Origin of the sequence: Mesoplasma seiffertii ATCC 49495, from assembly GCF_000518725.1 — a bacterium.
In the GTDB taxonomy this organism is placed as follows: domain Bacteria; phylum Bacillota_I; class Bacilli_A; order Mycoplasmatales; family Mycoplasmataceae; genus Tullyiplasma; species Tullyiplasma seiffertii.
Window position 1 is genome coordinate 2,916 of record NZ_KI912486.1, and the last position, 57,671, is coordinate 60,586.

The 57,671-nt window shown below is 30.9% G+C and carries 62 protein-coding genes (1 of these 62 only partly in view); 4 read left to right on the forward strand and 58 right to left on the reverse strand.

Annotation, left to right across the window (positions count from 1 at the left end; translation table 4 throughout):
* The 24 genes from L872_RS05140 to alaS form a co-directional block, all read right to left on the reverse strand.
* On the reverse strand, nucleotides 1-590 hold a 590-nt coding region (locus L872_RS05140; protein WP_036268973.1), incomplete at its 3' end, for a lipoprotein.
* A gap of 441 nt (nucleotides 591-1,031) precedes the next feature.
* Nucleotides 1,032-2,477 (reverse strand): preprotein translocase subunit SecY, encoded by a 1,446-nt coding sequence (gene secY / locus L872_RS0103035; protein WP_027063379.1) that lies wholly within the window; start codon nucleotides 2,475-2,477, stop codon nucleotides 1,032-1,034.
* Nucleotides 2,478-2,915, reverse strand: a complete 438-nt coding sequence (gene rplO / locus L872_RS0103040) for a 50S ribosomal protein L15 (RefSeq protein ID WP_027063380.1) — start codon at nucleotides 2,913-2,915, stop codon at nucleotides 2,478-2,480.
* 17 nt (nucleotides 2,916-2,932) lie between these two features.
* A complete protein-coding gene (gene rpsE / locus L872_RS0103045) occupies nucleotides 2,933-3,589 on the reverse strand; it encodes a 30S ribosomal protein S5 (RefSeq protein ID WP_027063381.1) in 657 nt (218 codons plus the stop codon).
* A gap of 18 nt (nucleotides 3,590-3,607) precedes the next feature.
* On the reverse strand, nucleotides 3,608-3,958 hold the full coding sequence (gene rplR / locus L872_RS0103050; RefSeq protein ID WP_027063382.1) for a 50S ribosomal protein L18: 351 nt from the start codon (nucleotides 3,956-3,958) through the stop codon (nucleotides 3,608-3,610).
* Between the two features lie 25 nt (nucleotides 3,959-3,983).
* Complete coding sequence (rplF, locus tag L872_RS0103055; RefSeq protein ID WP_027063383.1) at nucleotides 3,984-4,526, reverse strand: 50S ribosomal protein L6; 543 nt, start codon at nucleotides 4,524-4,526, stop codon at nucleotides 3,984-3,986.
* A 20-nt stretch (nucleotides 4,527-4,546) separates the two neighbouring features.
* Nucleotides 4,547-4,936, reverse strand: coding sequence for a 30S ribosomal protein S8 (gene rpsH, locus L872_RS0103060; RefSeq protein WP_027063384.1), 390 nt, complete (start codon nucleotides 4,934-4,936; stop codon nucleotides 4,547-4,549).
* Between the two features lie 25 nt (nucleotides 4,937-4,961).
* Nucleotides 4,962-5,147 carry a type Z 30S ribosomal protein S14 gene (locus tag L872_RS0103065; RefSeq protein WP_027048422.1) on the reverse strand — a complete coding sequence of 62 codons (186 nt, stop codon included), beginning with the start codon at nucleotides 5,145-5,147 and terminating at the stop codon, nucleotides 4,962-4,964.
* A 19-nt stretch (nucleotides 5,148-5,166) separates the two neighbouring features.
* On the reverse strand, nucleotides 5,167-5,709 hold the full coding sequence (gene rplE, locus L872_RS0103070; protein WP_027063385.1) for a 50S ribosomal protein L5: 543 nt from the start codon (nucleotides 5,707-5,709) through the stop codon (nucleotides 5,167-5,169).
* A gap of 19 nt (nucleotides 5,710-5,728) precedes the next feature.
* Entirely contained in the window at nucleotides 5,729-6,055 is a 327-nt protein-coding gene (gene rplX, locus L872_RS0103075; protein WP_027048420.1) for a 50S ribosomal protein L24, read from the reverse strand.
* A 13-nt stretch (nucleotides 6,056-6,068) separates the two neighbouring features.
* Nucleotides 6,069-6,437: a 50S ribosomal protein L14 gene (gene rplN / locus L872_RS0103080; protein ID WP_027048419.1), complete on the reverse strand. Its 369-nt coding sequence runs from the start codon at nucleotides 6,435-6,437 to the stop codon at nucleotides 6,069-6,071.
* A 23-nt stretch (nucleotides 6,438-6,460) separates the two neighbouring features.
* A complete protein-coding gene (rpsQ, locus tag L872_RS0103085; protein WP_084340193.1) occupies nucleotides 6,461-6,721 on the reverse strand; it encodes a 30S ribosomal protein S17 in 261 nt (86 codons plus the stop codon).
* Nucleotides 6,718-7,119 (reverse strand): 50S ribosomal protein L29, encoded by a 402-nt coding sequence (gene rpmC / locus L872_RS05260; RefSeq protein ID WP_027063386.1) that lies wholly within the window; start codon nucleotides 7,117-7,119, stop codon nucleotides 6,718-6,720. The genes rpsQ and rpmC overlap by 4 nt, the downstream gene beginning before the upstream one ends.
* On the reverse strand, nucleotides 7,119-7,532 hold the full coding sequence (gene rplP, locus L872_RS0103095; protein WP_027048416.1) for a 50S ribosomal protein L16: 414 nt from the start codon (nucleotides 7,530-7,532) through the stop codon (nucleotides 7,119-7,121). The genes rpmC and rplP overlap by 1 nt, the downstream gene beginning before the upstream one ends.
* A 2-nt stretch (nucleotides 7,533-7,534) precedes the next feature.
* Nucleotides 7,535-8,233 (reverse strand): 30S ribosomal protein S3, encoded by a 699-nt coding sequence (rpsC, locus tag L872_RS0103100; protein ID WP_027048415.1) that lies wholly within the window; start codon nucleotides 8,231-8,233, stop codon nucleotides 7,535-7,537.
* A 14-nt stretch (nucleotides 8,234-8,247) separates the two neighbouring features.
* Entirely contained in the window at nucleotides 8,248-8,586 is a 339-nt protein-coding gene (gene rplV / locus L872_RS0103105; protein ID WP_027048414.1) for a 50S ribosomal protein L22, read from the reverse strand.
* A 20-nt stretch (nucleotides 8,587-8,606) separates the two neighbouring features.
* Nucleotides 8,607-8,867 (reverse strand): 30S ribosomal protein S19, encoded by a 261-nt coding sequence (gene rpsS / locus L872_RS0103110; RefSeq protein WP_027048413.1) that lies wholly within the window; start codon nucleotides 8,865-8,867, stop codon nucleotides 8,607-8,609.
* Nucleotides 8,868-8,885: 18 nt separating this feature from the next.
* Nucleotides 8,886-9,725, reverse strand: a complete 840-nt coding sequence (rplB, locus tag L872_RS0103115) for a 50S ribosomal protein L2 (RefSeq protein WP_027063387.1) — start codon at nucleotides 9,723-9,725, stop codon at nucleotides 8,886-8,888.
* 65 nt (nucleotides 9,726-9,790) lie between these two features.
* Nucleotides 9,791-10,075 carry a 50S ribosomal protein L23 gene (gene rplW / locus L872_RS0103120; protein WP_027063388.1) on the reverse strand — a complete coding sequence of 95 codons (285 nt, stop codon included), beginning with the start codon at nucleotides 10,073-10,075 and terminating at the stop codon, nucleotides 9,791-9,793.
* The gene (gene rplD, locus L872_RS0103125) at nucleotides 10,075-10,701 is read right to left on the reverse strand and encodes a 50S ribosomal protein L4 (RefSeq protein ID WP_027063389.1); all 627 of its coding nucleotides are present in this window, start codon (nucleotides 10,699-10,701) and stop codon (nucleotides 10,075-10,077) included. Before rplD ends, rplW begins: the two co-directional genes overlap by 1 nt.
* 11 nt (nucleotides 10,702-10,712) lie before the next feature.
* Nucleotides 10,713-11,414: a 50S ribosomal protein L3 gene (rplC, locus tag L872_RS0103130; protein ID WP_027063390.1), complete on the reverse strand. Its 702-nt coding sequence runs from the start codon at nucleotides 11,412-11,414 to the stop codon at nucleotides 10,713-10,715.
* Between the two features lie 89 nt (nucleotides 11,415-11,503).
* Entirely contained in the window at nucleotides 11,504-11,812 is a 309-nt protein-coding gene (gene rpsJ / locus L872_RS0103135; protein WP_027063391.1) for a 30S ribosomal protein S10, read from the reverse strand.
* Nucleotides 11,813-11,971: 159 nt separating this feature from the next.
* Nucleotides 11,972-12,991, reverse strand: a complete 1,020-nt coding sequence (locus L872_RS0103140; RefSeq protein WP_027063392.1) for a hypothetical protein — start codon at nucleotides 12,989-12,991, stop codon at nucleotides 11,972-11,974.
* Between the two features lie 47 nt (nucleotides 12,992-13,038).
* Nucleotides 13,039-15,720: an alanine--tRNA ligase gene (alaS, locus tag L872_RS0103145; protein WP_027063393.1), complete on the reverse strand. Its 2,682-nt coding sequence runs from the start codon at nucleotides 15,718-15,720 to the stop codon at nucleotides 13,039-13,041.
* A gap of 167 nt (nucleotides 15,721-15,887) precedes the next feature.
* Here alaS and L872_RS0103150 point away from each other — a divergent pair, with 167 nt between their 5' ends.
* Nucleotides 15,888-16,769 (forward strand): Cof-type HAD-IIB family hydrolase, encoded by an 882-nt coding sequence (locus L872_RS0103150; protein ID WP_027063394.1) that lies wholly within the window; start codon nucleotides 15,888-15,890, stop codon nucleotides 16,767-16,769.
* A gap of 126 nt (nucleotides 16,770-16,895) precedes the next feature.
* Nucleotides 16,896-17,390: a GNAT family N-acetyltransferase gene (locus tag L872_RS0103155; protein ID WP_027063395.1), complete on the forward strand. Its 495-nt coding sequence runs from the start codon at nucleotides 16,896-16,898 to the stop codon at nucleotides 17,388-17,390.
* A gap of 5 nt (nucleotides 17,391-17,395) precedes the next feature.
* On the opposite strand, the gene L872_RS04735 is transcribed toward L872_RS0103155, so the two are convergent.
* From L872_RS04735 to fba, 24 genes are all read right to left on the reverse strand, one after another.
* Nucleotides 17,396-19,417: an ABC transporter ATP-binding protein gene (locus L872_RS04735; protein WP_036268976.1), complete on the reverse strand. Its 2,022-nt coding sequence runs from the start codon at nucleotides 19,415-19,417 to the stop codon at nucleotides 17,396-17,398.
* A gap of 402 nt (nucleotides 19,418-19,819) precedes the next feature.
* Nucleotides 19,820-20,104 (reverse strand): hypothetical protein, encoded by a 285-nt coding sequence (locus tag L872_RS0103165; RefSeq protein ID WP_027063396.1) that lies wholly within the window; start codon nucleotides 20,102-20,104, stop codon nucleotides 19,820-19,822.
* An 83-nt stretch (nucleotides 20,105-20,187) separates the two neighbouring features.
* A complete protein-coding gene (locus L872_RS0103170) occupies nucleotides 20,188-20,874 on the reverse strand; it encodes a hypothetical protein (protein WP_027063397.1) in 687 nt (228 codons plus the stop codon).
* A 67-nt stretch (nucleotides 20,875-20,941) separates the two neighbouring features.
* Entirely contained in the window at nucleotides 20,942-22,291 is a 1,350-nt protein-coding gene (locus L872_RS0103175; protein WP_027063398.1) for a M17 family metallopeptidase, read from the reverse strand.
* Between the two features lie 90 nt (nucleotides 22,292-22,381).
* A complete protein-coding gene (locus L872_RS0103180) occupies nucleotides 22,382-25,849 on the reverse strand; it encodes an ABC transporter permease (protein ID WP_027063399.1) in 3,468 nt (1,155 codons plus the stop codon).
* A 113-nt stretch (nucleotides 25,850-25,962) separates the two neighbouring features.
* The gene (gene tuf / locus L872_RS0103185; RefSeq protein WP_027063400.1) at nucleotides 25,963-27,150 is read right to left on the reverse strand and encodes an elongation factor Tu; all 1,188 of its coding nucleotides are present in this window, start codon (nucleotides 27,148-27,150) and stop codon (nucleotides 25,963-25,965) included.
* Nucleotides 27,151-27,291: 141 nt separating this feature from the next.
* Nucleotides 27,292-29,361: an elongation factor G gene (gene fusA / locus L872_RS0103190; RefSeq protein ID WP_027063401.1), complete on the reverse strand. Its 2,070-nt coding sequence runs from the start codon at nucleotides 29,359-29,361 to the stop codon at nucleotides 27,292-27,294.
* Between the two features lie 34 nt (nucleotides 29,362-29,395).
* Nucleotides 29,396-29,863: a 30S ribosomal protein S7 gene (rpsG, locus tag L872_RS0103195; RefSeq protein WP_027048398.1), complete on the reverse strand. Its 468-nt coding sequence runs from the start codon at nucleotides 29,861-29,863 to the stop codon at nucleotides 29,396-29,398.
* Nucleotides 29,864-29,953: 90 nt separating this feature from the next.
* A complete protein-coding gene (rpsL, locus tag L872_RS0103200; protein ID WP_027048397.1) occupies nucleotides 29,954-30,367 on the reverse strand; it encodes a 30S ribosomal protein S12 in 414 nt (137 codons plus the stop codon).
* Nucleotides 30,368-30,483: 116 nt separating this feature from the next.
* On the reverse strand, nucleotides 30,484-31,014 hold the full coding sequence (locus L872_RS0103205) for a hypothetical protein (RefSeq protein ID WP_027063402.1): 531 nt from the start codon (nucleotides 31,012-31,014) through the stop codon (nucleotides 30,484-30,486).
* Between the two features lie 3 nt (nucleotides 31,015-31,017).
* On the reverse strand, nucleotides 31,018-31,611 hold the full coding sequence (locus L872_RS0103210) for a hypothetical protein (RefSeq protein WP_027063403.1): 594 nt from the start codon (nucleotides 31,609-31,611) through the stop codon (nucleotides 31,018-31,020).
* A 24-nt stretch (nucleotides 31,612-31,635) separates the two neighbouring features.
* A complete protein-coding gene (gene cls / locus L872_RS0103215) occupies nucleotides 31,636-33,177 on the reverse strand; it encodes a cardiolipin synthase (RefSeq protein ID WP_027063404.1) in 1,542 nt (513 codons plus the stop codon).
* Nucleotides 33,161-33,889, reverse strand: coding sequence for a hypothetical protein (locus L872_RS0103220; protein ID WP_027063405.1), 729 nt, complete (start codon nucleotides 33,887-33,889; stop codon nucleotides 33,161-33,163). Before L872_RS0103220 ends, cls begins: the two co-directional genes overlap by 17 nt.
* 56 nt (nucleotides 33,890-33,945) lie before the next feature.
* On the reverse strand, nucleotides 33,946-34,863 hold the full coding sequence (locus L872_RS0103225) for a hypothetical protein (RefSeq protein ID WP_027063406.1): 918 nt from the start codon (nucleotides 34,861-34,863) through the stop codon (nucleotides 33,946-33,948).
* A gap of 90 nt (nucleotides 34,864-34,953) precedes the next feature.
* Complete coding sequence (locus L872_RS0103230; protein ID WP_027063407.1) at nucleotides 34,954-35,655, reverse strand: hypothetical protein; 702 nt, start codon at nucleotides 35,653-35,655, stop codon at nucleotides 34,954-34,956.
* The gene (locus L872_RS0103235) at nucleotides 35,655-36,155 is read right to left on the reverse strand and encodes an L-threonylcarbamoyladenylate synthase (protein ID WP_027063408.1); all 501 of its coding nucleotides are present in this window, start codon (nucleotides 36,153-36,155) and stop codon (nucleotides 35,655-35,657) included. Before L872_RS0103235 ends, L872_RS0103230 begins: the two co-directional genes overlap by 1 nt.
* On the reverse strand, nucleotides 36,148-37,671 hold the full coding sequence (locus L872_RS0103240; protein ID WP_027063409.1) for a hypothetical protein: 1,524 nt from the start codon (nucleotides 37,669-37,671) through the stop codon (nucleotides 36,148-36,150). Before L872_RS0103240 ends, L872_RS0103235 begins: the two co-directional genes overlap by 8 nt.
* 12 nt (nucleotides 37,672-37,683) lie before the next feature.
* Complete coding sequence (gene prmC, locus L872_RS0103245; RefSeq protein ID WP_027063410.1) at nucleotides 37,684-38,538, reverse strand: peptide chain release factor N(5)-glutamine methyltransferase; 855 nt, start codon at nucleotides 38,536-38,538, stop codon at nucleotides 37,684-37,686.
* Complete coding sequence (gene prfA, locus L872_RS0103250; protein WP_027063411.1) at nucleotides 38,522-39,616, reverse strand: peptide chain release factor 1; 1,095 nt, start codon at nucleotides 39,614-39,616, stop codon at nucleotides 38,522-38,524. The genes prmC and prfA overlap by 17 nt, the downstream gene beginning before the upstream one ends.
* A 16-nt stretch (nucleotides 39,617-39,632) precedes the next feature.
* Complete coding sequence (locus tag L872_RS0103255; protein WP_036268979.1) at nucleotides 39,633-40,244, reverse strand: thymidine kinase; 612 nt, start codon at nucleotides 40,242-40,244, stop codon at nucleotides 39,633-39,635.
* A gap of 1 nt (nucleotide 40,245) precedes the next feature.
* A complete protein-coding gene (locus L872_RS0103260; protein ID WP_027063413.1) occupies nucleotides 40,246-41,193 on the reverse strand; it encodes a DHH family phosphoesterase in 948 nt (315 codons plus the stop codon).
* 16 nt (nucleotides 41,194-41,209) lie between these two features.
* Complete coding sequence (locus tag L872_RS0103265) at nucleotides 41,210-43,087, reverse strand: hypothetical protein (RefSeq protein WP_027063414.1); 1,878 nt, start codon at nucleotides 43,085-43,087, stop codon at nucleotides 41,210-41,212.
* 100 nt (nucleotides 43,088-43,187) lie between these two features.
* The gene (gene rpmE / locus L872_RS0103270; RefSeq protein WP_027063415.1) at nucleotides 43,188-43,469 is read right to left on the reverse strand and encodes a 50S ribosomal protein L31; all 282 of its coding nucleotides are present in this window, start codon (nucleotides 43,467-43,469) and stop codon (nucleotides 43,188-43,190) included.
* A 130-nt stretch (nucleotides 43,470-43,599) separates the two neighbouring features.
* Complete coding sequence (gene fba / locus L872_RS0103275) at nucleotides 43,600-44,505, reverse strand: class II fructose-1,6-bisphosphate aldolase (RefSeq protein ID WP_027063416.1); 906 nt, start codon at nucleotides 44,503-44,505, stop codon at nucleotides 43,600-43,602.
* Between the two features lie 131 nt (nucleotides 44,506-44,636).
* Between fba and L872_RS0103280 the strand changes: the two genes are divergently transcribed.
* Entirely contained in the window at nucleotides 44,637-45,467 is an 831-nt protein-coding gene (locus tag L872_RS0103280) for an aldo/keto reductase (protein WP_027063417.1), read from the forward strand.
* Between the two features lie 6 nt (nucleotides 45,468-45,473).
* On the opposite strand, the gene L872_RS0103285 is transcribed toward L872_RS0103280, so the two are convergent.
* The 9 genes from L872_RS0103285 to L872_RS0103325 all read right to left on the reverse strand — a co-directional run bounded on the left by L872_RS0103285 (nucleotide 45,474) and on the right by L872_RS0103325 (nucleotide 55,377).
* Complete coding sequence (locus tag L872_RS0103285; protein WP_156923108.1) at nucleotides 45,474-45,881, reverse strand: hypothetical protein; 408 nt, start codon at nucleotides 45,879-45,881, stop codon at nucleotides 45,474-45,476.
* A 250-nt stretch (nucleotides 45,882-46,131) separates the two neighbouring features.
* Nucleotides 46,132-46,989: an ABC transporter permease gene (locus L872_RS0103290; protein WP_027063419.1), complete on the reverse strand. Its 858-nt coding sequence runs from the start codon at nucleotides 46,987-46,989 to the stop codon at nucleotides 46,132-46,134.
* Nucleotides 46,979-47,692, reverse strand: a complete 714-nt coding sequence (locus tag L872_RS0103295) for an ABC transporter ATP-binding protein (protein ID WP_027063420.1) — start codon at nucleotides 47,690-47,692, stop codon at nucleotides 46,979-46,981. The genes L872_RS0103290 and L872_RS0103295 overlap by 11 nt, the downstream gene beginning before the upstream one ends.
* A gap of 76 nt (nucleotides 47,693-47,768) precedes the next feature.
* On the reverse strand, nucleotides 47,769-49,364 hold the full coding sequence (locus tag L872_RS0103300; RefSeq protein WP_027063421.1) for a CTP synthase: 1,596 nt from the start codon (nucleotides 49,362-49,364) through the stop codon (nucleotides 47,769-47,771).
* Nucleotides 49,365-49,421: 57 nt separating this feature from the next.
* Nucleotides 49,422-49,823, reverse strand: coding sequence for a DNA-directed RNA polymerase subunit delta (gene rpoE / locus L872_RS04740; RefSeq protein WP_051418457.1), 402 nt, complete (start codon nucleotides 49,821-49,823; stop codon nucleotides 49,422-49,424).
* A gap of 28 nt (nucleotides 49,824-49,851) precedes the next feature.
* On the reverse strand, nucleotides 49,852-51,060 hold the full coding sequence (locus tag L872_RS0103310) for an HD domain-containing protein (RefSeq protein WP_027063422.1): 1,209 nt from the start codon (nucleotides 51,058-51,060) through the stop codon (nucleotides 49,852-49,854).
* An 86-nt stretch (nucleotides 51,061-51,146) separates the two neighbouring features.
* On the reverse strand, nucleotides 51,147-52,595 hold the full coding sequence (gene gltX, locus L872_RS0103315) for a glutamate--tRNA ligase (protein ID WP_027063423.1): 1,449 nt from the start codon (nucleotides 52,593-52,595) through the stop codon (nucleotides 51,147-51,149).
* A gap of 39 nt (nucleotides 52,596-52,634) precedes the next feature.
* Complete coding sequence (gene rbsK, locus L872_RS0103320) at nucleotides 52,635-53,558, reverse strand: ribokinase (RefSeq protein WP_027063424.1); 924 nt, start codon at nucleotides 53,556-53,558, stop codon at nucleotides 52,635-52,637.
* A gap of 61 nt (nucleotides 53,559-53,619) precedes the next feature.
* Entirely contained in the window at nucleotides 53,620-55,377 is a 1,758-nt protein-coding gene (locus L872_RS0103325) for a YfcC family protein (RefSeq protein ID WP_051418458.1), read from the reverse strand.
* A gap of 180 nt (nucleotides 55,378-55,557) precedes the next feature.
* On the opposite strand from L872_RS0103325, the gene L872_RS04745 reads away from it, so the two are divergent.
* On the forward strand, nucleotides 55,558-57,516 hold the full coding sequence (locus L872_RS04745; RefSeq protein ID WP_036268982.1) for a type IA DNA topoisomerase: 1,959 nt from the start codon (nucleotides 55,558-55,560) through the stop codon (nucleotides 57,514-57,516).
* A 28-nt stretch (nucleotides 57,517-57,544) separates the two neighbouring features.
* Here the strand turns inward: L872_RS04745 and L872_RS0103335 are convergent, their stop codons facing one another.
* Nucleotides 57,545-57,671, reverse strand: partial view of a glycoside hydrolase family 32 protein gene (locus L872_RS0103335; RefSeq protein ID WP_169729900.1) — the end only. It continues 1,298 nt past the right edge of the window; the window shows 127 of its 1,425 coding nt (coding positions 1,299-1,425); the start codon falls outside the window, past its right edge; the stop codon is at nucleotides 57,545-57,547.

Consider the following 57,671-nt stretch of genomic DNA (forward strand, 5'->3'; position numbering starts at 1 on the left):
TCAGCTTTACCAATTGATAACTCAATTGTTGTTTGACCCTCTTCAATACCTTCAGCCAAAACATAACCTGACTTTGCTTCAACGATCACATTAAAAGTATGCTGTTCAAACGCCTTAGTTAATTTTGAAGCTTCTTTAACTTTAAAAGCATCAGTTTCAATTGCTTGAATTGCTGCTATTGCCAGTTCATCAGTTTCATATGTTTTTTCTTTAACTAATAGTTTGGTTAATTCAGCATCAACTAATTCTTTTGTGATTTTATTTTCTTGTTTATTATTTTTTATAAATTTTATAATTAGCGGATTTGGTGTTTGATAGCCATCTTGCGCTATAAAAACTACCTTAATATTATTGTTAACAGTTGTAACATTGATACTTTCAATTCCCTCCGGCAAATCTGAAATTATCGCAATTGCTTCTTTTGCTTGGTCAATTGTTTGGTGTCTACCTTGAGCTTCAAATATTACTTTTTTTTCAAATTCAGTAATATTTACTAATTTACCTTTTTCACGATTCCCACAAGCAACAACAGTTGTTGTTGCAATGGTAATCAACCCAACTGCTCCTAATAATGTTAATAACTTTTTCATTGTTTTTCCTTTTCTTGGTTATTTCCTATGCAGGATTTATTTACTCACAAAAAAAAAAAAAAAAAAAAAAAGCAAATAAAATGTAGGGTCTTCTACATTTTATTTGCTCCTTTTGGTACTTTTTGGACGTTTTTTGGCAATTTTTGAACGTTTTTTGAATTTTGGCTTGTTTGCTTAAATCTTTTTTTCGACGTTTTTTAAATTTAGCAGGCTACTAATTTACTAGCTATTTTGTTTAAAACCAAATCTCATTATTATTTTTAAAGATATTCAATACATCATTTTAATGCCCTCTATAATATTTTATTAAGCTAATAAGTTAATCTATTTGATCATTTTCTTCCACATTTGCTACATCAATTTTTCAAAAAAAAAGTTAGAAACTCTAACTTTATTTTTTCGATTTCAATGGTAATTAAGATGTTACAAAATTTTTGATTTCTATCAAATACTTGATGGGCGTCAAGTATCATTTTCAACTGTAAATTTTTCTTTTTTCTTGTCAATATATGCTTGTTGAATCAAACGTCCTTTTAACTGTTGAACTGTTTGAATGGCAACAGAAATACAGATAATTAGTCCAGTTCCCCCAATCGCTAGATTAGATGGTAGGGATGTTAATTTTGAAATTACATATGGTAAAATTGCAATTCCTGATAAGAACAAGGCCCCTAAAACTGACAAACGATTAATTGTTCCGGTTAAGTATTTTTCAGTATCTTTTCCGGGTTTGATCCCTGGAATAAAGGTTCCTGATTTTTGGAAGTTCTCGGCAATCTTTTCCGGATTAATTTGTACTTGAGAATATAAGAACGTAAAGAGAATAATCATTACAGCATAAATTCCAATTCCTCATCATGTATCAAATGATAAGAAATGATTGGCAAAGTAAACAAACCCATTATCGCTTGTTCCCTTAGCATCAATAATTTGCGAAATCGTAATTGGTGTTGAGATAATCGCTGACGCAAAGATTACAGGAATAACTCCGGCGTTGTTAATTTTTAATGGTAAGTATGGTGTATGGTCTTTTGAATCAACTAGTCCTGATCCAGTTTGTTGAATTGGAATTTTTCGTTCGGCTTCATTGGTTAGGACAATTGCAAAGATAACTAAGAAAAAGACCCCCACATAAATCATAAATTTTAAAATTCCGTCAAACAGAATTGCTGCTTCTTCATCTGTGTTTGAAACTCAGAATTGGAAAGTCGCTTTAAAGTTATTTGGCATTGTTGTAATAATTCCAATAAAAATAATAATTGAAACTCCATTACCAACACCTCTAACTGTAATTTGATCAGCAATTCATAACATTAGAAATGAACCTGCTAACATAATTAGCGGTACAAGTACATAGTAAAATCCAGTCGATGCAGCTGACGTTGCATCACCTCACCCAGGAGTAATTAAGCCTTTTGCTTGCAAAGTAAAGATAGTTGCTTCTCCTTGCATAATTGCAAAGGGAATCATTAAGATCTTAGTTAATTTATCAAGTTTTTTACGACCACGTTCTCCAGATTTTGATCATCGTGATAGCACTGGAATCACATCTGTTGATAACAGTTGAACGATAATCGAAGCAGTAATATATGGAGAAACTCCCAATGCTAAAATTGAGAACTTCCCAATACTTCCTCCTCCTAAAGTTGAAAGTAGTTGAAAAAACTGAATATCAGAAACTCCACTTGTGAAGCCTTCATTAATTTTTACCCCTGGTACAGTTATATAAATACCTACCCTTAAAATCAATAACACCAATAAAGTAAAAACGATTCTAAAAACCAAATCCTTATTTTTAGTAAAGAAATTAGTCCTTTCAAAATCGTTTTTCCCTTTAGATGTTTTAATGAAATTGGGCTTACGTTTTGTAGCTTTCTTCATTGCCATCTAGATCACCTCTGCAGTTCCCCCAAGTTTCTCAATTGCTTCTTTTGCTGCTTGAGAAATTTTGTTAACTTTGACATTAATAACTTTAGTTAAAGTACCGTTTCCTAAAACTTTAACTAATTGTTTATCATTCTTAATAATTTTAGCACTAATTAGTGTTGAATGGTCAACAGTTGTTAATCCTAATGTTTCTAAGTCTGATAAGTTCAACAATACAAACTCTTTTTGGTTACGTGAAGTAAATCCAATTTTTGGAAGTCTTCTGAATAATGGAGTTTGTCCCCCTTCAAATCCAGGGCGAACTCCCCCACCAGAACGTGAGTTTTGTCCTTTGTGACCTCTAGTAGAAGTTTTACCTTTTCCAGAAGCCATTCCTCTACCTACACGAGTAGCATCTTTTTTACTACCTTCAGTATATTTTAATTCATGTAATTTCATAAATTGTGACTCCTTTCTTAAGCTGTTTTAGCTTCTTCTACTTTTGTGATTGTTGGGTTAGCTTGTTTTGGTGCTTTCCCGTAACGTAATTCTTGAACTCTTTGAGCAGTTTGCATTTTTGTCAAACCGTCCAAAGTTGCACGAATCATGTTAATTGGAGTATTACGTCCTAATGATTTTGCATAGATATCTGCAATTCCTGCTAATTCAATAACAGCACGTGCAGGTCCCCCAGCAATAACTCCAGTTCCTTCTTTAGCTGGTTTAATTAATACTTTACCAGCTCCAAATGTCCCTAGAACTTCATGAGGTACAGTTGTTCCTCTTAATGATACTGTTACAAGGTTCTTACGAGCTTCTTTGATCGCTTTTTTAATTGCTTCAGGAACTTCGTTAGCTTTTCCAGTTCCCATTCCAACTTGACCTTTTTTATTTCCAACTACAACAACAGCTGCAAATCTAAAGTGACGTCCACCTTTAGTAACTTTAGTAACACGTCTAATTGTTACTACTTTTTCTTCAAAGTCGTCTTTTACTTTTTCAAAGCGACGGTTGTTGTTTCTTGGTTTAGCATTTCTTCTATCGAATTTTTTTCCTTCTGGACGAGCATTAGGAGTTTCGACTGCTGGTGTAGCTGATGCAGCTACTTCAATTGTTTTGTTTTCTGTAGTCATATTTTTTCCGTGCCCCTTCTAGAATTTCAATCCATTTGCTCTTGCAGCTTCTGCAAAAGCTTTTACTTTACCATGGTATAAGTATCCACCACGATCGAAGACAACTTCTTCGATATTTTTTGATAATGCTAACTTTGTGATTTCTTCAGCAACTTTAACAGCCGCTTCAGCGTTTGATTTAGATTTTAAATCCATTTTTAAAGTAGATGCTGATACAAGTGTAACTCCAGTTGTATCATCAATAATTTGAGCATAAAAGTTTGTGTTTGATTTGAATACATTTAATCTTGGTCTTGAAGTAGTTCCAGAAATTTTGTTTCTTACTCGGAAGTGTCTTCTTTTTCTTGATTCTGCTTTTGTAAATTTCATATTTCTTTTCCTTTAAAGCGTTGGCCTATTTACCAGCTGCTTTTCCTTCTTTTCTAATAATGTATTCATCTTTGTAACGAACTCCTTTACCTTTGTATGGTTCTGGTTTTCTGTATGCTCTAATGTTTGCTGCTACTTCTCCAACTAATTGTTTATCGATCCCTGAAATGATAACTTCAGTTGGTTTTGGAACTTCAACTGTAATTCCTTGAGGAATTGTATAGTTTACTGGATGTGAGAATCCTAAAGCTAAGTTTAAGTTATTACCATTTAAAGCGGCTTTATACCCAACTCCAATGATTTGTAATTCTTTTTTAAATCCTTCACTTACTCCAGTTAACATTCCTTGTAATAATGAGTTTGTTGTTCCGTGTAATTGTTTTGTATGTTTTGCTTCGTTTGCTCTAGTTGTTGTAACATTTCCGTCTTCAACACTAATAGTAATAACTTTAGCAAATTTTTGAACCAAAGTTCCTTTTGATCCTTTAACTGTTACTGTGTTATCGTCTGCTACTGTGATTTCAACACCGGCAGGGATTGCTAATATTCTGTTTCCTATACGTGACATTAATTATTTCCTCCCTTTTCCTATCAAATAAATGCTAACACTTCTCCACCAACTTGGTTTGAGCGTGCTTGTTTATCTGTCATGATTCCTTTTGATGTTGATACTACTGCGATTCCTAATCCGTTTAATACTTGTGGGATTTCATTTGCTGGTGCATAAACTCTTAATCCTGGTTTTGAGATCTTTTTAAGTCCTTGAATAACTCTTGTTTTACCTTGATATTTTAATGTTATAGTAATAGTTTTTTTAGTTTCACCATCAACGATGAAATCTGAAATGAACCCTTCTTCTTTTAAAATTCTTGCGATTTCTAGTTTCATTTTGCTTCCTGGCATACTTACAGTTTTTAAGTATCTTTGGTTAGCATTACGAATTCTAGTAAGCATATCTGCAATTACGTCTGTAGTCATATTTCTCTATTTCCTTTTCTATAAATTATCAAGATGCTTTTCTAATACCAGGGATTTGACCTTCATATGCATATTTTCTAAAGCATAGACGGCAAATTCCGAATTTTTTAAGCACAGCATGTGGTCTACCACATTGGTTACAACGAGTGTAACTTCTAACACCAAACTTTTGGTGTTTAGCTTGTTTAACTTTTAATGATTTTTTAGCCATTTTTCTCTATCCCCCTGTATTATTTCTGGAAAGGCATTCCGAATTTTTCAAGTAATGCGAAAGCCTCTTCATTTGTTTTAGCAGTTGTTACGACAGTAATATCCATTCCACGAAGTTTTTGAACTTTATCATAATCAATTTCAGGGAAAATGATTTGTTCTTTGATTCCTAGAGTGTAGTTTCCAAATCCATCAAATGATGTTTTTGAAACCCCTTTGAAGTCACGCACACGTGGTAATGAAACGTTAACTAAACGGTCTAAGAAATCATACATTCTTTTTCCTCTTAGAGTAACTTTTGTACCAATTGGCATTCCTTCTCTTAATTTAAATACAGCTAAAGATTTTTTAGCTTTTGTAACCAATGGTTTTTGACCAGCGATTAATTCTAGTTCAGCAACAGCCATATCTAATTTCTTAGGATCTGTAGTTGCTTCTCCAACTCCCATGTTAATAACAATTTTAGTTAATTTGGGAACTTGCATTACTGATTTATATTCTTGCTCTTTAAATAAAGCAGGAACAATTTCAGCAGTATATTTAGTTTGTAATCTTGATTTCATATTTCTTTATGTTCCTTTCTTATTTAACAGCTTTAATGTGTTGTTGAGATTTTCTCGCCACACGAACTTTTTTACCATCAACAATTTCATAACCAATTTTAGTTGTTAAGTCTTTTGTTTTTGGATCTTGTAATGCTACGTTTGAGATATTAATTTTAGCAGGAATTTCTTTAATTCCTCCTTCAGTATCAGTTTGTGAAGGTTTAACATGTTTCAAAACATTAATTCCTTGAACTGATACTCATTTTTTATCTTTAGTAATGTGAGTGATTGGTCCTACTTCACCTTTGTGTGAACCAGCGATAATTTTAACAACATCACCTTTTAAGATTTTTGATTTAGTCATATTCTGGTTCCTCCTATAATACTTCTGGAGCTAGAGATGCAATTTTAACAAATCCAGCGTCTTTAATTTCACGTGCAATTGGACCGAAAATACGTGTTCCACGTGGGTTTTTATCATCTTTTACTAATACAACGGCATTTTCAGAAAATTTGATGTAAGTTCCATCTTCTCTTCTTAATTCACGTTTTGTTCTAACAATAACAGCTTTAACAACTTGACCTTTTTTAACAGCTCCCCCAGGAGCAGCAGCGATAACTGAACAAACAACAATATCACCAATACCAGTGAATTTTCTCACTGATCCACCTAAATTACGAATTACACGAACTTCTTTAGCACCTGAGTTGTCAGCTACTTTTAATACGGATAAGTTTTGAATCATAAATTTATTTCCTTATCTTTCTATTAAAGAACAGCTTTTTCGACAACTTTAACTAATCTAAAGTTTTTAGTTGCTGATAAAGGACGTGTTTCCATAATTTCAACTTTATCTCCCATACGAGCGATTTGTTGTTCATCGTGTGCTTTATATTTTTTTGAATATTTAACACGTTTTTTGTAAATTGGGTGGTTTTTGTATGTTTCAACTAAGACAGTAATAGTTTTATCCATTTTATCAGATACTACTTTACCAACTAGTACTTTACGGCTATTTCTTTCCATTATTCTGCGTCTCCTTCTGCTTCGGCTGCGTTTGCCATTGCAGCAGCAATTGAATCTTCATCAATTGAAGTTCCAAATTGTTCTGCTTGCATGTCTTCGATCATTTTGCGTTGTTTAGCTCTTACTTCTTTTCCTGATTTTTCGGCTTCAGCAACTGCTTGACCATAATCAGCTTTAATTGTTTTGTTTGTGTTTTCACCTGCTAGGCGTTTTTCAGATAATACTAATTCAATTCTTGCAATTTCTTTTTTAATTTCTTTAATACGGTGAGTTTGTTCTAAACTCCCAACTGCTGCTTGAAATTTTAAAGCAAATAATTCTGCTCTTTTTCCTTCACCAGTTTTGATTAGTTCTTCAACAGATAAATTTCTTAAATCTGTAATTTGATTTGATTTACCCATTATTCTTCACCTCTTTTAACAAATTTACAACGAATTGGTAGTTTATGCATTGCTAGTCTTAGTGCTTCACGTGCTGTTTCTTCACTAACTCCAGCAATTTCGAACATTACTGTTCCTGTTTTTACAACTGCTACTCATTTTTCAGGGTTCCCTTTTCCAGATCCCATTCTAACTTCAGCAGGTTTTTTTGTCATTGACATATGTGGGAAAATTCTCATTCAGATTTTTCCATCACGTTTCATAAAACGAGTCATCGCAATACGCGCAGCTTCGATTTGGTGGTTGTCAATTCAAGCACCATCCAACGCCATTAATCCAAATTCACCAAAGTTGATTTCTTTTGCTCCTTTAGCTTTTCCTTCATAACTAACTCTATGAGGTTTACGATATTTAGTTCTTTTTGGCATTAACATAATTATCTTTTACCTCCTTTGTTGTATCTAGGTCTTTCCATAACTCTATCGTAGTTGTGGTTGTTACCTAAAACTTCTCCGTGGTTAATTCAAACTTTAACTCCGATTTGACCATATGTAGTTGCAGCTTCATATAGTGCGTAGTCAATGTTTGATCTTAATGTTGATAATGGAACTGATCCTTCTAAGTAACCTTCAGTACGAGCCATTTCAACTCCTCCTAAACGTCCACTTACAGAAGTTTTAATTCCTTTAACACCAGCTTTTAATGCTTTTCTAATAGCTAATTTTTGAACTGTTCTAAATGAAGCACGGTTTGTGATTTGTTCTCCAATTCAACGAGCTACTAATGTTGCATCAGTATCTGGGTTTTTAATTTCAATAACTTTTACATTAACAACTAAGTTTTTGTCTTTAACTGTTTTTTTAACAGCTAAGGTAATGTTTTGAATATTTTTACCTTCTGCTCCTAAAACAATCGCTGGACGAGCAGTTTTAATGATTAAAGTTAAATCTGCTGAAGTTCTTTCAATATCAACTTTTGCAACTGCGGCATCTTTTAATAATTTTAAAACTGTTTCACGAATTTTAATGTCTTGGTTTAATCAAGTTACATATTGTCCTTTTTCAGCATATCATCTATTTTCTCAATCTCTAACGATTCCTAAACGTAAAACGTTTGGTGATACTTTTTGTCCCATAATTCTGCTCCTTCCTAGTTTCTAACATCACTTACGATTAATGTAATGTGACTTGTTCTTTTTAAAATTTCATATGCTCTACCGTGAGCTCTTGGTCTAAAACGTTTTAAAGTTGGACCTTCATTTACGTAAACTGTTTTAACAAACAATTTATCAGCTTCCATTCCGTTGTTATTAACAGCGTTAGCGATTGCTGAGTTTAATAATTTTAAAATTGGCTCAGCTGAAACTTTATCTAAGTTTTGTAAAACTGCTACAGCTTGTGCCACTGATTTATTTCTGATTGTATCGACAACTAGTCTAACTTTTCTAGGTGAGATACGAATCATATTTAATTGTGCTTTTGCTTCCATGATTTATTTCCTATCTCTTCCTATTTTTTCTTGTCATCACCGTGACCACCAAATTTACGAGTTGGAGCAAATTCACCTAATTTGTGTCCAACCATATCTTCAGTCACGTATACTGGAATAAATTCTTTTCCATTGTACACACCGAAAGTTCTTCCGATGAATTCAGGGAAAATAGTTGATCTACGTGATCAAGTTTTAATAACTTCGTTTTTCCCCATTGTTTCCACTTTTTTAAATAAGTGTTCGTCAACAAAAGGTCCTTTTTTTAATGATCTTGCCATATCTTCTTTTCCCCTTTCCTATTTAGTACGTCTTCTTACGATTAGTTTTGTACTTGCTTTTTTCTTGTTACGAGTTTTAACTCCTAATGCAGTTTTTCCTCATGGAGTTACTGGGTTCTTACGTCCAATTGGTGTACGTCCTTCTCCCCCTCCGTGTGGGTGGTCATTCGGGTTCATAACTGATCCACGAACAGTTGGACGAATTCCTCTTCAACGGTTACGTCCAGCTTTACCTCAATTGATTAAGTTGTACTCTTCGTTACCAACTTCCCCGATTGTTGCAAAACATTCAGCTAAAACTTTTCTAACTTCTCCTGATGCTAAACGTAAAGTTACATATTTACCTTCTTCGTCTTTACCAAGAATTTGAACTTTTGATCCAGCAGAACGAGCCATTTGTCCACCTTTACCAGGTTTTAATTCCACGTTGTGAACTAATGTTCCTTCAGGAATGTTTTTTAATGGTGCAGCGTTACCGATTTTAATATCAGCATTTTCTGAAGCCACGATTTTCATTCCTACTTCCATTCCTTTAGCAAATAAGATGTAACGTTTTTCTCCGTCCATGTATTTTACTAATGAGATGAATGCGTTTCTATTTGGATCGTATTCAATAGTTGCGATTGTTCCAACTACATCTAATTTATTTCTTTTGAAATCAATAATACGGTATTTACGTTTGTGTCCTCCACCCTTGTGGCGAGTTGTAATTACTCCGCGGTTATTTCTTCCGGCTTTTTGGCTTAATGAACTAACTAATGATTTTTCAGGTGTATCTGTGGTTAAGATTTTGCTGTAATCAATTGTAGTCATATTTCTACGACCATTTGTCGTAGGTTTATATTTTTTAATTGCCATATTTATCCCTTTCTATATAGCTTCTAACGATTATGCTTACAATAATTTACCTTGGGAAGGTTTTTCTATAAGTCATTTAATACGTCTAATGTTTGACCATCTTTTAAAGTGATGATTGCTTTTTTGTAAGCGTTTGTTTTACCTACAAATTTACCCATTCTTTTTTCTTTTCCATCACAGTTCATTGTTCTTACTGAAGCAACTTGTGTTTGAAAAATTTCTTCAAAGGTTTTTTTAATTGTTACTTTGTTAGCTTTTTTATCAACGATGAATGTATATACACCATTTGCATGACCAACAAAAGATTTTTCAGTTAAAATTGGTTTTTTAATTACTTCTGTTAAATGCATTATGCGTATACCCCCTCAACTGCTAAAGCAGCTTCTTCTGTCATTACTAATTTATTAGCATTTAGAATATCAAACATGTTAATTTGGTTAGCTGGTAATGTTTTCACTTTGCTAATGTTATTTGCAGATTTGATTACTAACATTTCTTTTTCTTTAGTAATAATTAATGTTTTTTGGTTGTCAATTTTTAGGTTTTTCATAACTTCTAACATTTCTTTAGTAGACGGTTTTGAAAAGTCAAATTTATCGACGATTACAAGATTGCTTTCTTTAGCTTTTAAAGATAAAGCTGATCTGAAAGCTAATGCTTTAACTTTTTTGTTTACAGATTTTTTGTAGTTAATGTCTGGTGTTGGCCCAAACGCAACCCCTCCACCTCTTCATTGAGGTGCTCTGATTGATCCTTGACGAGCACGACCTGTACCTTTTTGTTTTCAAGGTTTACGTCCCCCTCCTGATACTTCAGCACGAGTTTTTGTTTTCTTTGTTCCTTGTCTTAATGCAGCTTGTTGTGATACGACAGTATCGTAAATTGCTTGTTGGTGAGGTTCAATTCCTCAAACATTGTCATTTAAAGTGATGTCTTTTACTTCAGCACCTTTAACGTTTAATACTTTTAAGTTCATTTGGCCCTCTCCTATGCTTCTTCAGCTACTGTTTCAACTACTGGAGTTTCAACTTTAGCATTTCTGTTTAATAATGTAGCTGCTGTTAAAGCTTTTAATCCTTTAACGTTTTGTTTAATTTGAACAAATTGGTTTTTTGGCCCTGGGATTGATCCTTTAATTAACATTAAGTTATTTACTGAATCGATTGCTACAACTTCTAAATTTTGAATTGTAACTTTTTGGTGTCCCATGTGACCAGCCATTTTTTTAGATTTGAAGATACGGTTAATAATCGCACCCATTGATCCAATACCACGGTGGTATCCTGATCCGTGTCCCATTGGTCCACGTGAGTAATTATGTCTCTTGATTGCTCCTGCAAATCCTTTTCCTTTTGATATACCTGTAACGTCAACGTATTCACCAGAAGTGAAGATATCTTCGGCTTTAATTTCTTGACCGAATGTGAAACCTTCCATGTTTCTGATTTCTTTTACGAAGCGCTTAGGTGCTGAACCAGCTTTTTTAAAGTGTCCTGTTTCAGGTTTATTTACTAAATTAGCTCTTTTGTCTTGAACTCCTAATTGAGTTGCAACGTAACCGTCTGACTCTAAAGATTTAACTTGTAAAACTGTATTTGGTAGAACTTCAACTACTGTAACTGGAATTAATTTCCCGTTTTCAGTAAAGATTTGTGTCATTTCTACCTTACGTCCTAAGATTCCTTTCATCTTAATTTCCTCCTAATTTTTGATAACCATGTATATCTTGGTTTTGTATTTTGTGTTTGTTTTTAATTTGCTTTTAAGAATTGTAATTATTAAAGTTTAATTTCAATATCAACACCACTTGGTAGTTTTACTCTTTTTAAAACATCCATTGTTGTTGGTGTTGGGTTTAAAATTTCTAATAATCTTTTGTGAGTTCTCATTTCGAATTGTTCACGAGCATCTTTATACTTATGAACAGCTCTAAGAATTGTAATGATTTGTTTATCTGTTGGTAAAGGAATTGGCCCTCTAACTTTGGCTCCAGTTCCTTCAGCAGCTTCGATGATCTTTAAAATGCTTTGATCCACGATTGCGTGGTCATAACCTTTAAGTTTGATTTTCATTTTTTGATCTGCCATGCTAACCTCCTATTTTAATATTTTCTTGACAACTCTTTCCAGAGTGTTGTAATTGCGCACACAAAATATACATGCAAGGTTAATTATACTCATAAATTGTTTAGAATAAAAGACCCTTTTTCAAAAAATTTTAAATAAAAAATAATGGCTGCTTTGCCATTATTTTGGTTGTTTTTTATAGCGCACCAACAAGCTATTAAAAAGTTGTTGTTCTGCTTGATTAGATACATAAGTTTGCAGTTTTGCTACAATGAGTTCTTTTTCTAACATATAGTTTAAGTAATTCAATTTTAAACTTCGAAAACTATCTTCTAATTTTTTTATTCCCTCTATAAAAGATATTGATTTGAAATTTTGCTCAATTCCTTGCAATAAGTGAGTTTCATTTCCCGATATGTTATATAAATGTCAGTAAAGATTTTCATCTGCTAAATATTTCTCAATAAGACTGATAATTTTTGTTAATAAAGTTTGTCCTAATTTTTGATGTTCAAAATAAAACTCTCCTTTGATTTGATGATTTCAGGCTAATTCAGTATTCAAATAAAATAGATTACGATTAAGATCAACATAATCAATTAGCGGTAAAACTTCACAATTTAGTTCTTGAATAGGCAAGTGATAAATTCTTTGATTTTTATTAGTAATTTCTAAATAAAATTTATCATCTAAAATAAACAAATCTTTAAAGCGATATTTTCCTAAATCCAGGACTTGAGAAACTAGGTTACGGTGTAAACTAAAATTTCGATTACTGTGTTTAAGATTTTGTAAGTTATAAGTTTCAACAAATGCCTTAGTAATTGGTTTGATAACATCAACTTTTTTATTACGATTTTTAAATTTAAAAATATTTTTCATGAAAGCTTTTTTAAAGCGATCCTGTTCAATAATTTTTTGAAAGAAAAATATTTTTGTTAAAAGTTTGATATCTTGAGAATTAAAGTCTAAGTAAATATCAAAATCAATCATGTAATATCCAGTTTGCAATACACCACCTATTTCAGGATTAGCAAAATATTTCAAAGCGCGATTTCAGTTCGCACTAACAAACGCTAAATCCAAAATTGATTGGGGGACATTCTTATAAATTTCATCACCAATTAAATAAACCTCTTCGCCATTAACTTGTAAGACTTTAATTTCAATTAAGACTGCTTGATGGTCAAAATAAAACATTAGTTCCTTTCTATAAAAAACTTGTGAGGATTCTCACAAGTTAATTTTTAATACTTCCCTTGAGCTAGGTTAGCATTTCCTCCACCTTTTGGGTTAAGATCTTTCATTGCTTTAAAAATGTCAATTGCTTTAAAGCGATCTTGAAGTGATTCACTAACTCCAACTACAAGATAATTTTCTCCATTAGTAGTTGATGTTAAAATTACAATTACATCAGCGAATTTATTTCTAAATTGATCTGACAATTCTTTTAAATCTTTAATTGTTAATCCAGTTGTGTGAAGTTTAATTTCTTTAACTCCATTTTGATTAATAACTGGTTCAACATTTTGAAATTCAGCTAACTTGGCAGCAGTGATTAAGTCATTTGCTTGTTTTTCATAACCTTTAAAAATTTCTTTTAAGACTTCTAATTTTTCTTTAACTACATCTAAATTAGTTTTCAAAATCTCAGTTGTTTTTAAATCTTGATAGTTTGCTTCTAAGTTGGCATCTTTCAAAATTTGCTGCGATAGATTATACTTATCCATAATTTTATCAGCCTCGTCAAAATATTTTTTAAACTGAGTTTGTAAATATTCATTAACTGTTTCATTTGACGTTAAACATTTAATACGGAAAGTCCCTGACCCTTTAGATTCAATTCCAGTAATAATGAAATCTTCAATATCTTTAGTATTGTCAACGTGAGTCCCTCCACATAATTCTGAAGAAAAATCCCCAAACTTAACTACTCGAACTTCTTCATCATACTTTTCAGTAAAGAACGCTAAAGCTTGATATTTATTGATGGCATCATCCATATTACAGAAGTACACTTCACGGGGATGTGCTTCTTTAATACGCTTAAGAACTTCTGCTTCAGTTGCTCGTAGTTCTTCTTCAGTAATATTACGATTAAATGTAAAGTCCATTCTTAATCCATGTTCGTCATTATAAGAACCTGATTGCATAACCGTATCCCCAAGAACATGACGCAAAGCATAATGAACCATATGAGTTCCAGAGTGGTTTTTCATTGTGTAAATACGTTTATCTTCATCAACAATTGCTTGAACTTTATCTAATACTTTTAAAGTCCCTTGAACAGAAATTCGGTGAATATTTTGTTTTTGTGGTCCTTGTTGAACATCGACAACTGTTGCTTTAAAGTTGTCTCCTACTAAAACTCCTGTATCAGCTGCTTGACCACCTTTTTCAGCATAGAACGGAGTTTTATCAAGAATTACAAATGCTTCACCATTAGTTACTTCCTGAATTTCTTGGTCATTGGCAAACATAAAGACAACTTGACTATCTTCATGAGTTGTTTCTTCTCAACCAGTAAATTCTGATTCTACAGTTAATTTTGTAAATAATTCATTTTGCTTATCTCAAGCTTTTAAATCTTTTCGAGCATCACGAGCTGCTGCTTTAGTAGCTTCTAATAAATTTTGAAACCCAGCATAATCAACTTCAACTCCACGGTCAGCTGCTAATTCTAAAGTTTGTTCAATTGGAAATCCAAATGATTCAAATAACAATAAGGCATTTTTAGCTGAAACTTTCTGTTCTTCGCTAATGATTTTTTCTAAAGTGTCATAACCTTTTGTTAGTGTTTTTAAGAATTTTTCTTCTTCAGTTTTAATTGCTTCTACGATCATATCGCGTTTAGCTTTTAAGTATGGGTAAAATTTTCCCATTGCCGCAATTACATCATCCACTAATTTATATAAAAATGCAGTTGTTATTCCTAACTCACGCCCATATACCGAGCTACGACGAATTAAACGACGAATAATATATCCACGATCCTTATTCCCCGGAAATACTCCATCGGCAATCGCAAATGTTGTTGCTCTAACATGATCGGCAATAACTTTAAAAGCAGTATTAATTCGAGTTTGTTCTTTATCAGGATTATGATAATTTTCAATTGAATATTTAAACTTAGGATTACATAATGTTTCAACTTTTTTAATTGTTGGTCAAAAAATATCTGTTTCAAAGTTTGTTGGAGTATTTTGGAAAATTGAGGCAATTCGCTCTAGTCCAGCTCCCGTATCAATATTTTTTCTTGGTAACTCAGCATAATTGTTATTTCCATCATTATTAAATTGTGAGAAAACAACATTTCAAATTTCAATATAACGGTCATTTTCAATATCATCAGCAATTAAACGTGGTCCAATATTTTCAGGATCTCATTGGGCTCCACGGTCAAAAAACATTTCTGTATTTGGTCCACATGGTCCTTGCCCAACATCTCAAAAGTTAGTGTCACGACCTAAAGAAAAGATACGATCTTCAGGTATTCCAATTACTTCAGTTCAAACACGATAAGCTTCTGCATCTTCATTAAAGACTGTTATATATAATTTTTCTGGTGGAATTGCAAATCATTCTGGAGAAGTTAATAATTCTCAAGCAAATTCAATTGCTTCTTTTTTAAAGTAATCTCCAATTGAAAAGTTTCCTAGCATTTCAAACATTGTTTGGTGACGAGCAGTTACTCCAACATTTTCAATATCGTTGGTACGAATTGCTTTTTGAGAGTTAGTTAAGCGTGGTGCTGGTGGAGTTTTTCTTCCATCAAAATATGGTTTTAATGTAGCAACTCCCGAATTAATTCATAGCAAAGAAGGATCATCGACAGGAATCAATGAAACTGGTGCTAAAAAGTAATGTTGTTTTGCTTGAAAAAAGTCTAGTCACATTTGACGTATTTCATTAGTAGTAAGTTTTTTCATTTTAATCCTTTTTTATTAATTTCTATATTTTTAATTATACAACTATAAGTAAATATTCTTAAAATATTTTAAAACCAAAAACCGGTTTTTCCACAAATAGATACCATTTTCATTTATTAAATGTGAGAAAATTATTCTACATGAAAGAATCATGAAAGGATATTATTATGAAACTAAAAAATTTGGACCGCAAGCGTTTGATTATGATTGACTTAGATGGAACTACATTAATGAACAAAGATGATAAGATTCATCCGCTAACAAAATCGGCTTTAATGAAAGCTTCAGCTGATGGTCATAAAGTTTGTATTGTAACCGGACGACCATTCCGAGCAATTAAACATATTTATGAAGAACTTGAATTAACAACTTTATTGTGCAACTTTGATGGTGCTCATATTCACGATCCTTACAAAAAAGAATTTAAGCGTATTGTCTTAGCAATTAATAATGAAATTATTCAAGCAATCATTAACGAACCTAATATTGCCAATTCTGTAGAAAATATTTTAATCGAGTATTATGATAAAACTTTAATTTGAAAAGAGGACAAAGACTTGGATGAGTTTTTCCATTTATCTGATTTACGTGATAGCTTAAACGAACCTTTAATTGTTGGAAGTCCTTATACAGAATGAAAAGGTCCTTCAACAAATATTGTTTTAAAGCTAAAAGATAATTCTTATAAAAATCGTGTTCTTCGTGTTTTAGGAAAATATCAAGACGCTGTTAAAATTCAAAGTGATATTTTATATGGAGTCGTTAGCACATCTGAAAAACCTGTGATTACCTTAACTAACAAAAATGCTTCTAAAGGGTTTGCTGCTGATATTTTAGCGCAATACTATAATCAAGACTTACGCGATGTAGTTGCTTTTGGAGATCAATTAAATGATTTTGAAATGATTCAAAAAGTGGGTCATGGAGTAGCTATGAAAAACGGTGCGGATGCTTTAAAATTTGTGGCTAACGGAATTACATATAAAACTAATGACGAAGGTGGTTTGGGACAATATCTTGAACAATTGTTAATTGGAAACGAAATGTAAAATCTAAAAACGAGGTTCACTAGTAACCTCGTTTTTAGATTTTTTTACTTCTTATCTTTTACCATTTGCAATTGCTATAATCTTTTTAGTGAACTAGAATTACATTTTAATGGAGACCTAAACTTTATGAAACTAACTTATCGTAAAATGAATCCAACCGATTTTGAAGCAATTGCAGCAATGTTGATAAATCCTGAAATTGTTAAAGCTTGAAATATTACGTTTACTTTGCCTGATGTTTCAGCATGAATTGAGCGCCAAAAAATTCGTTATCAAGATCGTGATTTAGGATATTTCCTAGCAATTAATCCTCTAACTCAACAAATAGTCGGTCAGGGTGGAATTACTATTCAACACGTTTCAGGAGAAGCTATTTATGAAATTGGGTGCATCGTAAATCCTAAATTTTGAAATCAAGGTTATGCCTCACAAATGGTTAAAGACTTCTTAGAAATTGCTAAAACAAAATATCGCTTAAAAACCGTATATGCATTAATCAAAACTGATAACTACGCTTCAAAAAAAGTTTTTTTGAAAAATCACTTTGAAAAAACTCATTCAATTTTTAAAGAATATGATGGTTTATCAATTGAACATGATGTATTTAAAAAAGATTTTTAATTTTGTTAACTATTTTCAATTAAATAAAGCTCTCTAAATAATCCTTCCATCTTGATAAGCTCTTCAAATGTTCCTTGTTGAGCAATTTCCTGATGAGCGTTAAAAACAAATATTTGATCATAATTTTTAACAGTATTTAAACGGTGGGCAACTGTAATAACGGTTTTCCCAACAAACAATTTATTTAATTCTTTAATAATCTCTTGTTCGGAAATATTATCAAGGGCACTCGTTGCTTCATCTAAAATTAATAAACTCGGGTTTTTTAAAAACATTCTTGCAATTACCAAACGTTGTTTTTGCCCTCCAGATAATTGTGACCCTTGTTCTGATAAAACTGTATTGTAACGATCTGGTCAACTCATTATTAATTCATGAATACTTGCTTTTTTACAAGCACTAATTACTTCAGCTGTTGTGGCTGTTTTTTTAGCATATAAAATATTTTCTAAAACTGTTCCTGATAAAATCTGAGGCTCTTGATCAACATATCCAATACTATCAACTCAAGTTTTAGTATCAATAGCATTTAAGTCTTGGTCACCATTAACAATAATTTTTCCTTCATAGTTTTTATAAAATTTTAATAACAATTTTGTAACTGTTGATTTACCACATCCTGAAGGTCCAACAAAGGCATAGGTTTTATTTTGTTCAAACTTAATTGTTAAGTTTTTAATAATAGGTTTTTCTGGGTTATTTGGATAAGCAAAACTAACGTTTTTGAAACTAAGTTTTTCAATATTAATTTTTGCATTATCATTTGCTAAAGAAGTTTCCATAGATTGTTCATTATTGGTATCGCAAATATCACTAATGTTTTTTGCCGAATTATTTGTGGTATTAATACTTTGCAAAATTGTATTTAATTGGAAAATTGGTGTAATCATAACAATAACTCCAGCTGTAAATGACGAAAATACAGTAATTAATTTTGTTGTGTCTTGATTGTAAACAAAGACTCCAAAAACAATTGATGACAATGCTAAACATCCTACCGCACCAACAACAATGGCGGGAATAATTGAGATTCCAAAATTTAGTTTTTTATCATACTGATTTAACTGATTGTTGTTAGTTTGAAAATTATTAATTTCTTCATTTCAAGTTCCACTTGTTTTAATTAAACGAATTGCTAAAATTTTTTCAACAATTTTAGCATCAGTTTTTGAGCGATTTTGAAGACTTTGTTTAACGGGATTTGCAATTAAGAATACTACTAAAAGTAATATACAAAAAATAATTAACATTAACCCAATCATTAATGAGGTCACAATCATATCAATATAGAACAACATTCCAAGTGCTCCTAGAGAAGCAAAAATCATATAAATAATAATGATTGGAGCGACTTTAAATTGATCAGAAATATTTTTGGAATCTTTTGTAATAATTTCGATCAATTCAGAGCTTGTACGATTTTCATAAAAATCGATATTTTTAAGAAGTAATGATGCTATTAATTTATTTTTTAAATCAGTGTGGACTTCTTCACTAATTAACCCACACAATGAATAAGCTGCATACATAAATAAAATTAAGAAAACAATGTTTGATATCAAAATGTAGATTCATTGCATTCTTGAAATATCCATTCCTAAAAACATTGTGGTAATTTGTGAGCCATCATAATAAATAAAAGAAAAATAAAAAATATTTAAAATTTGATTAATTACTTGATAGTCTAGCGATTGTTGTTGAGAGTTTAAAAAATTTATCAATGCTTGATAAATATCTGGATCATTAACATAATGACCAATAATTAAAGCAAGCAACTCTTTATTATTTAATGTATTAATTAGCGACTCAGCTGTTAAAATTGCTGTAATCTGTTGAGCTATAAAAATATTAAAGACCGAAAAAGCTGACACTAGGAAAATAAACAGAACACAAAAAAAGGCCTTAATACGATGTTTAACTCAGTAATGAAATCACAAGCTCCAAAATCCTTTAGATCGCAGTTTTAAACTTTCAGTAAAATCTTTATTTTTAGGTAAACTTGTTGATGTGTTTTGTATAGCTCTCATAATTCTCCTTTGATAACCTTATTTTAAAATAGAACTATTGAGTTGGTTATTTTAAATTTGAATAGCGGTTCCTCTTATTGAGATTACACAAAAAAAAAAAAAAAGCCTTTTTTCAAAACAAATTGAAAAAGGCCAAATTTTTAAAAGAAAAATAGCTGTAAAATCTACTATTCAAAAGAATTTACATATTCTTTTATTTTATATATTTGAGTATAAATTGTGTAATTTTTAGAGTTATCAAAATCTTTTTCATTAATAACGTTATTTAAATTTGTTTACTTATATTTAATATCATAATTTCAGCTTATGTAGTTTTTTATTTTTGTAGATTGTTCTAATGAAATTCTTTTATTTTCTTTCAGAGACATTAGTTATCATACAAGTTTAAGCCACTTTGAATATTTAAAATTCGCAAACTGTCATATTTTTTTGTTTATCACCCGAATAAATAAGGGCACTATCCATTGGTTCATGCTCATTTTTGGCAATGTATCCGTCTAAATAAATATCATTAGTAGTAAACTCATCTAATTGAAATCTATGAAATCCATTAGTTCCATATTTATAAGCAATTAAATTTGATCATACAAGATCTGCAGGAACTGATCATAAATAACCACCTGAAAAGTTCTTCCTTGAAGAATAAAAGAAGCAATAAAAGTATTTAATACTTCTAAAAATTGGCAAAAAAAATGAACTTTTAAGCAAATAAAAAAATTAGCAAAACTCTGCTAATTTTGAAAATTATTTAAAAAATAAGTTCTAAAAAATTACTTTTTCTCAATTTGTTTTTTCAATTCGATAATTTCTTCATGTTGTTTTCCAATTAAACCATCCATTTTACGTAAAGTTTCTTCAAAGAATAAAATTAAATTTCCTTGTAAAGTAGATAAATTTAAAGTCTTTTGAATTTTTTCAGTTTCCGAAATTTGGGGATTACGTAGTTCATTTAGTTTTCCATAGTAATCATTCATTCCTGAATTAATTGTATTTAGTAGTTGATTAATTGACATTGATTTTAAATTTAGTTCAGTAAATTTTTCATTTGCAGCTTCTAGTTTATCAACTGTATCAAATTCATTTGAATCAAATTCGATAACTTCAGCCTTAACAAAAACATTGTATGTATCAATAATTGTTTTAATGTTTTCTTCTCTAATGGGAGTTAATGACATATTTTCGTCTTTGATAATTAATTCCTTAATTGTTGATGCTTCAACAACCCCTATTTTATTTGTAAATATATCAGCTACATTTTGATCTGTTAAAATACGATTTTGCAAATCAACTACTTTAGTAGTTCCTAATTCTTTTTCAATTCCAAATCCTAAAATTCGGTTGGGTTTTAATATGTCCGGGCGTAAACAAACTAAAATAAATTCTCCTTTAATTAATGAGTTTCCTTCTACATCTAATAAGTCGTTTGCCAAATAAAAGCTTCAATTTTTAAATTTCATAATGTACCTCTTTACTATTACTCTAATTTTAACAAATAAAAACACTCTTACGAGTGCTTAATTTTTATTATTTATTTAACATTTCGAATAAAGTTTTTAACATTACTCCAGTTCCACGTTCAGCAATATCAGCTGTTCCAGCGATATCTAAGTGTACAAAAGGCTTACCTTCAGCAAATTCATTTAAGAAGGCTGCTGCAGTTGAAGAACCAGCTTCTCTTCCTTTAGCTGCATTAGTTAAATCAGCAATAACTGTGTCTTTTTTAACTTTTTCTAAATGCTCAGGGAAAATTGGCATTCTTCATAATTGCTCACCTGTGAATTTTGAAATTCCTTCAAGTTCTTGTCATAATGCGTCATCATGAGTAAATGTTCCTGTTGCTCAATGTCCTAAAGCAATAGTAATTGCTCCAGTTAATGTTGATGCTTCAATAACTCTTGTAGCATGTTTTTCACGAATTGCATATGTAATTCCATCAGCTAATACTAAACGCCCTTCAGCATCAGTGTTATTGATTTCTACAGTTAATCCATTCATTGAAGTAATTACTGATTCAGGCAATGTTGCAGTTGCTCCAATACGGTTGTCAGTAAAACATCCTACAGCAACAACATTTGTTTTTGCCTCAGCTTTAGCTAATGCCATAACTGTTGATAGCATGATTGCTGCTCCAGACATATCAAATTTCATTCCTTCCATAAATTGTGAAGGTTTTAAGTTATAACCTCCAGAATCGAAAGTAATTCCTTTTCCAACTAAAGCTGTTTTAGGTTTTGATTCGTCACCAACATATTCAGCAACAACTACTCTTGGTTCAACACTTGATCCAGCGTTAACAGAAAGTAATAATCCCATTCCTAATTTTTCAATATCTTTTTTAGTTAAAACAGTAACTTTTAAGTTTTTGATTTCCTTAGCTGCGTCAGCAATTTTGTCTGCTAAATCAACAGCAGTTCCTAAGTTTGGTGGTGTATCTTGTAAGTCACGAGCAAAGTTGATGAATTCAGTTTTAATTTTTGCCATTTCAAAAGTCTTACCAAAATCTTCAGCACTTACGATGTTGTAAATTACATCTGTAGTATCTTTGTCTTTTTTAAAGTTAACTTGTTTATGAGAAACAAATGAAAGTGTTTCAACAACAGTGTTAAATAATTCAATTTTATCTACCCCTGTTACTTTTAAAATTGAATCAAAATCAACGTTTACGTTGTATTTATTTGACCCAACAAATTTTGTTAATGCGTTAATAACTTGTTTTCTAGGATTAGCGTTTCCTGGTTTTAATACTAAGTAAATTTTATTTTCATTAGCAATTAAAGTTGTTGCCCCTTCATTAGCAACTACAAATTTAGGAGCTTGTTCTCCATTAATCGCTACTAATGTTAGTTCTTCGTGTTTTTGGTTTAAAGTAATCATATTATTACCCCTTTTCTACTTATTGATATTTATTATATCACTTTGTCATTTTTAATATAAGGTTTCTGGTGTTGCAAACTTTTAAACTTTTTACAATGTTGAAAAAGCATCTTTAGGATGTTGTTTTTTAGTATATCCAATAATTGATGATATTACTAAAATTACAAAAAACATTAGCATAATAATTCCGGTCACTACTAATTGGGTTGACCATACAAAGACTAAAGTAACTGAAATTGCTTGTTGTATGATCGGTGAAGCAATTCCTATTAAGGAAGTCGATATTACAAAGCTAACAGATAAAGCTAAAATCCCTGAAAGAATATAACCTCCAACTAAGTAAGTATTGACTTCTTTTGATCGATACCCCATTGCCTTGAATAATAAAATTATTTGACGGTTCTCTAATAAAATCAGCATTACCACAATAATTGAAATTGAGATTGTAATAGCAATTGCAATATAAGAAAATCTTTCCATAATTTTTGTGTACTCTTGGGCGCTTTCCTTAATTCGTTGTTGCATTATTGGATAAACAATCGTGTTTTTAGCAAAACTCCCAAAGTATTGAGTTAATGTTTCTTTATCATAATAGTTGACTACACTTCTCCCAAAGTTTTTATAATCGCTTGATTCTTCAATCTTTAAATCATTTCTTAGTTGAAGATTATTAATTTTGGGAAGCGTAATATATTGAATATTTCATGGCAAATTTGTTTTTGAAAATACCGTATTATTTAAAAACGTTCCTGTACTATCAACTTTTGATTTTTCAATTAAGTCTGTAACTCTTGCTAATGCTAAAACTGCTTCTCGTTGTTGATCTTGAAGTTGCCTAATTAAAACTTCTTTCACCATTAATAAGTAGTCATCCTTATCAAAGTACACAATTGGCTTGGCAACTTCAGTTTTTTGAATATTAACGATTCTAGCTGGAATCGAAATTGGCTGACCCAAATCATCATAGATACCGTCCATACTAAAATTAATATAATTCCCTACACGATAATTAAATTCTTTTGCTAGTCTTAAAGAAACTTCAACATCCAAAGTTTTTCCCATTTTTTTATTTTCTTGAGTTAAATGTAATTCTTCAGACATGTCTAAAATTGATATTGATGAAGGTTTCTTAGACACTTCTGGCAAAGCAAATTGATAACTATCTTGACGTTTTCTTGACGCACCTTGACCAATAATTCAGTCTTGCTTTTCACCTGTTAAACTAGCCCCATTAGTTCAATAACTACGGCTATCTAACGGAACATAATTCTTTCCAAATAATATATTAAGATCTAATTGTTTACTTCCAGTTAATTTTAAACTTTCTACAATCTTATCAACTTGTTCTTTAAAAATTTTAAAAGAATCCATAATTGTTGATCGCTTGCTTTCGTAAAGCTTTGCCAGTTTAGGATAATTGGCAATTATACTGATTATTTTTTTATCGAGTTTTTCTTCATTTAAATTAACTACCTGATTAATCGCCTGAGCAGATAAATAATACTTGCTAATATCTGTAGTCAAAGGATTTGTAATATCAGCGTTAACAATCGATGCCAAACTAATTTGAATAAACTCGTCAATACTATCAATTGAATGTAAATCTGTTAAGTCATGAATAACTTCTGTAGAATAATTCAGACCATAGGTTTCATTATAATTGGGACTATAAAAAATTTCTTCTTCAGTTGAATATTTCACTGACTTATACGGAGCATTATGGATGACTCCAATTTTTGAAGCGTAATCAACTGATTGATTAAACTGAATTGAAAATAAGATTACAGTAAAACTTAATGTCAAGATTACAAACGTCACCATATTTTTATAAACATTTTTAATTGCAAATGATAATCCAATTCTTGCCTTACTTGAAATTAACGGTAAGTTGGATTTGATTTTCATAACAATCGGGGCTGGAGTTTTTACAAGATTCATTCCTGCTAAAGTAAGTGTTTTACCGTTTATGATTCATAAGTTAATGGCAAAGAAAGCCAATAATAAAATTAAAATTAAAGCACTTGTTCCCAACAACATTGCTAAATTTAAACTTAACTTGGGAAAAGCAATTAAATACGATGACGCCACTGCATTTGTCATAAAAGCGTTTACCAAAATTGCTCCTAATAAAGAAACTGCTAACGCAAGTATTAAGGGGATTAAGACAGCAAATGTCGTTAACAATGCTAACTTAATTTTTCTTTCACCTAATGACTTTAAGAAAAACAGTGTCTGACGTTGCATTTTGATGAATTGGTCAGTAATAAAGAAAAACACCAAAATTGTTAACAAAACTACTAAGCCCCCAACGCTATAACACATAAGCGACATAATAGTTAAGGCTTGTCTTGTTACAAACGGCGAACTTCAATCCTTGTATTGATCATTAAATGACAAAACAATTTTAGAATTTAAAGAATTTTTAAAAATATGATTAATATCTGATTCAATAATTATTTGAGCATGATTACCAATATTATTATCAGCATCATAAAAAAACATCTGATTTCATCCATAAGATAGTGTCGGATAATTTCGTTCATAACCTTGAGCAGACATATATAAATATCCCTCTAAGTTTGCTGCCGCTTGATCACTTTTTTTAACAATTGAAAAACGATCCATTGCTGTTCCTGCAATTAAAAAACTAGTAGTTTTATTAGTGTTTGTTCGCAACTTAATAAATTCTCCAACTTTGTATCCTTGCTCTTTGAAATATTTTGGAGACATATACACAAATCTTCCTTCATCTAAGGCAAGCTTTTGGGCTTCATCCAAGGAGTTAAAATCGATTTCACTTTCAATATAAATATCATTCATTGAATTTAATTGAAAATGTTTTTGAGCCTGCTCATATGCTGTTTCATCAGCAAATCATTCACGATGATTTGCCGTAACTTTGACTCCCAATGCTGAAGCTTTGGCAATAGGCTTAGTTGTTATGTCATAGTTCAATGTTCCATAAGAATCAGAAAATCCCGTCCTATTAAATTGATCATTATAACGGTGATAAAAAAACTTGGTAATTAAGTTATTTGATATTCTACTAGAATTAACCAAAAAGTTTCGACTTAAAAGACGTAAATCGCTGATTCTTGACAATGTCAAATCTTGATACCTGTCAAGAATTTCTTGATCCTGATAAATATATGTCCAACTAGGTGTAACCCCTTCAAGGTCAACAAAGTCTGCTGCTAAAGCTTTTTGAGACTCAGTGGTTTGATAATCGCCTTTAAGCTGAGAGTTTTCAAAAAACTTTGCTTCATCAAGAATATTAAAAACATAATCTCTAACTTGATTTTCTTCATCAATTCAAAGGTTGGCAGTTTTTTCCAACTTTGTTCCTTGTTTGGCAACTCTAAACTTATTTTGCAAATGAATATTGTGATTGTGGTCACCTAAAATTTTATTACTGATACCACTAAAATATGTAATAAACGAAAACAACCCCAAAACCAATGACAAGGCAATTGATAAGAATAACGTAAATGAAAGGTATAAAACTTTTTTACTTCAAAAGTCATTTAAAGATTGTTTTAATAATAATTTAAGTTTCATAATTGCCCTTTCATAATTGTTAATTTATTTATTAGTAAGATTTTAAAGGTTTTTAGCAAATAAAAAAAGGCACAAAGCCTTTTTGTTATAACAATTTCAATTGTGAAAGGTTATTAAGCAATAACTCCAATAACTGTTCCAGCTCCAATTGTTCTTCCACCTTCACGGATTGAGAATTTTGTTCCTTCTTCAATCGCAACAGGTTTAATTAATGTTACTTCTAATTCAACGTTGTCTCCAGGCATAACCATGTCTGTTCCAGCTGGTAAAGTAACTTCTCCAGTTACGTCAGTTGTACGGAAGTAGAATTGAGGACGGTAATTGTTAAAGAATGGTTTATGACGTCCACCTTCTTCAGATGTTAAAGCATAAACTGATGCTTTTAATTTTGTATGTGGTTTAATTGTTCCAGGTTTAGCTAAAACTTGTCCACGTTCAATAGTATCACGGTCAACTCCACGTAGTAATGCTCCAACATTATCCCCTGCAGCAGCAAAGTCTAATAATTTTCTAAACATTTCTAATCCAGTAACAACTGTTTTAGTTGCATCTTCGTGTAATCCAACGATTTCAACTTCTTCGTTAACTTTAACTGTTCCACGTTCAACACGTCCAGTAGCAACTGTTCCACGTCCTGTAATTGTGAATACGTCTTCAACTGGCATTAAGAAAGTTTTGTCAGCATCTCTAGTTGGTGTTGGGATGTATTCATCAACTGCAGCCATTAATTCATTAATTGCTCCAACTCATTTAGCATCACCATTTAATGCTCCTAAAGCTGATCCACGGATAACTGGTGCTCCATCTCCGTCAAATTCGTAAGCAGATAATAAATCTCTAACTTCCATTTCAACTAAGTCGATCATTTCTTCATCATCAACCATGTCACATTTGTTTAAGAAAACAACGATTTTTGGTACTCCAACTTGTCTTGAAAGTAAGATGTGTTCTCTTGTTTGAGGCATTGGCCCATCAGTTGCAGCTACTACTAAGATAGCTCCATCCATTTGAGCAGCTCCTGTAATCATGTTTTTAACATAATCGGCGTGTCCAGGACAGTCTACGTGTGCGTAGTGTCTGTTTGCTGTTTTGTATTCAACGTGAGATGTATTAATTGTAATTCCACGTTCTCTTTCTTCAGGTGCGTTATCGATGTTTGCGTAATCTTTGAATTCTGCTCCACCTTGTTCTGCTAATACTTTAGTAATTGCAGCAGTTAAAGTAGTTTTACCGTGGTCAACGTGTCCAATTGTCCCAATGTTAACGTGAGGTAAACTACGGTCGAATAATTCTTTTGCCATATTTTTGGTCTCCTTTTAATTCTTTTAAATTAATATAGCGGTATTAGATTTACTTTCTAGTACCTTTACCGCCCCCGTAGGGGCGACTGCTTAATAATATAATTTTAATATATTTTAAACAGATTTGAGTTTTTTAAAAAACTATTTTCCTGATTTCTTAATAATTTCTTCAGCAACTGATTTAGGTGCTTCAGCATAATGACTAAAAATCATTGTATAGTTTCCACGTCCTTGTGTAAATGAACGTAATTCTGTTGCGTATCCAAACATTTCTGTTAATGGAACTTTTGATTTAATTGTTTGAGCGTTTCCTCTTTGTTCTGATCCTTCAATTAATCCACGTTTAGATGAAATGTTTCCCATTACATCTCCGTAGTATTCATCAGGAACAGTAACTTCAACGTTCATGATTGGTTCTAAAATAACTGGGTTCATTTTTTTAACAGCTTCTTTTAAAGCCATTGAAGCAGCAATTTTATAAGCCATTTCATTTGAATCGACATCATGCATTGATCCATCAACGATTGTTGCTTTAACGTCAATCATTGGGAATCCAGCTAAAATACCATTTTGTAAAGCATTTTCTAAACCAGTACGTGCAGCATTGATATATTCTTTTGAAACACGTCCTCCAGTAATTTTGTCAACTCATTCAAACCCTTTTTCATGGTTTGGTTCGAATTCAATAACAACGTGACCATATGATCCACGTCCTCCTGATTGTTTAACATATTTACCGTCAGCTTTTGCTGGTTGTTTAACTGTTTCACGGTAAGAAACTTGAGGTGCTCCAACGTTTGTTTCAACGTTAAATTCACGTCTCATACGGTCAACAATAATGTCTAAGTGTAATTCACCCATTCCGGCAATAATTGTTTGTCCTGTTTCTTCATCAGTATAAGTTCTAAAAGTTGGATCTTCTTCTGATAGTTTGTTTAAAGCAATTCCCATTTTTTCTTGATCAGCTTTAGTTTTTGGTTCTAAAGCTAATTGAATAACTGGTTCTGGGAAAACCATTGATTCTAAGATAATTTCGTGTTTTTCATCAACTAAAGTATCTCCAGTTGTAGTATTTTTTAATCCTACAGCTGCAGCGATATCCCCAGCATAAACAACTTCAATTTCTGTACGGTTGTTAGCATGCATTTGTAAAATACGTCCAACACGTTCTTTTTGACCTTTTGTTGAGTTCAATACATAACTTCCTTTTTCAAGTACACCTGAGTATACACGGAAGAATGTTAATTTCCCTACAAATGGGTCTGTCATAACTTTAAATGCTAAAGCTGAGAATGGTTCATTATCATCAGCATGTCTTTCTGATTCTTCTCCATTTGGTAATACCCCTTTAATTGCAGGTACATCTAATGGTGAAGGTAAGTAATCAACAACGGCGTCTAATAATAATTTAACCCCTTTGTTTTTGAAAGCTGATCCAGCTAAAACTGGGAAAAATTCAGCTCCAATTACCCCTTTACGAATTGCAGATTTTAATTCTGGAATAGTAATTTCTTCACCATCTAAGAATTTCATCATTAATTCTTCATCATATTCAACAGCAGTTTCAACTAATTGATTTCTTAAGTCTTGAGCTTGTTCTAGTAATTCTGCTGGAATTTCAATTTCTTGAGCAATTTCATCAGCTTTACCATCAAAGTGTCATGCTTTCATTTCAACTAAGTCAATAATTCCTGAAAAGTTTTCTTCAGCTCCAATTGGTAATTGAATTGGTGCAGCTTTTGCCCCTAAACGGTCTCCAATTGATTTAACTGAATAAATAAAGTCAGCCCCTGTTTTGTCCATTTTGTTAACAAAAACAATACGTGGAACACGGTAAGTTGTTGCTTGTCTTCAAACAGTTTCAGTTTGAGGTTCAACTCCTGACTGACCATCAAGAACAGCAACTGCTCCATCAAGAACTCTTAATGAACGTTCAACTTCAACAGTGAAGTCTACGTGTCCAGGAGTATCAATAATGTTGAATCGGTGATCTTTTCAGTGAGCAGTAGTCGCAGCTGAAGTAATAGTAATACCACGTTCTTGTTCTTGAGCCATTCAGTCCATTTGTGAAGCACCCTCATGAGTTTCTCCAATTTTGTGGATTTTACCTGTATGGAATAAGATACGTTCAGTAGTTGTAGTTTTACCCGCATCAATATGGGCCATAATCCCAATGTTACGAGTGTCTTTTAAACTATATTGTCTTGACATAATTTTCTCCTATTCTAATATTTCTGATTGATAATTATCAACGGTAGTGTGCAAATGCTTTATTAGCTTCTGCCATTTTGTGTGTATCTTCACGTTTTTTAACTGATCCACCCATGTTGTTTGATGCATCGATAATTTCGTTTGCTAATTTAACTGTCATAACTTTTTCATTTCTAAGTCTTGCATAGTTAATTAATCAACGTAATGCCAAAGTAACTTTTCTTTCGTCTGAAACTTCAACTGGTACTTGATAGTTAGCTCCCCCGATACGACGAACTTTTAATTCTAAATGTGGCTCAATATTTGTAATTGCTTTATTGAAAACATCAATTGGATTTTCACCAGTTTTTTCTTTAATAAGATCGAATGCTTCATAGATAATTCCTTGAGCAGTTCCTCTTCTACCATCTAACATAATTTTGTTGATAGCACGTGTAACTAATTTTGAGTTATACACTGGATCTGGTAAAACGTCTCTTTTTTCAGCTCTATTTTTACGCATGATTGTGTCCCCTTTCTTTTTTTATTGTTGTGATACTATTGTGGTTCGTTTTTTCACGACATTAATAGTTTGATTTAATAATTTATAAAATTATTTTTTAGGTCTTTTAGCTCCGTATAATGAACGAGATTGCATACGTTTATTTACAGCTTGAGTATCTAAAGTTCCACGAATAACGTGGTAACGTACCCCTGGTAAATCTTTAACACGTCCTCCTCTGATTAAGACAACACTGTGTTCTTGTAAGTTGTGTCCTTCTCCTGGGATGTATGCATTTACTTCCATTCCGTTTGTTAATCTAACACGAGCGTATTTACGTAACGCTGAGTTGGGTTTTTTAGGTGTCATTGTAGCAACACGAGTACATACCCCTCTTTTTTGTGGAGCTGAAACTTTAGTAACTTTTTTCTTTAAAGTATTTACCCCACGGTTTAAGGCAGGTGCTTTAGTTTTTCAAGTTTTAGCTTTACGGTTAGTTTTTACTAATTGGTTAATTGTAGGCATAGAATATTCCTCCTTTCACATTGCCGTGTGTATCGAACTCACACAATATATATTATATATCAAATAAAATTTAAGACAAATAGTTTTTCACGAAAAAAATAATCCCTTTAAAAAGATTATTTAGTAAGGTGTTCTAAAAGCAAGTCAATAATTTTTAATCGTTCTGCTAATGAAATATTCATCGCTTCACGACCATTAATTTTTAATGGCGAATCATTGAACTCTTCAAGAAGTCTTTGATAATCGGCTTCGCTAAGTTGCTTTAACATTGTTTGTTGTTCTTTAAGTTGTCCTACATCAAAGCGAAACAACTTTAAATTTTCGTTAACAACTTTTTTACATTCACGCAAGCTAACAAATCTTTTGGATGTAACAGCAAATGCTGGAACTTCATCCAAGTTTAATTCTTTAGAATAATGAATTACTTCTGTGAACTTAAAAAAGTCTTTGTCAATTTCTAAATAACTTAAATAACATTTCTCACACAAATAATAACGAACACCCACAAATTCAAATTGCGTATGTTCTTGATCTGTTTTTGCTTCTTCAACTAAATAGATTGGAGCATTGTCTTTTCAAGCATATTCACGAACATTAAAATATTCGCACATCATTTGCCCCCAGTTAATACATGATTCTTGTAACATCTACTATTTTTCTCCTTGATTAATTGCCATATTTGTTAAGTTAATTAACAGCTGTAAAATTGGAAGGTGTTTTTCTAGGTCTCAGAAAAAAGCCTTTTTTTCGTAATTATCCTCTATTGATAATTCTAAAAAACTTACTTTAATAATTTCAGATAATTCCTTGTAGGTTTTCAAATACTCGTTTAGATTATTTAACTCAGTTCCTTCATTAAAGGTTGTAGTTATTCAGTTAGTCAATTGCGGAGTTTTAAATTCTAAAAACTGTTGATGGTATTTTCCATAAAGGCGTACTACGAAATTATTTAAGTAATTTTTATTGACGGTCACTAGATCTGAATATTTATCCAACGTAACCATGATTTCTAAGCAAGATAAAAACGAGTCTTGTAATTTTTCAAGATTATTTTCAAATCCTGTTTCTTGTGAAAGCAAGTTATCGATAACTTTTAAAAGTTCAAGAATTTGCGAATAGTTACTTATGATCTGATTATTTTTGATAAAAGTCTTATAGTTCTTATAAAACTTTAAACCATTTAGCATTTTGAAATCATGATATGTTGAATTAACTGCCTGATAAATTAGTTTCTTAAAGTTCATAATCATTCTTCTTTCTCACAATTTTTACAATAACGGCGAAATAATATTAAACATTGCTACTAAAGTTTTCTTCCCAAAATGAAGCTCATCGTTTGGTAAAAAAGTATATTCAAAGGATTTAGAAAAATCTCATAAGAAACGTGCTTCTAACTCTTTATTAAACGCCTGAGATTTGATCAAAGCCATTGTTTGTTGGTCAGAAAAGAACGCTCTAAAGTCAAGATTTGTTGATCCAATAAAAGCAATGTTGTCATCAAATAAATATGCCTTAGTATGATTAAAAGTATTATTCATTGAATAAATTCTTACTCCTGCTTCAAATAATTGGCGAGTTCAACGTTTCGAAACCTCCAATAGTAATTTTTTATCAGTTTTACCGGGAATTACCAGTTTAACGTCAATTCCACTTTTGGCAGCTGTACATAAGGCATTAATCAACTCAACTGGTGGCACAAAGTACGGTGATGAAATTCAAATTCGTTTTTGTGCAGAATTGACTAGACTCATCATTAAGTCAAAATGCATTGGTGTATTATGGTTTGGTCCTGATGAAACAATTTGAACTAAATCTTTTGAATGATTTTCAACTGTATGCAATGTTCCAACACTTGGTTCTAAATCAGTAATTCGTTCTTGTTGGCGGTGACAAAAGTTTCAGTCACTAGCAAAGATTTTTTCAATTCCTTGAACAGCTGCTCCCGCAATTCTTACGTGGGCATCATTTCAAAATCCAAATTTACTACTCATATTAATATACTCGTCACTTAAATTAATACCCCCAATATATCCAATCTTTCCATCAATTGAGACATCTTTACGGTGATCACGATAATTAGCAGTTCAATTAATTCATGGCAAGTTCAATGGTGCAAACGGTACCAAGCGAATTCCTGCTGCTTGTAATTTTGTTTGTGTTTCATATTTAAAATCAGTATAACAACCTGTAAAGTCATAAATTATATATACATTAACACCCTGAGCTGCTTTTGCCATTAAAAGAGCTGCTAAGTTATTTAATAATTCCCCGTCTTTAATAACGTAAAAATTTAATAGGATATACTTTTCTGCTTTTTGAATATCTCTAAAAAGGCTAACGACAAAATCAGCCCCATTAGTTAGTAATTTTGTATCCGTTTGATCATAAATTGTATCGTTTTGTAAATTATTTCCTAAAACGAAGGCACGTTTATATTGAGGTGATTCTTTAGTTAAAGTTTCTAAAGCATGTCTTGATGTCTCACGGTCTTGACTAGTTGCAAATTCGCTGAAGTTTTTATAACGATATTCATTATCAGTTTTATATTTATATGAACGACCAAATAAAATATATGAAGCCATTCCAACAAACGGAACTGCAATAATAAAAATTGTTCATCGTAAACGAGTTTCAAATCGACGATTTTTATTTCTAATAATGACAATTGTGAATAAAACTGACGCTGCATAAACTCCTAAAAAAACTAAAGAGAAAGTTCAGTTTTGGAAAACCGCTAACAGAATTACTCCCAAAAATACGACAAAAAACATTAATGACATACTTAAAAAAATATTAATTTTTTTCTTCATATTCCTGAGCCTCCTTAATTAGTTTTCGACTACTAATATGGTTAATCCACTTATTATTTTTAATAATAAACAAGTTAAAGAAATCTGGCGTAATATCTGAAATTGCTTCAATGACCTTTTTGTTAACAAGTATTTTAATTAAAAACATATCAACATTTTCATGAACAGAGTTTTTATTAATAAAGTTATGCAAATTCAAATACATTGCTAAATAGTAACCATACTCATAATAACTTTTACGTTCTTTAACTGAAAAAGGTGCTGCAAAAACATTGCCAATTAACGCATAAATTTTATGAAAGTTAAAATACTTATTATATTCTGCTTTTGAAAACTCAAACTGATTCTCTATTAAAACTTTTTCTTCAAGATTTTCTACAAAATAAGTATAGTTATTTTCTAAAACTAATTTTCAAATAGTTGATTCTAAATTTTGAATTAGTTCTTCATTATCTTGCTTAATTGTTGTGGCAAATAAATAACGAGAACATATTTTAACAAAGTTAATATGATCCATTTGAATTTCTTCATTTAATTCTTCCAGGCGTAACAAGTGAATAAAGTTTTTTAAAAGAATATTTTTACTATCGATAACAGAAAAGTTGTTAAATTCTTTGTCATTAATTTCATTACGTTGTAAAAACTTATTAAACTTTTTATTTCTAGTTTTGATGTAAGAAATTCGCGCTGTAATATTACGTTTAATTCTCATCTTTATTCTCCCTTTTAAGTAATTATATCTCTTTATAAAAAAAATAAGCAAAAAGCTTATTTTCCTCTTCCCAAAACTGGGAAAAATATTTTTTTACCTTCAAGGGCAGTTGTAATTTCTTTCATATATAAATATGATGGAACATTGCCTTCAGGTGTTTCAATAAATGATAATTTCCGAATGTTAACTCCACAATTTAAATTTGGAATAAACATAAATTCGACTCTTTCAATTCCATCAGGAACTAAAATTTTCAAAATATCCATAATGTCAATTTTGTTAGACGAATAAATCGCTACTAGTGTAAATCGTTTCTTAGCTTGATTAATTGTAAATACTACAACTGCATCAATTTCAGAAATATAGTACACATTACGACGATAAAATTTTAATATATTATAAAGTTTTACACTTGAATCTCCATTAGTTGCAATCATTGATGGAGTTTTAGTTGCATGTTTAATATGATCTTGAATAAACTCAATGTCTTTGATTGAATCAGTATCAAGTTTTTTAATTGCTGTCTTTTCAGTGTCAAGTGATGAATTTCAAGGAATGTAATAAATAAATTCTTGCACTTTTTGAAATTCACTATTCATGAATAAAGCATCAGTTTCTGAATCGCTAAATGAATAAATCAAATCAGAAACATTTGAGTATTTTTCAACAACAAGGTCCAAAAGTTTTTTATCAACTTGATCGTGTTCATAACTATCTTTAATAAAAATTCTTCCCACTTGAATTGCATTACATTTAACTTCGTTAATTGATAAGTTAAGTCTAATAACACAGACAGCCGCTACAATATCATTTTTTTCATTGATTAGCGCCATTGGATAATAATTTTCATCCCAGTGGCCTTTTAACATTCAATCTTCAAAATAAGATTTTGAAGACTTTTTGATGATATTATAGAGTTCATTATTATAGTGCTTGTTTTCTTTAAAATCATAAATTAATTCATAAGAGTTCATATTGCCCCCAGCGACTATTCATTTGAATAATCTTTCTAAATTATACAACTCATGGGGTATTTTTGCAAACATAAAAAATTTCAAAAATCTCTATTTTTGTGCAAATTTGGTTTCAAATAACTTAAAAAGTTCATAATTCGAAAGGATATTAGATTCAACAACAACCCGTTCTTCTAGGGGATTAAAAATTAACATTTTGGTAATTTTATATTTTGTATTTGATTCAATTAACTGCTTTTGTAAATAAAGCTCTGCGGAATACTTTTGATTAAAACCTGAACGACTATTTTTAAAACTACATAAAAATCATTCTTTACCATTAGTCGCTAAAAAATCAATTGTTCCAATAAACAAGTTGTTAACATCATTATTAATTAACACTAAGTTGCAAAATGAATGTTTAATTTCATATTTATATAAAAACTTATTTAAATCATGAACAATTGATTTAGCTAGTTTAATAATAAACTTATCTTTCTCAGTTAACTCGTCAAATTGGAATTCAGCTCCGCGCTGATTATTAATTGCATGAAACACTAGCGCCTTAATTCGTCTTGTTCGATTAATTAAATTTTGCACAATTTCTGAACTTTGCTTGTTAATGAAGGGATATACTTGATTAACAATTTCACTAATTGTCGGAACATTTAAAGTATCACCTTGTAAGTTGTCGGTAATAAGTTGAGCAAGATAATAATCAAGATCATCAGTTGGGGTTGCTAAGTTGTAAGCAAAAGTTTTTTCATTATAAGTCAAAATCTGACTTAGGTCTTCAATTTGATATTTTGCCATTAGCGAACTCATTTCTTAGTCACAGAATTATAAATTTTTGAGGGTTCTCCATATAATGGTTCATCGAAAAAAACTTTAACTTGATCACTAAATCGTTTTAGTTCTGCTTCATCTCTTAATGGTTCTTGTCCATGGATATTAACTGAAGTTGAATAAATTACTCCTGCTTGATCAATGATTGTTTGAAGATCTTTTCGAATGACTTTGCGGAGAGCATAAGTCTGTTGATTATGTTGAATAATTACAGTTGTTGGAATTGGACTATTCATCAGCTCATAAAGATTGCGATCAAAAATATCAAAATCTTCAATTTGCTCAAAACGTGAAAATAAAATAATTAGTGGTTTATTTGGCTCTGCTTGTTTAAGTTCGTTAATTCTTATTTGATTTGAAGTTTGTACAATTGCTGAAAGTCCATAAATTGTATCAGTTGGTAAAATAATTATTTCGTTATTTTTTAAAGCAGTTATTGCTTGATTAATTTGAGTTGAACTAAGCATCATTATCACCTTTTCTAATTTCTTCAAGACGAGCAATTCTTTTAGCAACAAATTGTTTTTTCAAATAACTTTTGAACTCTGCTGATTTTCATATTCCATTGCTTAAAATTCCAAAAGAGCTGAACATAAATGAGTAAACAATAATTGCTTCTGCAATTATTCCATATTTACCTAGTCAGACAAATGTTCCGTTAGCTTCATCAATACCATTTAGTGGATACATTTCTATTAGCTGTTCTCAATCATACATTGACTCTCCATTATTTGTCACAACGTTTTTAATTTCATTTAGTAATGTAATTCCAATTGTTTGGTCTCCCGAAGCATAAATTTGATTTCATAAATTTGTTGTACGGTTGATTTCAGCTTTTGAATAAGTTGTTAGACAAAGTAATAAAATTAATTCAAAAAACAACACGATATATTGAGTAATGAAAATTCGGTTTGATACGTTTTCTCCTTTAATACTTACTGATACAAAGAAAAACATTGATGAAATAGTAATTCCTAAAGCAATTAATGGTAATGAAGTAATAAATAAAGGATTTAGCTGATAACTTTTAAATGCACTATCAAATAACTCATTAATACGATGAGCTGCTTCATAATCACCAACTAAATTAACAACATTGTAAGTTCAATTAACAATTGAACCCATTCCCGTTGTTGAAGCTGAGCTTAAAATAATATAAATAATTTGTGGTAGGATAATTGTCAAAGTAATCACAATTGTTCATAAAGATAATGTTTTGTCATCAATTCTGAACAAACGGTTTCACAATGTTTTGAATTTTGAACCGGTAATTTTTTTGTTCTTAGAAATTCATTTAACATAACGATCAATTCCTGCTGATTTAGCATTTCCAAAAGCCATATTTTGCAATGCTATCCCAATTGAAAATAAAATCATAATTTGTAGGAACATTATTCATCAAACAATATCTGAAGTTTGTCACATAAAATTTGGAACAAATTCTCCTTTACCAGCTCTATTGGAATATCAATCACTAATTTCAGCCATTGCTGCATGTTTACCTTCACTACCAGTTTTAGATTCATAAATGTAAAAATCTTGATATGCGGCATAAAAATATTGTGATAGTGCTGCTAACAACAAGACCAGCATTCCAACTCCAACAATTGCTGTTAAATAAGCTAATTTGCTATTTTTGCGAATTGCTCTTGATGTCATTATTGGTTTAAATAATATAAACATTCCGATGACTAAAAAAGTTAATAATAATGAGCCCGATAGTGTTCCCATTATTGTTGCCTTACTTGGCACATCAATAAATTGAGAAATTACTTGATAATGTTCAAAGTAATAAGTTAACGCATCATTATTAAAAGTAATATATACATACACGTAAAAAGGTAATAAGGTAACTAAAAAAATAAATGCAAATCAAAACGACATCAAATATAAACGAATATTACGACGCTTCAAATCTTCATTTTGGTCATTAATTTTAAAATTCAGACGTTTTTTTAAACTAAATTTTTGTTTTTGTTCCATATTATTACCTTTCTATACATTAGTAATTATTACACATCTTCAATTATCTGAGTAATCTCTAACAAATTCTCATGTAATTTTTACTTGAGAATTTTTCAAAAGTTTTTCAATTTCGGCTTTTTGTTTTCATCCAAACTCCATGATGACTGCAAAAGGCTTACTCAAATCCATTACTTTATCTAAATTATCAATCATTGTTTGATAAAAAGCCAATCCGTTATTATCGGCAAATAATGCCAAATGCGGTTCAAAACTTTGGACATTGACACTAAGATCTTGGTCTTGATAATCTATGTAGGGTGGGTTTGAGACTAACAAGTTAACTTTAAGATTTTGCTCAATTAATGGCTTTAAAAAATCTCCCTGATAAAATTTAACATTTTGGGTCTTCAAGTTTTGACTATTGATTTGGGCTACAGCTAACGCTGCATCAGAAATGTCTGTACAAATTACTGAATTGTTAGTTTCTAAATTTAGAGTAATCCCAATAACTCCTGAGCCTGTGCAAATATCGGCTATCAAAATATTTTGTTGATGGTTAATTCATCTCAAGGCAGTTTCTATTAAAATTTCAGTTTCTGGTCGAGGAATTAATACTCTTTCATCAACAGTAAATTTTCTTTTAAAAAAATATTTTTGTTGCAAAATATATGCTAAAGGCTTTTGCATTTCTAATTCTTTGATAAGTTCATTTAAAAGCTTTTCATTAACTTCAATGGTCATTTCAAAGTTACTAATGATATCAGAATATTCCATCTTTAATAAATGCTCTAATATTTGATAAACATCAGCTGTTTTAAGGCTGATGTTTAAATTTATTAATTTATAGTATAAATCACGAATTGTTAAATTAGGCTTGTGACTCATTTAATTGTTCAGCTACTTTTTGACGTTGTTCTTCATTAATTAGAGCAGTAATGAACTCGTCAATTTTACCTTCCATAACTTGATCTAGTTTATTTAAAGTTAATCCCACGCGGTGATCGGTTACCCGATTTTGTGGATAATTATAAGTACGGATTTTTTCCGATCTTGCTCCAGTTCCCACTGCTGACTTTCTTGTAGCATCAGCTTCAGCTTGTTGCTTTAGAGTTTCAGCTTCATGAATACGAGCACGTAACATTGTCATTGCAATATCTTTATTATCATGTTGTGAACGACCATCTTGCGAAGCAGCTACAACTCCTGTAGGAATATGGGTAATACGAACCGCAGAATCAGTTGTATTAATATGTTGACCTCCAGCACCTGATGCACGATAAGTATCAATTCTTAAATCAGCTGTTTTAATTTCAATTTCCACATCTGTCATTTCTGGTAGTACAGCGACTGTTGCAGTTGAAGTTTGAATTCGACCCTTTGTTTCAGTTTTAGGGACACGTTGGACACGGTGTGCTCCTGATTCAAATTTTAGTTTAGAATAAACTCGTTCTCCCTTAATCATGAATGATACTTGTGAATATCCTCCAGCTTCTGATAAAGAGGCATCTAAAACTGTGATTTTTCAGTTTTGTTCTTCAGCATATAATTTATACATTCTGAATAAATCACCAGCAAAAATATTTGCTTCATCCCCACCAGCTGCTCCACGAATTTCAACAATAACGTTTTTGTCATCGTTAGGATCTTTTGGTAACAACAATTCTTCAATCAATGAAATTAATGGTTGTAACTGAGCAGTATTTTCTTCTAACTCTAATTTTGCCAATTCCACCATTTCAGGGTCTTTTTCGTTTCCTAATATTTCTTTGGCTTCTTCAATCGCTTTAACAACAGCCTGATATTGTTCAAATTTTTCAACAACCTCTTCAAGTGAAGCACGTTCTTTATTTAATTCTGTAAACTTTTTAATATCTTTTAATAATTCTTCACTTTGCAAGTCATGGTTAATTTGGCCTAATCTTTTTTGCATTGTTTCCAATGCTTCGATTGTTTTAGGATTCATTTTTACCTCTTACTTTCTATTCTGGTTTTTGATAACACTTACGACATCTTGCTTCATAACTATCTTTTCCATCAACTAAGACAATTGGTGAATCAGCAGCAGCTGGTTGACCATTAATAATTCTTTGTGTACGGTTCGCAAAGTTTCCACATTTGTGACAAATAGCTGTTAATTTTTCAACAAACTCTGCCAATGGTAATAATTTATCAACATTTTGAAATGGTTGACTTTTAAAGTCTTTATCTAATCCCGTTACAATTACAATAATACCTTGATTTGCTAATTCATCAATATAATCAACAACTGCTGCATCTAAAAATTGAACCTCATCAATTCCAACAACATCAATTTTTTGCTTTTGATTTTCTCTTTCAAAGATATTACGAATGTCATTAGTCGAAGCTACTGGAAATGAAGGTAGCATTGTTCCAGAGTGAGAAGCAATCGAATTAACTGAATAACGTTGATCAATTAATGGTTTAAACGCAATAACATTATGTTTAGCGTAATCATGACGACGTAGACGACGAATAAACTCTTCAGTTTTTCCTGCAAACATACATCCTGTAATTAATTCAATTCAACCCAAGTTTGATTCTTTATAAATTTTTTCTTGTCCTGTAAGCATGTTATTTCACCCCTTTTGTAACTAACTTATCTAATGCTTTAACTAATTTTGGCACATCTGTTAGCGATGAAAGTTGTGCTCCACTTGCTAAACGATGTCCTCCACCTTCAAATTTTTCAGCAACTTCATTAACACTAAAGTCACGACTTCTTAATGAAACTTTAATCATATCGTCTAATTCAACAATTAAAGCTCATACTTTAATTTCATCCATTCCTGCCATTGTTCCCAAAGCAGATTTAACTTCAGAATACTCTAAATCTCAACCTTGTTGATCTGCTTTAGTAATCACAATGTACCCAACGCCTTTTTTTGTTAATTCTAGTTTACTAAATGCAAAGTTAGTTCACTTACGCATTTTTAAACTTGATACAAAGATAAAGTCATGAGCTGCTTTTAAATCAGCTCCAGCTTCAATTAAAGACGCTGCAACTCTAAATGTTACTTCGTCTGTTCTCGGAAACAAGAATCTTCCTGAGTCAGTAATTAAACCAAGGTATAAGTTATGTGCAGCTGCTTTATTAATTTTTAATTTCATTAATTGAGCTCATAGCACTACAACTTGTGTACAAGCAATTGCATCTTCAACAACAATGTCATTTGTTGCATAAGGGTCCACATTTAAATGGTGATCAATCTTAAATGATTCTTTAGCCATATCGAAACGATCAAAGTCCAATCGCGCTTTATTTCCTGTATCAACTGTAATAATTAACGCTTGACTAACAAATTCGTCTGTCAACGGTTTTTTTGATAAGAATGTTTGATCATCAGTTAGACGGTCACCCACAACAAATACATTTTTATTTTTGAAGTTTTCTTCAATAATGTTTGCGATTCCGATTGCACTTCCTTGAGCATCTCAATCGGGCATTTTGTGTTTAACAATAATAATGTTTTGGTATTCTTTGATTTTTTTTAATAATAATTTAGCTGCTTGTTTATTCATATTTTCTCCTATGGTTTTATATTATTTTACTAATTGAATCACGATTTATGTAGACAATAACTTCTTTATTTTCAAGATATTCGCCTTGCTCATCGTAAAAAAAGATAAAATGTTTAAATTTGTTAAATCCTAAATATACTTTAGGATCATTATATTTATTTTGTTTGATAATTTTTAAGATAACTGGTAGCTCATCATCACGCTCAGGAGATGGCTCCAAATTAACTTTAAATAAGTTAATAAAAATTTTTCCTTTGTCATTTAATGATCAATCGGTAATATTTCAATATTTGTTTTCAACTTCAATTCCTTGGCGTACTTTACGATAATTTAAAATATTTGATGAATTATGAATTTTTGAAAAAATATGATTAGCGTTAACTTCAAAAATCTCTGAGGCTGTCATTTTTTTCAATTCGTTTTTTTCAACGGAATAAATTGGTTCTCGTAAATCTCAAATTGTTTCTAACCCATTATTCAAAGTAATAAACGCCAAGTCAGGATAAACCTTTTGAATTTTCTGAATTGTATTCATTAAATCATGAAAGTCTTTTTGACTTAAGTAATCTAAAATATTTGAAAAGACAATATTTTTTTTCTGCAAGTTAATTGCCTTTAGAATTTTTAAGTAAATGATGTTTAACGACGAAATTTTAAATCCTTGCTTAATGAACCAATCAAACTTCATATCTAACTTTTCTAAGTGTTGCTCAGTTCACTCTAACGCTTGAGAAAACGTTGAGTGAATTTCTTTTTTATAATGCTTTTTCAAAACTAAAAATTCATTTTGATTTCCATACTTGACATTTCCACTTAATAATTTTTTATGATAATCATGAATTAAGAATGTAATTTTCTTACCAATCATATAACCTTCAGAAGGTAGTAATTGGAAAAGAATTTCTTTTTGTTGTTCTTCAAATTCTTTACGTTGATCTGAAACCACACGTTTTCATTTTAAATGTTGTTCAGCAATTTCTAATTGCGATTCTTTAGAAATATTTTCAACTTCATAAAATTTTCTAAGTTCTAAATTAAATTGTCTAGTCAATTGCTTATGCAATTTTTTATTTCTTCAGATACTGTATCGTAGTTCTGATAAGTTAAAGTTCAAAAACTTTAGTTGTTTAATAATCATATACTTAGTTTGAGTATATGAAAACTTTTTCCAGTATTTACGAACATACTTATTTGATGATTTACGAGCGTTGTATTCACAAGTACATGAATCACGAAGCTCATTTAAAGCAAAAATGTTATCTCATAAGACTTGAGAAAAAGTAAGCATTGCTTGACTTTTTTCAAGCATTGCCTCAATTCGGGAAATTTCTTTGGCAAGGACTCCTACTTGAGGTGGAAATTTTGAATACAATTGTTTGATCTTTGAAACATCATACTTATAAATTTCTGAATTGAATTTATTTAGCAGTTTATTTTCAGCAATATTTGTTGTATCGATAAAATGCGAAATAACCGAATCAATTTTACGACGCAAACGCATATCAGTAACATCATTTTTTGAATTAATAAAAGACAAATAATCATACTTTTTATCAATTGTTTTAATTCTTGCTTTACGTAAAAATTTTGGGTCAAATAGCAGTGATAAAAATAGGACTAGTTTCGCAGGAATTAGTCGTTCAAATCAAGTATCATTACGAATAAATTCAATACGATTTTTTACAAACTTTTTATTAATGATATCAATATTATTTACTTGAAAACGACCGCTACGATTTTTTTCTTGTCCCTTCAAAACTCGTTTCATAAACGTCATTTGATTTTTATTATAAATTAAAATATTTGTTATCTTACCCGGTTGAGCTTGTAGATTAACTTTATCTAACTCTGCTACTTTATTGGCGAAAGTAACATTTTCAATTTTGTATGACATATATTACCCCTCCATAAAGCATCTAATATATATTTTAAATCATTTTTTTACAAACAAAAATAAAAGACCCAAAAAGGTCTTTTAAATTAAATTATTTAAACTATTTAGCTGCTTTAGAATTTTGAGCTTTTTGAGCTTCAGATTCTTTTTCAACTGTAGCTTTAATTGCTTCTTTACGAGCAAATTTAGATTTAAATTGTTCAACACGTCCAGCATTATTTGTAAATGATTGGTTTCCTGTGTAGAATGAGTGACAGTTTGAACAAACATCAATTCTCACTTCTTCTCCTCTTACAGTTCCACAAATAAATTCGTTATCACAAGTTGTACAAACAAATTTTGCTTCTTCGAAGTATTTTGGTTGAATATCTTTTCTTGGCATAGTTATTTCTCCTTTACTATGTTGTCATATTAGATACTTAATAGTACTAAATAATTTTAACTCAAAAATAAACTTTTTGTTATAAAAAATAAAAAAACTGCATCTGCAGTTTTTTTTGAATTTATTTGACCTATTTTTTAATTTCGTCAGCTTTACCTTTTACTCCAAATCAAGTAATTAGGTTTGTCATTTCTGAAACAATTGCATCATAACCAGGTTTTAATAATTTACGAGGATCAAATCCTTTTTTAACCATATCTTGGTCTGCTCCAGTTTCAATATAAGCTCTAGTTGCTTTTTGGAATGACAATTGTAATTCAGTATTAACGTTAATTTTTGAAATTCCTAAAGAAATTGCTTTTTCAACTTGTGCTTGAGGAACACCTGATCCTCCGTGCATTACCATTGGGAAGTTAATTGCATCTTCAATTTTTTCTAATTGTTCAAATGCTAATCCTTCTCAGTTTGCTGGGTAAGGACCGTGAATATTACCAATTCCTGCTGCTAAGAAGTCAATTCCTAAATCTACCATTTTTTTAGCTTCTTTAGGATCTCCCAATTCACCTTTACCAACAACACCGTCTTCTTCTCCACCAATTGTACCAATTTCAGCTTCAACAGAAACTCCGTATTGTTTAGCGAATTCAACTACTTCTTTAGTTTTTGCATAGTTTTCTTCAAATGAGAAGTGTGATCCATCAAACATTACTGATGAGTATCCAGCTTCAATACATTTTTTAGCAACTTCAACTGATTGACCGTGGTCTAAGTGTAATGCTACAGGAACTGTAATGTTTAAGTCTTCTAATAATCCGTTTACCATTCCAACTACAACATTTGCTCCACCCATGTATTTAATTGCTCCTTCTGAAGTAGCAATAATAACTGGAGTATTTGTTTTTTGAGCTGTTTCTAAAACAGCTTTTGTTCATTCTAAGTTGTTAATGTTAAAGTGTCCAATTGCATACTTACCTTCGTAAGCAGCATGAACCATGTTATGAGCATTAACTAATCTATTACCGTAAATTTTTGGCATGTGATAATTCTCTCTTTCTTATATATACTTTTAATTATAGTATCTTTATCACTTTTTGGTAGTCATATTATTAAATATCAAAGATTTTTTTTATTTGTTTTAAGACTATAATAATAAGTGAGGTGAAAAATATGAAAAATTTATTAAAAAGCACTCGTGTTTTAAACAATGGTGTAGAAATACCTATCATTGGATTAGGAACATACCGTATGGAAAACGAACAACAAGCAGTTGATTCAATTAAGTACGCATTAGAAATTGGTTATCGTCATATTGATACTGCTGAATATTACCAAAATCATAAGCATATTGCCAAAGCAATTAAGGAATCAAAAGTTCCTCGTGAGGAAATCTTCATTACTTCAAAAATTTGAAATGATTATCATGACTATGATCAAACAATTGCTCATTTTGAGCAAATACTTGAGGAATTAGAAACAGACTATCTAGACTTGTGTCTTGTGCATTGACCTACTCCCAAAGCCCTATCATGTTATCAGGCTTTACAAGACTTATACAACGCTGGTAAAGTTCGTGCTATTGGAGTTTCAAACTTCACTGTAACAGATCTTGAAGCATTTTTACCACAAGTAAACATTAAACCGGTAATGAATCAAATTGAGTTGAACCCATCAGTTCCCCGAAACGATGTTGTAGATTTTTGTAATGAACATAATATCGCTGTGACTTCATGACAAACTATTATGAAAGGGCAAGTTGGGGATTTTGAATTAATTCAACAACTAGCTAAAAAATATGATGTTAGTCCTGCACAAATTGCTTTAAAATGAGCCTTGCAACGTAACGTTATAATTATTCCTAAATCAGTTACGCCATCAAGAATTTTTGAAAATCAAGATTTAGATAAGTTTGAGTTAACAACTGAAGAAATTTCAAAAATTAATACTATGACTAAAGATTTAAATTTGAATTATGAACCAGTAGATCCTTTTAGAAAATAAAAAGACCTATTGGTCTTTTTTTTCAAACTCTTCTTCAACTTTTGCTTGATTTTGCTTTTTTTTATCAATAATTGAAAAAACCAAAGCAACATCTGCTGCAATATTAAAAGGTATTGGATTAAATGGTGGAATTCCAGTAACAATTAAAGCAGATAACAATCAGTAATACATTTTTTTAGACAACAAACCTTTTTTATATCTGACGATTGACATAATTATCAAACTATAAGTATTAGTAATTGCCAATACTATTAAAAGTACCCAAAAGATTACTGTAAGTTTAACTTCGATTGGTGTAAATATAGTAAACATCATTGAAAACCCCATAATAGTTGCTGCAAAACCAAACATAGCTCAAGATGATATGTACGCAACTTCTAATGCATCTCTTGTTTTTTTACTTAACTGAAGCATAAAATTGTAACCCCCAAAACACATCTGTAATGATACTATCCAAGGATCTTATATCCCTTATTATCAAAATTACTATTTCAAACTTTTTCCCATATTGGTTCTTTCAAAAATACATATAAAAAATGACAACTTTTATACAATTTAATTATAGTGCTGCCTTTAATGAACTCTTATTTATTTAAAGACTTGAAAACCTAAATTGATATCTTAAAAATAAAAAGCCACCTGATTAGGTGACTCTGACGAATAATTATTTTTTAGCTGACCATTTAAAAGTTAAAGTTGTTGCAACAAATAAAGTCACAATAATTAAAATTGATCCTAAAACTGGCTGTCAAGTAGCTGTAAAGTTCTGCATGTTTATTTCCGGATACTTATTAAACGATGAATCTCAACCAGCAGCTTTTCCTTGTACAGCAAATAAAAATAAAAATACTGCATATTTATGAGGTACAAAATAAGTAAAAATTATCATAAACTTTGAATTCATTAATACTTGAGGAGGAATCATAATTCCTGAGAAAAAGATTGAGAAGAAATAAATCATCATAACTATTCCTTGCATTCCCCCTTCAGAGCTAAATAAACCACCCAATAATGTTGCGATTCCAATTGATGTTAATGCTACAAATATAGTTGCTAAAATCATTAAAGGCCAATTAACATTTTTCATTGAACTTATAAAAGTCATTTGAGAGTTTCCAGAACCAACAGCCATCGCTACTAAGATCATAAATACTAAGGCTCCTAACGAAACAACCAAGTAAAATAATCAAATGGCTCCAAGAAACATTCCCTTTTTAACTCCTGTTGTATCAATTCGTTTTAAAAAGACTGAGTTCTTTCATTCAACAATAGCTGGAGCTAGTGAAGTTAAAATTGTTAATGCTGGTAATAATGTATAACCAAATAACGAACTCGCTCCAATATTTCCTTGTTGAGGTAATACAAAGTAAAACAAAATCATAAAGAATACCGGAACAATAAACATAAATAATGGACCCCGAGGATTTCTAAAAAATGACTTTGAAACTAATTTAAAAAGATTAGTAAAAATTCCGGTATTTTTCTTTAAATTGATATCACTTTTTTTAAGTTTAGTTGTCATACTTTAGGCTCCCTTCAAAATATTCATCCATAACATTTCTAACTGATTTATATTCAGCAATTGCTTTGCTAATTTGACGATCAAAAACAATTCGTCCTTCATGAATAATAACCATACGGTTACATAACAATTCAACTTCTTCGGGACTATGAGACACCAAAAGTAAAGTTTTTGAATTTTCCTGAATTTGCTTTTTAAAGAACTCTATAATCTTAAATTGTAACTGCATATCTAATCCAGTTGTTAATTCATCTAAAATGACAATTTCGGGATTATTCATCATTGAAATCATCGCATTAAAGCGTTGCTTTTGACCTCCCGATAATTTCTTTAAAGCACGAGTTTTAAATTCTTCAATATCAAAAACTCCGGCAAGTTCTGCTTCTCAAGCAGCCGTAAATTTAGGATATACGACACGATAAAACATTAACATATCCGCAGCAGAAATCCCTGGAGGTCATTCCCCTTGTTGAAACTGAATTCCAATTTCTTTACGCAAGTCTCCCTCAATATTAATTTTGATAGTTCCCGAACTTGGGCGAGAAGTTTGGGCAATCATTTCTACTAAAGTAGTTTTCCCACACCCATTAGCTCCTAAAATTGCCAAACGCTCTCCGCGATTAACGGTTAATGACAAATTTTTTAAAACTTCTTTTTTGCCAAACGCTTTATTTAGATTTTCAATTTCGATAATTTTTGACATTTTATCCTCCATTTTATATTAAATTTAATTGTATATTACATCAAAAAAGTCCTAAAAGGACTTTTTTAAACTTTTTTTATCCTTTAATGATTGCTTCAACAAAACCTTTAAACAACGGATTTGGTTTATTTGGTCTTGAAGTAAACTCTGGGTGATATTGTGAAGCTATAAAAAACTTATGCTTTGGCAGTTCGATAATTTCAACTAAATCTTGTTTTTCATAAATTCCTGAAAATACTAATCCAGCATCTTTTTCAAATTTTTCGCGCAATTCATTTTTAAACTCATAACGGTGACGGTGACGTTCAAATGCAGTATCACTACCATACAATTTAGCAGCCATTGAACCTGGTTTTAACTTCGCTGGCATTTTCCCTAAACGCAAAGTTCCTCCGATATTGTCTCGATCAATTCCGGCAATGAAATCAAATATTGGATTTTTAGTTTCACTATTAAACTCAGTTGAGTTTGCATCTGTTAATTTTAAAATATCACGAGCAATTGAAATTGTTGCAATTTGCATTCCTAAACAAATTCCTAAATACGGAATATTATTTTCACGCGCAAATCTTGAAGCTAACATCATTCCTTCAACTCCACGACTACCAAATCCTCCGGGAACTAAAATTCCTTGAGAAACAGCAAATTTTTCTTGATAATTTTCTTCTGTTATTTCATCTGCTTGAACTCAGCGAATTTTTAAATTGCGACCATATTCTCATCCTGCAATTTTAAGTGACTCAATTACAGATAAATAAGCATCTTGCAACTCGATATATTTTCCAACAAAAGTTACTTCGAAGTCTTCAACTGCATCATTAATTTTTTTAGTAAAAATATCTCATTGTGTTGATTGTGTTTCTTGCGCCTTTAATTTTAAATGCTCAATCGCAATTTTATGTAAATCTTGACGTTTCATTTCAGCTGGCACCTTATAAATTGAATCCATATCAATTGCTTCAATAACGTTTTGAATTGGTACGTTACAGAATAATGATATTTTATCTTTAATTTCTGCGGGTGCACGCTTATCACTTCTTGCGACAATAACATCTGGTTGAATTCCCATTCCTAATAATTCCTTAACTGAGGCTTGGATTGGTTTAGTTTTATATTCTTTAGACGCATTTAAGTATGGTAATAATCCAACATGAATAAACAAGACATTATCGCGACCTTGTTCTCTTCTTACTTGACGTAAAGCTTCAATAAACGGTTGTGATTCAATATCTCCAACTGTTCCTCCAATTTCAGAAATAATAACATCAGCTTGACTACGCTCAGCTGCAGCATAAATTTTAGCTTTAATCGCATCAGTAATATGAGGAATTACTTGAATTGTTTTTCCTGCTCAATCTCCTCGGCGCTCAGCTTCAATTACATCTAAATAAATTCGCCCTGCTGATGTTGATGATATTTTTGAAAGATTCTCATCAATAAAACGTTCATAGTGACCTAAATCTAAATCAGTTTCTCCACCATCATCTGTTACATAAACTTCTCCATGCTGATACGGTGACATTGTTCCCGGATCAACATTTAAATAGGGATCAAATTTTTGCATGTAAACTTTTAAGCCACTGCTTTTTAATAATGTTCCTAATGAACTCGCAGTAATCCCTTTTCCTAATCCCGAAACAACTCCTCCGGTTACAAATATATATTTACTCATGTTAATCTCCTTTTCTAAAATAAAAATAAAAAGTCGCAAAAACTTGCGTTTTTACAACTAATCCATATCTTCGTCATCGTCAATAAAATCGTCATCTTCTTCGATGTCTTCTTCATCTTCTTCGATGTCTAATTCATCCACTTCCAAAGCGTCTTCTTCAGCTTCTTCGGCTTCACTCAACTTTGTTTTCTTTGATTTCCCAAGTTCATCAACGTAAGCGTATTGTTTTTTAATATCTTCAAACTTTACGTTTTCTCTTAAAGCTCATGTTCCTTCTGGAGTCAATGAAAATCTGTTATCCAAAACTAGGTCACTGTATAGTTCTGCAATTACAGAGTTTTTATTCTTACCAGCAGCTCCGATTACTTCTGCAACAGAGTTTCAAATTTCATCAAATTTTGATGCGTCATTTTTCTGTTTCAGAAATTCGTAAGCTATATCAATGTTGGATAATTTCATCTCGCACCTCACCTTACAAAAATCTATTTTACACTATTTCTTTTGGAAATAAATATTTTTTTTCTAATTTAATTTCATTTATTTCTTTCATAGAATCAGTCAACAAACTTAACTTCTGAATTGACTGAATTTTGTTATGATTTTGAATATAAATTCGCTCATCTTTACCATCAATAATTCCATCCTTATAAATCAAAGATTGTTTAGGAGTTATTGAGATAAAGTAGTAGTCAAGGTTATATCCAGCCTCTTTTAATTTTGCTTTCATCTCGCCTACCTTAATGTCTGAAAATTCACAGTAGGCAAAAATCCGACGATTGACCAAACGGTCTGATAAATCTGCTAAAATTTGGTCATCTTCAGCAGCACACATTTTAAATATTTCAAAAATAAAGTAGTCATCAAAGTTTAGATATTTATCCAACGGAATTTCCTGATTATTAAAAATTTCTTTAAACATCTCGACAATTTGTAAATGCTTAAACTGATAATTTTTGTCAAATAAATATTTTAATCGTTTGAATCAAACCATAAACATAGCATCAAAAGCAATTGATAGCTTATGATTATAAACTTGCTTGTACATATGATAACGACCCAATAAATATGACTCAATTGCATAAACTAGTTTTTTTGGAAAAACTATTTTATCATCAACTACTTGCGCATGACGTACCATTCACTTAATGTCTAGTGCAGCATAGTTAACTCCACAATTGTAAGAATCACGCATTAAATAATCTAATCGATCAGCATCTAATTGCGAACTAACCAATAAATTTACAGCTTTATTAGGATAAACTCCTTCAATAATTTGAATAACTTCTTCAGGATCAATTTTGAAACGTTTTAAAATTGGAGCGATATTTCCCTGAGGATTACGAATAATATCTGCTGTATAGGCTTCATGACTTTTTGTCGTTATTTTTTCAAATGTATGCGAAAATGGTCCATGCCCAAAGTCATGCATTAACCCTGCTAACTTAACCAAAACACGATCTTTATGATTAACTTCTTTAAAACCAGGAGCATCTAAAAACATACCAACAATATGATATACCCCAATTGAATGCGAAAATCTTGTATGCGATGCTCCGGGATAAGCAAATTGTGCCCCTCCCAATTGGAGGATTCGACGCATTCTTTGCATTTCAGGAGTATTGATAATTTCATAAACAACTTCTTCATTAATATAAATATCGCCATGTACGCTGTCTCTAATTACCTTTTCAAACATATATACCTCTTTAATTCATTTTAAATCTATTATAGGGAAATAATCTTTGAAATCAATAAAAAAGCGCTTTTGGCGCTTTTTTTGACTTAAAAACTATTTATGTTTTTTAAAACCGTTGTTTTACCTAGTAAAAAGATAACATCAGCTAACGAAGGACCGTGTTGTGATTTGGAAGCATAAATTCGAATAGGCATGAATAAGTTCTTACCTTTAACATCTGCTTCAGCTCCTGCTTCTTTGATAACAGTTTTAATGGCTTCAACATCTCAAATTGTTAAGTTAGTAATTTTATCTTTAAAAATAGTAATCAAATTTTGATAATTTTCTAACTCTGCTAATTGATCACGAGTTTCTTGATCAACTTCAATGTCATTAAAGAAAATATCCAAATGATCATTAATTTGCATTCCAAATTCAACTTCTTTTTTGAACAACAATAAAACATGATTAATTCATTGTTCAGGTTTATTAGTTAAGTCAAAACGGGTTTGATCAATAAATGGCTTAATAAAACTTAAGTACTCTTCGTCAGTCAGTTTTTTCATATATTGAGAATTAATTCATTTCATTTTTACCATATCAAATGTTGATGGTGATTTTGAAAAACGACGTTCATCAAATAAATCAATTAGTTCTTGTTTAGACAAGATTTCTTGTTCTCCTGGTGGTGATCAACCCAACAATGCAATATAGTTGAACATTGCTTCTGGTAAATATCCTTGGTTACGGTATTGTTCAATAAAGAACAACGCATTACCACTACGTTTTGATAATTTTTTTCCAGTTGCATCAACAATTAATGTTAAGTGACAAAATTCTGGATAAGCTCAATTGAAAGCATCAAAGATCATCATTTGACGAGGTGTATTAGAAATATGTTCCTCTCCACGAACTACATGAGTAATTTCCATGTCATGGTCATCTATTACCACAGCAAAATTATAAGTTGCAATTCCGTTTGACTTAATAATTACAAAGTCACCTAAATCTTTAGCTTCAAAAGTAACTTGTCCACGTACTAAATCATTAATAGTTCAAACACCATTTGCAGGAACTTTAAAACGAATTGAATACTCAGTTTGTGCCGCTTCTAATTTAGCGATTGTTTCACTATCTAAATTAGCACATTTTCCTGAATATTTAGTTGCAACAATTCCACGAGCAACTTGTGCTTCATAATCTTTTTCTAGTTCTTCACTTGTACAAAAACATTTGTAAGCAAATTTATTATTAATTAATGTCTGAGCATGTTCACGGTAAACATCTAACTTTTCCGATTGAATGTACTTACCATACTTAGAATCTCCAGGATTAAAAATTGATTCATCAGCAATAATTCCTAGTCAGTTTAAATTGCTAAATTGAGACTCGATTGCGTCTTCAACATTTCTTGCAGTATCTGTATCTTCAATTCTTACAATGAAATCACCATTATAATGTTTTGCAAATAAATAGTCCATTAATGCTGTTCTAGTATTTCCAATATGTAGGTACCCTGTTGGTGACGGGGCATAACGTAATCTATATTTTTTCATTTTTCTCCTTATAAATAACTTTTTTAATTATAATACTTTTTATTTAAATATCTTGGTATTTTCGACTTCTTGTTGGGAAGGAATTGAAGATTGTGCTCCGTTTTTAGTAACCACGATTGCGCTAACTTTTGCTGCATAATCCAGGGCTTGTTCTAGATCACATCCTTGAGATAGTTTGACTGCAAATGCTCCTAGATAGCTATCTCCTGCACTTGTAGTATCAATCGCATTAACTTTATAAACATTAATAAACTTAGAAGTCTTATTAGTTATTAAGTAAGAACCATAATTTCCTAAAGTAACAATTAAAGTTTTCAAAGCTTTTTGATTAACAAATTCTTGAGCTGCTGCTAAAAATTGCGCTGGTGAAATGAACTTTTGTTGCATAAGGACTTCAAGTTCAGTTTCATTGGGAATTAAATAATCGATCTTCCCTAAAATTTCATCTTTAAGTTGACAAATCGGGGCTGGATTTAAAATAATGACTTTCTTTTGCTCATATGCATAGTTTATAAGTTCTTCAACAACGTTAATTGGAATTTCTAGTTGCAAGATAACAATGTCTTTAGTATCAATAATTGCTTTAACTTTTGCAATATATGCTTCATCAAAGTCAAAGTTTGCCCCAGAGTGAACAATAATCTGATTATTGCCATTGTCATCAACAACAATGTTAGCCATTCCTGTTGGTAGTGTTGAACTAACTTTAATTTCATCAACTTTAACTTTTGCAGTTTGCTTCAAATGTTGAAGAATTTTCATTCCATATTCATCATTTCCGACAACTCCTAAAAGTTCAACATCACCTTCAAGTTTTCCAATTGTATAAGCTTGATTAGCTCCTTTACCACCAAAATGATATTCAAAAGATTCTGAAAAAATTGTTGCTCCTGGTTTTGGCAACTTGGCAACTTTAAACACAAGATCAATATTCAGTGAACCAATAACTACTATTTTGCGCATAAAACTCCTTTAAAATAATTATATAGATAAAACAAAAAAGGCTTGCGCCTTTTCTTTCAAATTATGCTAAGACAGAACTTATGTTTTCGGAAACATAAACTCCGATACATAACATAGTCATAATAATTAATAACACTCCTACAAAGAATGGGAACATTTTTTTCAAGAAAGTTCCATAGTCAACTCTTGATAATGCTAAACCACCCATCAATGCTGCTGCCATTGGACTAAATAAATTAATAAATCCATTAGCATTAACAAAGGCAGCAATTGACCCTGAAGCTAACGCCGGATCTGCTACTCATGTTCCTGGTGTTTCACCTTCAATTGCAACAATTGGAGCAATCAATGGGAAAATTAGTGTTGAAAATCCTGATGTAGAAGGAATCAAAAATGAAATTGGAATAAAAATTAAGAACAATAAAATAATTTTTACATATGAACTTTGAATTCCTGATAAACCGTTTTTAACAACTTCAGTAATTAAATAACGTAAATTAGAGTTTTCAATTCCGATTGATACTCCAGCTGCAGTTGCCATAACAAAGATAACACCAATATAATCAGCTGCTCCTTCAGTAAATTGTCCTAAGAATTTTTCTTGACCAAGGCCATTTACTAATCCTAAAATAATTGTCGCGATTAAAAAGAAGGTTGCTACTTCTATTAAATAACCAACTCCAATTCCAGGAATTTGACTAGAGAAAAATCATACATGTTTATGGAATCATTCTGAAGCGGTTGCAAATCATGTAATTCCAAAAATGCTATCTCATTTAACAAGATATACCAGCATTAATAAAAATGTCAAACAAAAAACTCACACAGTAAACTTACGTTTTCAGTTCATCTCAATTTTTTCATAAGAGTTTGCTAAGAAGAACTTTTTATCACCTTCTAAAGTTGCAAACACAACAGACTTTTGCGGATTATTTTTAACTTTTTTAGCGTATCTAACTGTAAAGACAATCGCAAATATTGTTAGGATTGCTCAAGTGATAAATCTTCATACTAACCCATCTCCTGAAGAAATAAAGTTAGGATCTTTTGCTCACTCATTTAGTTCGTTAACCGCAACTGTTACAGCAAAAGGATTTAAAGTTGAACCTACAACTCCAATTCCTGCTCCCAAAAAGACGATTAAAAAAGCGGTAAAAGTATCAAAACCTGCCATCAACATTAATGGAATACAAATTGCATAAAATCCTAATGACTCTTCACACATTCCTTCAATTGATCCACAAATTGAGAAAAATAACATTAATGGAACAATTGCTCAAATTTCTTTACCTTTTAAAGCTAATGTAATGTTTTGCGCCATTCCTTCCAACGCTTTTGAACGAACAACAACATTAATAAAAGCTCCAATCATTAAAATGAAAATTACAATTTCAACTTGACGTTCAAATCCCTTTAATGGCAAGTAGAAAATATCGGCAATTCCTAAAGCCTTAATTGGTACTCAAATTTCATTACCGTTTTCGTCAACTCCGGAAACCACTTCTTTTCCAGTTAATTGTAAAATTCATGAAACAAACACCACTGCTGCAACAATTAATAATAAAATAACAACGGCGGCTCACATTTTACGAGCTTTTTTAACTTTTGGTTTTTTAACAACCCCATTAATTGATGATGAAGGATTAGTTTGGTAGTACTCATCAATACGCTTATTAATTTCTTGTAAAGAAATATTTAATAATTCCAATTTTTTAAGATGCTCATGATTATTAGTATTTGGTGAACTCGTCTCTTGCTGAATTTTGTGTTCAACATTTTTCTTAAGATCATTTAATCTTTCTAGTTGATTCTGATCCATATATTTTACCTTTCTAACGTATCGTATTTTATGACTTTTTATAAAATTATACTTTAATATTTATAATATTAAGAAAATAAATAAAAAAAATAACTTGGGAAAATCAGACTTTTATCTTGTTTAATTAACTTTTTACCATTATTATATAAGCAGCAAAAAAATTCAAGGAGAGTTAATTACATGGCAAAAATACTAGTATTATTAGAATCACCTTCTAAAGTTACCAAAATTCAGCATTTTTTAGAGGAGGCTTTTCCCGAAAATGAATATGAAGTATTAGCAAGTGGAGGTCACATTACCAAAATAGCTGATACTGGAACTTGAGGTTTGGGAATTGATTTAGACACAATGACTCCCAAATTTGTTAATGAGCGAACTAAAGCTAAAAATATTGCTGCAATTAAAAAAGCTGGTAAAAATGCCGACATGATTGTACTTGCTTCCGATCCTGACCGTGAAGGAGAAGCGATTGCTTGACACTTAGGAAATATTTTCGAAGGAACAGACAAAATTATTAAGCGAGCAACTTTCAACGAAATTACAAAAGATGCAGTTGTCGAAAGTTTTAACAACTTACGTGAAGTTGACTTAGATTTAGTTAAAGCTCAATTATCACGTCAAATGCTAGACAAAATTATTGGATACTTAGTTTCTAAATCATTACAAAAATCAACAGGTTTAATGAGTGCTGGTCGAGTTCAAACACCAGCTTTAAATATTCTAGTTACTCGTGATAAATTAATTAAGGCTTTTAAAGAAGTTATTTATCGTAAAATTTCTGTTGTTAATGAAGCCGAAAATATTTTTTTAACATTAAACAAAGGATTAGACAAAAAAGTTGTTAATACTGAAAAAACATCATTTATTTCTTCAGAACAAGCTGAAGAAATCATTAACAGTTTGTCAACTTCTTACCAATGTAGTGAATACGTAGCAAAAGAATTTGAAACTCGTAGCTTTAAACCTTATTCAACAGCTGGATTGCTTCAAGATGGATTTTCAAAATTACGTTTAAGTGCCGCTCAAATTACTGTTGCCGCTCAAAAACTTTATGAAGCAGGATTAATTACTTATATTCGTACAGATTCAACTAGATATAGTGCCCAATTCATTAAGGAAGCTAAAAATTACATTGATACTAATTTTGAAAATAATTTATACAAAGATCCAATTGTTATTAAAACTAAAAAAGATGATAAATCACAAGATGCCCATGAGTCAATTCGTCCCACAGATTTATTTATAACTCCTGAAAAAGTTAATATTGAAGATGAACTTCAAAAACGTATTTATAACTTAATTTGATGAAATACAGTTAAGTCTTTAATGCGTGGTCCTTCAGGATTAAATCACCGTTGAACATTTATGAACAATGGTTATGAATTTAAACAATCATGACAAGAAATTACAGACTTTGGATATCAAGCAATTAAACGTTCAAGTTCTGATGAAGGAATTGAGTTAAATGAAAATGACGAAGAAGTTGTACAAAACACTAAAAATCCTAAACCAGACTTGGAATTTAAAACAGGATTTGTAAAAGAAATTTCTAAGGACTTTATCCGTAATGATGAAGCAAAAACAATGCCACCTAATATGTTTAATCAAGCCAGTTTAATTAAGGAATTAAAAAATTTAGGAATTGGTCGCCCTTCAACATATAACCCAATTTTAGCTAAACTAAAAGAACGTGAATATGCAATTTACCATAAAGGGAAAGCAATTGAAATGACTGAAAAAGGTTATATTGCAAATGACTTCTTGTACGATAAATTTGAAGACTTCTTCAATTTAAACTACACTGCTAAAATGGAAGAAACTTTAGATGAAATTTCGGATGGAAACTACGATTATGTTAACTGATTAAAAGACATTTATACTAAACTAAATGACCGTGTCTTGTTAGAAACTGAAAATGCTAAAACAAGTGATATTCCTTGTCCAAAATGTGGTGAAGGAACTTTAGTATTTATTAAATCAAGATTCAACCGTGGTCGTGGATGTTCTAACTTTACCAAGACTAAATGTGGTTATCGTGAATACGAACAACCTGATGGTTCTTGAAAAGAATATATAGCTCCAGAAAAAACAGAAGAAACACCAAAAACAGCAAAACCAAAAAAAGCAATTAAGAAGTAAAAAAAACTAGAACAAAGTTCTAGTTTTTTTACTTTTGATAATTAATTGTTTTAACATTTGATACTGTCACAGATGTTGCTTTGCTAAAAGTAATTTCATCAAAATTTTCTACAAAGAATCTTGAAGTAAAGATTGTTTGATAATTATCAGCGAAA